Raw genomic sequence first — 56637 nt, 5'->3', positions numbered from 1 at the left:
TCTCCAACTTCAAGATGGCCAAGGCGGTCAAGGTCGGTACGACCAACCATGTCTCCACCACGGTGACGTACAAGATCACGCACGGTGCCGACGTGAACATCAAGTCCCAGGACTTCGCGACCGGCCCGTACATCTACAAGGGCTCCTACGACGCCCCGGTCAACCTCCTGCTCGGCATCGCCCCGGCCACCTGCACCGCGACCTCCTCGACCACCGCCAACTGCACGGGCAAGGTCGACATCTACCCGGGCGACGGAGAGCTGATCAACTCCGATGCCGGCACCTGGAAGGGCGGCGCGCTGGCGCTGAACTACTCCACGGAGGAGTTCGCCGATGAGGGCGGCCTCGGCACCATCCTGGTCCAGCGCTACTCCAAGCTGACCGTCAACGCCTCCCCCGAGCCGGTGAAGAAGGGCAAGACCATCACCGTCACGGGCAAGCTGTCCCGCGCCAACTGGGAGACCGGCAAGTACGCCGGCTACACCAACCAGTCGGTCAAGCTCCAGTACCGCAAGAAGAGCTCCACCACCTACACCACGCTCAAGACCATCAAGACCAACTCCACGGGCGAGCTGAAGACCACCGTCACCGCTTCCGCCGACGGCTACTACCGTTACTCCTTCGCGGGCACCACGACCACCCCGGCCGTCAACGCCGCCGGTGACTTCGTCGACGTGCAGTAGGAACGAACCTCCGCGCTAAGCGGGAACGCGGCGGTCCACCCACCTCCACAGGAGCTCCAGGGTGGCCGCCGCCACCACCGCGATCCCGGTCGCGACCCACGGCATGGTCATGCCGACCAGCCTCAGCGCGAAGAACTCCTGCAACCACGGCACCACCAGCACCAGCAGGAATCCGGCCCCCATCGCCGCGACCAGCCCGACCCGCCACCAGGTGTACGGCCGGGCGATGATCGCCAGCACCCAGATCGAGATCAGGAACAGCGTCAGCGTCGCCGCGCTCGTCTCCGCCTCCAGCGCGCCCGCACCGGTGTAGTGCTCCCGCGCGACCAGGTACGACACGAAGGTCGCCAGCGCGGCCAGCACCCCGCCCGGGATCGCGTACCGCATGACCCGCCGTACGAAGTTCGGCCGGGCGCGCTCCTTGTTGGGGGCGAGGGCCAGGAAGAACGCCGGGACGCCGATGGTGAGCGTGGACAGCAGCGTCAGGTGGCGCGGCAGGAACGGGTACTCCACCTGCGAGACCACCACCAGCACCGCCAGCAGCACCGAGTACACCGTCTTCACCAGGAACAGCGTCGCGACCCGGGTGATGTTGCCGATCACCCGCCGCCCCTCCGCCACCACCGACGGCAGCGTGGCGAAGCTGTTGTTCAGCAGCACGATCTGCGCGACCGCCCGGGTGGCCTCCGAACCGGATCCCATCGCCACGCCGATGTCCGCGTCCTTCAGCGCCAGCACGTCGTTCACGCCGTCCCCGGTCATCGCGACCGTATGGCCGGTCGACTGGAGCGCGCCCACCATGTCCCGCTTCTGCTGCGGGGTGACCCGCCCGAACACCGTGCCGTCGTCCAGCGCCTTCGCCATGCCGTCCGGGTCGGCGGGCAGCCGGCGCGCGTCCACCGTCGTACCGGACAGGCCCAGCTTGGACGCGACCGCCCCGACCGACACCGCGTTGTCCCCGGAGATGACCTTGGCGCGGACGTCCTGCTCGGCGAAGTAGCGCAGGGTGTCGGCCGCGTCGGGGCGCAGCCGCTGCTCCAGCACCACCAGCGCGGCAGGGCGTACGCCCTCGGCGGCCCCGGGGTCGTCGACGTCCACGCCGTCACGGGCGCGGGCGAGCAGCAGCACCCGCAGCCCCTGCTCGTTCATTCGCCCGGTCTCGGCCAGCGCCGGGTCGCCGGGGTCCAGCAGCACGTCGGGCGCCCCCAGCAGCCAGGTGACGGAGGTGCCGGGGCCCTCGTCGAACGTCGCGCCGCTGTACTTGCGGGCGGAGGAGAAGGGCAGGGTGTCGGTGAGGCGCCACTCCTCGGTGTCCGGGTACGCGTCGATGATCGCCTGCAGGGAGGCGTTCGGGCGGGGGTCCGCCGCGCCGAGCTCGCCCAGCACCTTGCGCAGGTACTCCTCGTCGCCGTCCCCCAGCACCCGCAGCTCGGTGACGTCCATGCCGCCCTCGGTGAGCGTGCCCGTCTTGTCCAGGCAGACCGTGTCGACGCGGGCCAGCCCCTCGATCGCCGGCAGCTCCTGCACCAGGCACTGCTTGCGCCCCAGCCGGATCACCCCGATCGCGAAGGCGACGGAGGTGAGCAGCACCAGCCCCTCGGGGACCATCGGCACGATCCCGCCGACCGTGCGGGCGATCGAGTTCTTCAGCTCGTTGTCCTTGACCACCAGCTGGCTGATGACCAGGCCGATCGCGGTCGGCACCATCATCCACGTCACGTACTTGAGGATCGTGGAGATGCCGCTGCGCAGCTCGGAGTGGACCAGCGTGAACCGGGACGCCTCCTCGGCGAGCTGTGCCGCGTACGCCTCGCGCCCCACCCGGGTCGCCTGGAAGGAGCCGCCGCCCGCGACGACGAAGCTGCCGGACATGACCCGGTCCCCGGGCCGCTTCACCACGGGGTCGGCCTCGCCGGTGAGCAGTGACTCGTCGATCTCCAGGCCGTCCGCCTCGACGCACACCCCGTCGACGACGACCTTGTCACCCGGCCCGACCTCGATCAGGTCGTCCAGCACGATCTCGGAGGTGCCGACCTCCGCGGCCGTCCCGTCCCGGCGCACGGTGGGCCGTACCTCGCCGATCACCGCGAGGGAGTCGAGGGTCTTCTTCGCCCGCCACTCCTGGACGATGCCGATGCCGGTGTTGGCGAGGATCACGAAGCCGAACAGGCTGTCCTGGATGGGCGCGACCACCAGCATGATCACCCAGAGCACGCCGATGATCGCGTTGAACCGGGTGAAGACGTTCGCGCGGACGATCTCGGCCAGGGACCGGCTGCTGCGCACCGGTACGTCGTTGACCTGTCCGCGCGCCACCCGTTCGGCCACTTCCGCGGCCGTCAGCCCGGTCACCGGTGAGGTGACCCTGGCGGGTGGCACGGCATCGACCCGGTCGCCCGCCTCGAGATGCGTCATGCACTCGACGGTACGTGCGGATTCGGCGGCCCACCCACCCGATGGGCGGAAGATCCGACCTGGGGAGGACGGCCGTAGTGCCGTGGTCGTACGGCGACGGTACGGAAGTCGGTGGGGCGGGAGCCGGCGGTGCGGAAGTCGACGGTGCGGAAGTCGACGGTGCGGGAGCCGGCGGTGCGGAAGTCGACGGTGCGGAAGTCGACGGTGCGGGAGCCGGCGGTGCGGGAGCCGGTCGGCTCAGTCGGCCGACGGGGCGGGGGAGCGGTCCGGCTCCGGAGCCTCGGCCGCCCGCTTGAGCGCGGCGTCGCGCCCGCGGACGTACCAGATGCCGATGAAGCCGAGCCCGCCGCCGGCCAGGCAGGTCCACAGCCACCAGGTGTGGCCGTGGTCGTCGAACCAGCCGTAGAACGGCAGCTGGACGAGGAACAGGGCGAACCAGACGATCGTGCCGCCGATGATGGTGGCGACCACGGGGCCCTCCAGGGGCTCCGGCGCCTCGTGCTTGGGGGATCCCGAAAAAAGCCCGGCCATGCGGACAAGCTTACGAGGCGCGACGCGTGACGGGGACCGCACGGGACCATGTGGGTCTACGCGCGGAGATAGCGTGAACGACGTTATATGTTCATACTGAATCCGTTTGCCTCTGACCACTTTCATTCGTAGAAAACACCAAAGGGCTTCGGGGGGCGCCCGCCGGTGATGAGGTCCTCGCATGTCCCCGTCGGCCACCACCAAGGCCCCCACCCCCGAGCAGCCGGGGTCCGGTGCCGCGTCCGGCGCCCTCGACCACTACTTCCGGATCTCCGAGCGCGGCAGCACCCTGTCCCGCGAGATCCGCGGAGGTTTCGCCACCTTCTTCGCGATGGCGTACATCATCGTGCTGAACCCGATCATCCTGGGCAGCGCGAAGGACATGTACGGCAACCAGCTCGACAACGGTCAGCTGGTCACCGCGACCGCCCTGACCGCGGCGTTCACCACGCTGCTCATGGGCGTCATCGGCAACGTCCCGATCGCGCTGGCCGCCGGCCTCGGCGTGAACTCGGTCGTCGCGCTCCAGCTCGCGCCGCGCATGTCGTGGCCGGACGCCATGGGCATGGTGGTGCTGGCCGGCTTCGTCGTGATGCTGCTGGTCGCCACCGGCCTGCGCGAGCGCGTGATGAACGCCGTACCGCACGGCCTGCGCAAGGCCATCGCCATCGGCATCGGCCTGTTCATCATGCTGATCGGTCTGGTCGACTCCGGTTTCGTCACCCGTATGCCGGACGCCGCCCAGACCACCGTCCCGCTCCAGCTCGGCACCGGCGGTCACCTCACCGGCTGGCCGGTGCTCGTCTTCGTCCTCGGCGCGCTGCTGACGCTGGCGCTGATCGTGCGCCGGGTGCCGGGCGCGATCCTCATCTCGATCGTCGCGATGACGGTCGTCGCGGTGGTCATCAACGCCGTCGCCGACGTCCCGTCCTGGGGCCTGACGACGCCGACCTGGCCCGGCAACCCGGTCGCCACCCCCGACTTCGGTCTGATCGGCGAGGTCAGCCTGTTCGGCGGCTTCGGCAAGGTCGGCGTGCTGACCGGCGTCCTGTTCGTCTTCACCGTGCTGCTGTCGTGCTTCTTCGACGCGATGGGCACGATCATGGGCGTCTCGGACGAGGCCAAGCTGACCGACGCGCAGGGTCAGATGCCCGGCATCAGCAAGGTCCTGTTCATCGACGGTGTCGCGGTCGCCGCCGGCGGCGCCAGCTCCTCCTCGGCCACCACCGCCTTCGTGGAGTCCACGGCCGGTGTCGGCGAGGGGGCGAGGACCGGCTTCGCCAACGTCGTCACCGGCGGCCTGTTCGCGGTGGCGCTGTTCCTCACGCCCGTCGCCACGATGGTCCCCTCCCAGGCGGCCACCCCGGCGCTGCTCGCGGTGGGCTTCCTGATCCTGGCCGGTTCGGTCAAGGAGATCGACTGGGCGGACCACACGATCGCCGTCCCGGCCTTCGTGACGATGGTGATGATGCCGTTCACCTACTCGATCACCAACGGCATCGGCATGGGCTTCATCACCTTCGCGGTGCTGCGGCTGGCGGCCGGCCGCGGCCGGGAGGTCCCGCCGGCGATGTACGTGGTGGCCGCGGTGTTCGCCTTCTACTACCTGATGCCGGCGCTGGGCCTGACCTGATGACCTGACGACCTGAGTCCCGTGCCACGGGCTCACGTGACCCCGTAGAACTTCTCCGTCTCCTCGACGGCGGCCTGGAACCGCTGGTCGAAGTCATCGCGCATGAGCGTCCGGACGACATAGTCCTGGACGCTCATGCCGCGTTTGGCGGCATGCCCACGAAGCCGTTCGAGCAGGTCGTGGTCGATGCGCAGGCTGAACACGTCGGTCCCCATGGGCATGAGCGTTGCCCCATTCTCCGGTTTGATGTGTGATGTTTCGCTGAGAGATCACTCGTACGAGTGATCTCGGGCGTGAGTGGCCGGAGTCACGGGTGTGCGGACCCGTTCCGGGTGGTCCTTAGCGAGAGTAATGAGTTACGCTAAAGAACATGCCGGACTTCAGCCAGGGCGACGACGCAGCCGCCGTGAACGCCCTCCGATCCGCCGTGATGCGGCTGTCCCGTCGGCTCAAGCACCAGCGCGTCGACGAGTCCCTCAGCCCCACCGAGATGTCGGTGCTGGGCACCCTGGCCCGCTGCGGCCGGGCCACCCCGGGCGAGCTCGCCCGCAAGGAGCACGTCCAGCCGCCGTCGATGACCCGCATCGTGGCCCTGCTGGAGGCCAAGGGACTGGTCCGCCTCGAGCCGCACCCCGACGACCGGCGCCAGAAGGTCGTCACGCAGACCGAGCGGGCCGAGGCGATGCTCGAGGAGAGCCGCCGCAAGCGGAACGCGTTCCTGGCCTCGCTGGTCGAGGAACTCGACGACGACGAGTGGGCGAAACTGCGCGCCGCCGCCCCCGTGCTGGAGAAACTGGCGCACGTCTGAGCACACGGCACAGCAGCAGCTGGGAGGCGAACCCTTTGAGTACGGGATCCGGAGCAGCTTCCGCCCCCGCACCTGACCCCCACGACACCCTGCCCGCCCCCGAACCCCCCACCCGCAGGACCTCGATGTTCGCCTCGCTGCGGATCAGGAACTACCGCCTGTTCTTCGTCGGCCAGGTCGTCTCCAACATCGGCACCTGGATGCAGCGCATCGCCCAGGACTGGCTGGTGCTCACCCTCACCGGCTCCTCGGCCGCCGTCGGCATCACCACGGCCCTGCAGTTCCTGCCGATGCTGCTGTTCGGCCTGTACGGCGGTGTCCTCGTCGACCGCCTGCGCAAGCGCCCCACCCTGATCGTCACCCAGATCGCGATGGCCCTCACCTCCCTCGCGCTCGCCGTCCTCACCCTGACGGGACGGGTCGAGGTCTGGCACATCTACGTCGCCGCCTTCGCCCTCGGTCTCGCGACCGTCGTCGACAACCCGGCCCGCCAGTCCTTCGTCTCCGAACTCGTCGGCCCCGGCCAGCTGCAGAACGCGGTCAGTCTGAACTCCGCGAACTTCCAGTCCGCCCGCCTGGTCGGCCCCGCCGTCGCGGGCCTGCTGATCACCGGCGTCGGCACCGGCTGGGCGTTCCTCCTCAACGGCCTGTCCTTCGTCGCGCCGCTGGCCGGCCTGATGATGATGCGCGCCCGCGAGCTGCACGCCGTCGAGCGCGCCCCGCGCGGCAAGGGACAGCTGCGGGAGGGCCTGCGCTACGTCGCCGGGCGGCCCGAGCTGATCTGGCCGATCGTCCTGGTCGGCTTCATCGGCACCTTCGCCTTCAACTTCCCCGTCTACCTCTCGGCCTTCGCCGACGACGTCTTCCACGGGGGCGCGGGCGTCTACAGCATGTTCAACACGCTGATGGCGGTCGGCTCGGTCTCCGGCGCCCTGCTCGCCGCCCGGCGCGGCACGGCCCGGCTGCGGCTGCTGATCCTGGCCGCGCTGGCCTTCGGCGCGCTGGAGATCCTCGCCGCAGCGTCGCCGCAGCTGTGGATGTTCGCCCTGATCATGGTCCCGCTGGGCCTGTTCTCGATGACGGTCAACGTCACCACCAACACCAGCCTCCAGATGGCCACGGACCCGGCGGTGCGCGGCCGTGTCATGGCCCTCTACATGATGGTCTTCCTCGGCGGCTCCCCGGTCGGCGCCCCGATCGTCGGCTGGATCACCGACACCTACGGCGCCCGCGTCGGCTTCGCGGCCGGCGGCGCGGTCGCGATGGCCGCGGCGGCCGTCATCGGCCTGATCCTGGCGAGGGTCGGCGGGCTGCGCCTGTCGGTGGGCTGGCGCCGGTGCCACCCCAGCGTCCGCTTCGTGCCGCGGGAGCGTCAGGAAACGCTGGCTCCCGCGGGCTGACGGCAGACTGGACCCATGAGACTCTTCGCCGCCGTGCTGCCCCCGAAGGACGTGGTCCAGGAGCTCGCCGCCGAGGTGGCGGCGTTGCGGAGGCTGCCCGGGGCGGACGGGATGCGGTGGACCGGGCGGGCCGGGTGGCCCCGCGGCGGAGCCGCTGATTGGCACTTCACGCTCGCCTTCTACGGCGAGGTCGACGACGGGCTCGTACCGGAGCTGACGGTGCGGCTGGGGCGGGCCGCGTCCCGGACGGACCCCTTCGAGCTGGCCCTGTGCGGTGGCGGTCAGTTCGGGCACGGCAGGGTGCTGTGGGCCGGGGCGGAGGGAGACCTGCGCACCATGCGGCTGCTGGCCGAACGGGCCGAGGCCGCGGCGCGGAAGGCCGGGGTGCCGATGGAGGACCACCGCCGCTACAAGGCCCACCTGACGGTGGCCCGCAGCCGGGACGCCGTCGACACACGGCCGTACGTGGAAGCCCTGCACGCGTTCCGCAGCCGTACCTGGACCGTGGACGAGCTGGTGCTGGTGCGCAGCAACCTGCCGACGTCCGGGGTGCCGGGCGAGCAGCCCCGTTACGAGGCGGTCGCCCGCCGGGCACTGGGCGCGGCCGGTTAGGCTCGAGGGCGTGGACCCGAAGACCCGTAACCGGATCATGGCCGGCGCACTCGTGCTGATGTTCGTCGTGGTGGCGCTGGCGGCGGCGCTGGGCAATTAGCGCCGCCGCCGGCCGCTGTACGCGACGCCGGGCGATCAGCGCCGCCGCCGGCCCCCGTACGCGCTGCTACCAGGCGAAGGCCTCCGGCGAAGGCCCCGGACCCGGGAAGATCTCGTCCAGCGAGGTCAGCAGCTCCTCGCTCAGCTCCAGCTCGACCGCCCGCAGCGCGGACGCGAGCTGCTCGGCCGTGCGCGGACCGACGATCGGTCCTGTCACGCCGGGCCGGGTGAGCAGCCAGGCCAGCGCGGCCTCGCCGGGCTCGACGCCGTGCTTGTCGAGCAGGTCCTCGTACGCCTGGATCTGCGCGCGGGACGCCGGATCGGCGAGCGTGTCGGCGGCCCGCCCGGAGGCACGCCGGCCGCCCTGGACCTCCTTCTTGATCACACCGCCCAGCAGCCCGCCGTGCAGCGGCGACCAGGGGATGACCCCGAGCCCGTACTCCTGCGCGGCCGGGATGACCTCCATCTCGGCGCGGCGCTCGGCGAGGTTGTAGAGGCACTGCTCGCTGACCAGGCCGATGGTGCCGCCGCGCCGGGCGGCGGTCTCGTTGGCCTGGGCGATCTTGTAGCCGGGGAAGTTCGAGGAACCGGCGTAGAGGACCTTGCCCTGCTGGACCAGGACGTCGATCGCCTGCCAGATCTCCTCGAACGGGGTGTTCCGGTCGACGTGGTGGAACTGGTAGAGGTCGATGTAGTCGGTCCCCAGCCGCTTCAGCGAGGCGTCGACGGCCCGCCGGATGTTCACCGCGGACAGCTTGTCGTGGTTGGGCCACGCCTCGCCGTCGGCGCCCATGTTCCCGTAGACCTTGGTCGCGAGGACCACCTTGTCGCGGCGGTCGCCGCCCTTCGCGAACCAGCTGCCGATGATGCTCTCGGTACGGCCCTTGTTCTCGCCCCAGCCGTAGACGTTGGCCGTGTCGAAGAAATTCAGACCCGCGTCCAGCGCGGCGTCCATGATGGCGTGGCTGTCGGCCTCGTCGGTCTGCGGACCGAAGTTCATCGTCCCGAGGACGAGCCGGCTGACCTTGAGTCCCGTGCGTCCGAGCTGCGTGTACTTCATGGTCGTCAAGCCAACGGCCTGGAGTGCGCTCTATGCAAGAGGGGACCGGTCCCGGGGGAAGGCGCTGGTGCTCACGGTCAGGTCGGCCACGGTGCCGGTCAGATCGATGTCGTCGCCGAAGTCCACCCGCGTCCGCGTGACGTAGTCGCCGTTCTTCGGGTCGGTGTAGACGTAGCAGCGGCCCTGGTAGGGGTCGACGATGACGTAGAGGGGGACCTCGGCGGTCGCGTAGGCGGCCTTCTTCGGGCCGTAGTCGTTGGCGGCCGTGCCCTCGGAGACGACCTCGAAGACGAATTCGACGTCCTCGTAGCGCCAGTGGCCCTCGTCGTCCTTCTCGGCGGGGGCGCGGAGCACGGCGACGTCCGGGCAGAGACCGTTCTCGTGGCCGGGGAAGTCGATGCGGACATCCGAGAACACCTTGACGTCCTCCCCGAACCGGGCTTCAACAGCCATGGCGAGCTTGAAGATGATGGTCCAATGAGTGTCATGCTGCGGTGTCATGTAGACGTTGCCCCCGACGATCTCGACCCTGAATCCTTCGGGGACGGGCATCCGCTCCAGGCGCTCGAACCACTCGTCCAAGCGCTGAGTGTTGACGTCGGCCATGGCGATCCTGTCTTCAAGGACGGTCATCGTGGCGCTCCTCCCCGGTCGCCCCACGGACGAGTGCGGCCGCGTGGTACAACGATACGCACGGCGAACAGGACACGGGGCCGGGCGCATATGCCAGAACTCCCCGGCCGCTACCCCGCCGCGTACGGCCCGCCCAGCCCCCACCCCCGCCACATCGCCCCCGCGAACGCCCCCGCGATCCTGTGCTCGCCGCTCTCGTCGGGATGCGTGCCGTCGTAGGTGTCCGTGTGGAAGTCGTACGACGCCGGCGGCGGGACCAGCAGCAGTGGCGAGCCCGGTTCGTCCAGGTCGGTGACGGTCTTCGCCAGGAGTTCGTTGAAGTGGGCGACCTGTTCGGCGAAGGCCGGGTCGGCCTCCGCCCGGATGTTGCGGATCACCGGCATGACGGCCACGCGGACGCGCGGGTTCGCCTCCCGCGCCGCGGCCACGAAGGCGCGGACGTTGTCCGCCGTCTGCTCGGCGTTCGTGTAGAAGCCCAGGTCGATCAGGCCCAGCGACACCAGCAGCACGTCCGCGCGGCAGGAGCGCACGGCCTCGCCGATCAGCGGGACCATGTGGTGCCAGCCCTCGCCCCAGCCGGCCAGGTGGGCGCGGGGGAAGTCGGGGACGGCGTACGCGTACGAGGTGGGGGCGTCCGTCGCCGGGTCGTGCAGCGTCTCGCGCGGGCCGACCAGCGTGAAGGGGCCGTCGTACGCCGTGCACAGGTGCTGCCACAGTCGGTAGCGCCAGGTGTGTTCACCCGCGCTCCCGATCGTCATCGAGTCGCCTACGGGCATGAACCTGAGCACCCGATCATCATGGACGATCGGTCCGGCCGCCGCGATGTGAGTCCCGACACCCGCCGTGAAGTGCGCTGAACAATGGCACTCTTGGCACATGCGCCGACCCTTCGCCCTGCTCGCCGCGGCCCTCCTCACGGGCGTGCTCGCCGTGCCCACCGCCTCCGCAGCCGACGGCGACGAGGGCTTCACCATCAAGGACCCGCGCATCACCGAGTCCAGCGGACTCGCCGCCTCCCGTCTCCACCCCGGCGTCTACTGGACCCACAACGACCAGGACAGCGGGCCCTACCTGTACGCCGTCGACGGCGGCACCGGCGAGACGGTCGCACGCGTCGCGCTCTCCGGCGTCGGCACGCCCCGTGACGTCGAGGCGATCGCCGTCGGACCGGGCAACCGGATCCTCGTCGGTGACATCGGGGACAACCTCGGCGGCACCTGGCCCCACGTGTGGATCTACGAGCTGCCCGAGCCGACGGAGCTGAAGGACCGGACGGTCCGGGCGACGCAGTACGTCGTGAAGTACGCGGACGGCGCCCGCGACGCGGAGTCGATGGTCGTCCACCCGAAGACCGGACGGGTCTACCTCATCGACAAGAACGAGGACGGCGGACACCTGTACGAGGGTCCGGCGAAGCTCTCCGCCTCCGGAACGAACGTCTTCCGGCCCACCGTCCCCGTCGACCTCTGGGCCACCGACGCCGCGTTCTCCCCGGACGGCGAGCGGCTCGCCGTGCGCGGTTACCTCGGAGGCATCTGGTACGACTGGAACGGCGGCGAGATCCGGCGCGGGGGGCGGATCAGCGTGCCCCTGGGGCAGGGCGAGTCCGCCACCTACACCACCGACGGCAGGAAGCTGCTGCTCGGCATGGAGGGTGCCGGGAGCCGCGTCGAGGCCGAGGACGCGCCCGGGGGCGGTGGAGAGCCGGGTGCGGGCGCCGAGGGCGAGGAGAGCGGGAGCGGCGGCGCGACCGGTGACGGGACCGGGGGCGACATGAGGATCGGCGCCGCCGCCGCGGCGGCCCTCCTCGGCGTGCTCCTCTTCCGGCTGCTGCGGCGCCGCAACCGCTGATCAGCCGTCCTGTCGCCCCGCGTCCCGCCCGGCGACGAACACCTCAAGACCGTCCAGGATGCGCTGCAACCCGAACTCGAAGTGGTCGAAGTCGGGGCCGAAGGTGTCCTCGGAGAGTCCGGCCAGGACGGGGTAGCGCCCGCTGAGCATGGCCTTCTCCAAGGCCGGCTGCTGGGCCTCCCAGAACTGCGCGTCCGTCAGCCCGGAGCTGCGCTCCGCTTCCAGCTGGTACACCTGCGTACGGGCGGCCCCGACGACATACCCGTCGATCATGATGATCGCCGACAGCAGCTCCGGGTCGGACAGCCCCATCGGCTTGATCCGGGAGAGGACCCTCTCCATTCCGTCCAGCGCGCTCGGGCCCAGGATCGGGCGTGACTGGTTGACCTCCAGCAGCCAGGGATGCCGGCGGTACAGGGCGAGGGCGGCGCGGCCCAGGGCCTCCAGCGCCGAGCGCCAGTCGCCGTCGCCGAGGTCAGCGGGGTTCTCCGAGGGCCGCTGCACCCGGTCCAGCATCAGGTCGAGCAGCTCGCCCTTGCCGGGGACGTAGCGGTACAGGGACATCGTGCCGGTGCCGAGCTCCGTGGCGATGCGGCGCATCGACAGCGCGCCGATTCCGTCCCGGTCGGCGACCTCGATGGCGACCTCCACGATGCGCTCCAGCGTCAGACCCGGTTTCGGCCCCCGGCTGGGCCGTGGACCCGTGTCCCACAGCAGGTCGAGGGTGCGGGCGATGTCGCCGCTGCCGCTGGTCTCGGTACCGCTCCTGCCGCTGCTCATGAGGGCAGTCTAGGACCGGGCGAAAAAACTGGGTACGACGTACGCGCAATCGGGTACGGTGTACCCAGTTGCTGGAAGGGGGACCCATGAACGAGAACGACGACGACGATTACGCGGTCCGTGCCGAGGGCCTGGAGAAGCGCTACGGGGAGAAGCGCGCGCTCGACGGCTTCGACCTCACCGTCCGGACGGGCACGGTGCACGGGCTGCTCGGGCCGAACGGCGCCGGCAAGACCACCGCCGTACGCATCCTGTCGACGCTGATCCGGCTCGACGGCGGCCGGGCCACGGTGGCCGGACTCGACGTCAGCCGCAGGGCGCGCGAGGTGCGGGCGCGGATCGGGCTCACCGGGCAGTACGCGGCGGTGGACGAGGTGCTCACCGGGCGGCAGAACCTGGAGATGTTCGGCAGGCTGTTCCACCTCGGCGGCGGGCGCGCCAGGGCGCGGGCGGTGGAGCTGCTGGAGCAGTTCGACCTGACCGGCGCCGCCGACAAGGGCGTGGGCGACTACAGCGGTGGCATGCGGCGCCGACTCGACCTCGCCGCCTCGATGATCCTCGCCCCGGCCGTACTGTTCCTGGACGAGCCGACGACGGGTCTTGACCCCCGCAGCAGGGGTGAAGTCTGGGATTCGGTAAGGGCGTTGGTGGCCGATGGTACGACCGTGCTGCTGACCACGCAGTACCTGGAGGAGGCCGACCGGCTGGCCTCCCGGATCACGGTCATCGACCAGGGCCGGTCCATCGCCGACGACACCCCGGACGGGCTGAAGAACCTGGTCGGCGGTGACCGCGTCGAGGTCGTGGTCGCCGAGCGGTCCGACATCCCGCGGGTGGTGAAGGTGGTCGCCCGGGTCGCCGACGGCGAACCCGAGTCGGACGAGACCGAGCTGCGGGTGCACGCTCCCGTGACCGACCGGGTGGCCGCGCTGACCGACGTGGCGCGCACCCTCCAGGACGAGGGCGTACGGGTCGAGGACATCGGGCTGCGCAGGCCCAGCCTCGACGACGTGTTCCTGCGCCTGACCGGACACCGCACGGAGAAGGAGGCGGCGGCATGAGCGCGCTCGACCCGACCACCGGCCCGGCCACGCACGGCCGCGCGTACTGGGCCCTGGCGGACTGCTGGAACATCGTCCGCCGCGGGCTGACCCACTACCGGCGCCAGCCCGTCAACATCGCCTGGCAGCTGGGCTTCCCGATCCTGTCGGTCCTCCTCTACGGCTATGTCTTCGGCAGCGCGATGACCGTGCCGGGCGGCGGGGACTACAAGGACTTCCTGATGCCGGGCATGTTCGTGATGACCATGGCGTTCGGCTTCATCAACACCGCGACCGTCGTCGTCTACGACTCCACCAAGGGGGTCATCGACCGCTTCCGCTCCATGCCGATGGCCTCCTCGGCGGTGGTGGCCGGACGCGGGGTGACCGATCTGGTCGTCGCCTGCGCCGAATTGGGCATCATGATGCTCACCGCGCTGGCCATGGGCTGGCGGCCGGACGGCGGCTGGGGCTTCCTGGCGGCGTTCGGACTGCTGTTGTGGCTGCGGTTCGCGCTGATCTGGATCGGGGTCTGGCTGGGGCTGCTGGTGCCCAACCCGGAGGCGGCGGGCGGCCTGTTCGCGGTCGCCTTCCCGCTGACGATGATCTCCAGCATCTTCGTCGCCCCGCAGCTGATGCCGGACTGGCTGGGCTGGGTGGCGGCCTGGAACCCGATCTCCTCCACGGCGGCGGCGGCCCGCGAGCTGTTCGGCACCCCGGTCGGCGGCGGCGACTCCTGGGTCGAGCAGCACGCGCTGCTGATGGCGGGGGTGTGGCCGGTGATCCTGACGGCGGTCTTCCTGCCGCTCGCGGTGCGGAGGTTCCAGCGGCTCAGCCGGTGAGCGGCGCTCCCGGGACGCCCCGGACCCGTTCACTGCGGGCGCACCCGGTGCCTGGGGTGCCCGGCGGGGACGGCTCGGCCGGCCGATGCGGGGCAGCCGAGTTCGGGGTTCCCGCGGTGGGGAGAGCAGGTGACCAGGGCCGGGGAAAGGCGGGAGGGGCGTTCTGGGCGGGAGCCGGACGATACGTCGGAGCCTGAGCCCGGCCGATCGGCGTCGGAGGCGACGAGGACGGTCGGGCGGCCCGGATCGCATGGGGCGCCCGGTGGATGGGTCCACCGGGCGCCCCTCGCTCGCGTACGACTGGCTACAGCTGTTCGATGACGTAGTCCACGCACTTCGTCAGGGCCTCGACGTCCGCCGGGTCGACCGCCGGGAACATCGCGACGCGGAGCTGGTTGCGGCCGAGCTTGCGGTAGGGCTCGGTGTCGACGACGCCGTTGGCGCGCAGGACCTTGGCGACGGCGGCGGCGTCGACCTCGTCGGTGAAGTCGATCGTGCCGATGACCTGGGAGCGCTTGGCCGGGTCGGTGACGAACGGGGTGGCGTACTTGGACTCGTCCGCCCAGGCGTACAGGCGGGTCGAGGAGTCCTTCGTGCGGGCCGTGGACCAGTCGAGTCCGCCCTGGCCGTTGATCCACTCCAACTGGTCGTTCAGCAGGAACAGGGTGGCCAGCGCCGGGGTGTTGTACGTCTGGTTCTTGCGGGAGTTGTCGATCGCCGTGGGCAGCGAGAAGAACTCCGGGACGTGGCGGCCGGAGGCGTGGATCCGCTCGGCGCGCTCGATCGCGGCCGGGGAGAACACGCCGATCCACAGGCCGCCGTCGGAGGCGAAGGACTTCTGCGGGGCGAAGTAGTAGACGTCCGTCTCGGCGATGTCGACCGGGAGGCCGCCCGCGCCGGAGGTGGCGTCCACCAGGACGAGGGAGCCCTCGTCGGCGCCGGTGACGCGCCGGATCGGCATGGCGACGCCGGTGGAGGTCTCGTTGTGGGTGAAGGCGTAGACGTCCACGCCGGCCTCGGCGACCGCCTCCGGGTGCGTGCCCGGGTCGGCGGAGACGACGGTGGGCTCGGCGAGCCACGGGGCGAGCTTCGCGGCCTTGGCGAACTTGGAGCTGAACTCGCCGAAGGTGAGGTGCTGCGACTTGTTCTCGATCAGGCCGTGGGTCGCGACGTCCCAGAACGCGGTGGAGCCGCCGTTGCCGAGGACGACCTCGTAGCCGTCGGGGAGCCGGAACAGCTCGCGGATGCCCTCGCGCACCTTGCCGACCAGGTTCTTCACCGGGGCCTGGCGGTGGGAGGTGCCGAGCAGGGACGTGCCGGTCGCGGCCAGGGCGTCCAGCGCCTCCGTCCGCACCTTGGAGGGACCCGCACCGAAACGACCGTCGGCGGGCTTGATGTCAGCAGGAATCCGGATCTCAGCCACGACCGGAGCCTAGCGGCTGCGGGAAACCCCGGCGAAACATCGTCCGTCCGCTGAGACGAGCGGTGGGGCGGAAGTGAGACGGGTGGCGGACGGACCGGGGGGAGGTCCGTCCACCACCCGCGCCGCTCACCCGCCGAGCTTCACCGGAAGCTCGAACAGGTCGTTCTGGGTGACCACCGGCTTGTTGCGCAGCTCGCCCGCCGGGACCGCCAGGTCCAGCTTCGGGAAGCGGGCGTACAGGGCCGGGAGGGCCACGCCGGCCTCCAGACGGGACAGGGCCGCCCCCGGGCACACGTGCGGGCCGTGGCCGAAGGAGATGTGCCGGTTGGCGCTCTCCCGGGTGATGTCGAAGTCACCGGCCGTCGGACCGTGCGCCTGCTCGTCGCGGCCGATCGCGGCGTACGACACGATCAGCGCGTCACCGGCCGGGAGGACCTTGTCGCCCACCGGTATGTCCTCGGTCGCGAACCGGATCAGCACGTGGGACGTCGGCGTGGCGTACCGCAGGGTCTCCTCGACCACCGCCGACCAGTCCGTCTCGCCGGACAGCACCAGGTCCCGCTGCTCGGGGTGGAGGGACAGGTTGAGCACCGCGTTGACGATGAGGGAGATCGTCGTCTCGTGGCCGGCCGCCACCATCAGCTGGAGCGTGGCGACGATCTCCTCGTCGGTGAGGCGGTCGCCGTCCTCCGACGCCTGGATGAGCGCGGAGGTCAGGTCGTCGCCCGGGTTCTCGCGCTTGTGCGCGACCGTCTCCGCCATGATCTGGGCCAGCTCGGTCAGCGTCGCGATGACCTCCTCGGGCGGGGTCTGCGTCGAGAAGAACTTCTCGAAGAGTTCCTTCAGCCGGGGCAGCCGCTCCTTTGCCAGCCCCATCAGGTCGGCGATGACGTACATCGGCAGCGGGTAGGCGAACGCGGCCTTCAGGTCGAGCGTGTCGCCGGGCCGTGCGGCCACCTGGTCCAGCAGGCCCTCGGTCAGCTCCGTGATCCGCTCCCGCATCCGCTCCACCCGGCGGGGGGTGAGCGCCTGCGCGACCAGGGTGCGCAGCCGGCGGTGGTCGGCGCCGTCCACGGTGAGCATGGAGCGGGGCGGGTTGGCCAGCCCGATCAGCGGCCAGTCGGGGGCGATCTCGCCGCGCTGCCAGGCGGTCCAGACGTTGATGTCCTTCACCAGGCGCGGGTCGGTGAGCAGCCTCTTCGCCTCCGCGTGGTGGGTGACCGCCCACACCGGTACGTCACCCGGCAGCGTCACGGCGGCCAGCGGCCCGGCGGCCCGCAGCGCCGCGCTCTCCCCGTCCAGGTCGGAGACGAAGGGGTCGAGGAGGATACGGGTCTGTCCGGTGTCGGTCGTCATGGTGTCCGTACCAGCCGTCATGCGAGCGAGCCTCCAAGGGCGGGAGTGGGTGTGAACGTGACCGGGAGTTCGGACAGTCCGCGCAGCCACGGCGACGGGCGGCGGGCCAGGTGCGCGGCCGGCACCGCGAGGTCGATGTCCGGCAGCCGGTCCAGTACGACCTCGATGCCGGTCCGGGCGATCACCTCGGCGATCTCCTGCGCCGGGAACGGGCAGCGGTGCTCCCCGTGACCGAAGGAGAAGTGCGCGCTGTTGCCGCCGGTCAGCGCCGAGCCGTCGGTACGCACCTGCGGGTCGGAGTTGGCACCCTGCAGACCGAGCAGCAGCATGTCGCCGGCGCGGACGCGGCGACCGCCGAGCTGGGTGTCGCGGGACGCCCAGCGGGCGGCGACGTTCTGGGTCGGCGTGTCCTCCCACAGCACCTCGTTCATCGCCTCGGCGATGCTGTTGCGGCCACCGAAGAGGGAGGCGGCGAACCGGGCGTCGGTGAGCATCAGACGCAGCGAGTTGCCGATCCAGTCGGCGGTCGGCTGGTGCCCGGCCGCCATCATCACCATCAGGTCCTGGCCGATCTCCTCCTCGGTGAAGCCCGAGGGGTCGGCGAGCATCCGGGACACGACGTCCTCGGCGGGCGCCTCCTTCCGGGCGGCCACCAGCCCCGTCATCGACGTGAACAGGTGGGTCTGGCCCGCGAGGGCCCGCTCCCGCCCGTCGATCATGTCGTTGAGGGCGGTGACCAGGCCCGGACCCTCCTCGTCGGGGAAGCCGTAGAGCCGGGCCAGTACCCGCACCGGCAGCAGCATCGCGAACTCGCCGATCAGGTCGGCGGCGCCCTCGGGGCAGATGCCGTCGATCAGCTCGTCCGCGAACTTCTCGGCGTACCCGCGCAGTTCGGACGGATCGACCGCCTCCAGCGCGTTCACCAGCATCCCGGCCCGCTCGCGGTGCCGCTCTCCGACGGTGTAGAGGATCGACGGCTGCTTACGGCCGATCATCGGCAGCAGCGGCCAGTCGTCGGGGATGTTCTCCCACTGGTTCCACAGCTCGGAGTCGCGGCTGAAGAGCACCGGGTCGCCGGTGATCTGGTGCAGCTCGCGGTAGCCGAGCACCAGCCACGCCGGCGCGTCCCCGTCCAGCACCACCGGGACGACGCTGCCGTGCTCGCGTCGCATCTCCCGGTACACGCGGGCCGGGTCGTCCTGGAGCAGGGCGCCGCTGAAACGGACGGCGTCGGGGACGGAGGCGGGACTCACACCAGCTCCTGACGGGGGGCTCGGGCCGGGTCGGCGTACAGGGCCTGGAGGTGCTCCACCAGCGTGATCAGCACGATCTTGCTGGACTCCCGGGACCGGGCGTCGCAGTTGACCAGCGGCACGTGCGGGTCGAGGTCGAGGGCCTCGCGGATCTGCTGCGGGGTGAAGAGGGGGCCGCCGAAGTCGTTGCAGGCCACGATGAACGGCGTGCCGTGCTTCTCCAGCCGGTCGATGGCGTACCAGGAGTCGTCGATGCGCCGGGTGTCGACCAGGACGACCGCGCCGAGCGTGCCGGAGAACAGCCGGTCCCACAGGAACCAGAAGCGTTCCTGGCCGGGCGCCCCGAACAGGTACAGCACATTGCGGGTGTCCAGGGTGATGCGGCCGAAGTCGAAGGCGACGGTGGTCGCGGTCTTGCCGCTCACCCCGCTGGTGTCGTCGACGGCCTCCCCGGCCTGGGTCATCGTCTCCTCGGTGTTGAGGGGACGGATCTCGCTGACCGAGCGGACCATCGTCGTCTTGCCGGCGCCGAAGCCGCCCACGACCACGATCTTCAGGCCGTTGTCGGCCGACGCGCCCAGTGGCGTACGCGTCTCAGAGGTTGCGGAGTCCAACGAGCACCTGCTCCAGGATGTCGGGGTCGGGTACGGCGGCCTTGCGGGGGTGACGGGCGCTGACCCGGCCCGCCGCCTGCAGGTCGCAGAGCAGGATCCGGGTGATGCTCACGGGCAGCTTCAGCTCGGCCGCGATCTCCACGACCGCCGTGGGGCGTTCGGTCAGCCGCAGGATCGCCGCGTGCTCGGACTGCATGCCGGGCACCGGATCGCACTCGGCGACGACCAGGGTCACCAGGTCGAAGGGGTTGTCGGGACCGGACCGGCTGCGCCCTCCGGTGAGGGTGTAGAGCCGGTCCGGGGAGTCGTCCCTGCCGGGCCTGCTCATGAGGTGCGCGGCTGCGCGGTCAGGTGCTCGCCGAGCTGCTCGACGAGCTCGCTCATGTTGTGCCCGACGAGCCCGGCGTCCGCGTCCTCGGTGGTGACGACGGCCAGGTGCGCGCCCTCGCCGGCCTCCACGATGAACAGCACGCCGCCGTAGAACTCGGTCATCGACGAGCGCACGCCGCCGCTGCCGTCGCCGAACTCGACGGAGGCGCCGTGCGACAGCGACTGGATGCCGGCGGCGATCGCGGCGAGCTGGTCGGCCTGGTCGGTGGACAGCTCCGGGGTGCGGCACAGTTTCAGGCCGTCACGGGAGAGCACGAGCGCGTGCCGTGCGCCCGGCGTGCGCTCCAGCAGGCCTTCTATCAGCCAGGTGAGCTTCTCGTCGGCGGTCGTCGTGCCGGTCATGAGGTGGTGTCGCCTTCCGGGGTCGCGGGGGTGGGCTGTGCTTCGGGGGTCGCGTCGGCGGTGGTGCCGGTGTCCGGGTCGGCCGTGTCGTCCGGGGTGGGAGGACGGACGGCCTGACGGAAGCTGCTGAAGCGGGCGGTGCGCGCCTTGGTCTCCTCGGCGGTCGGGGCGGGCCGGGGCGTGGTGTCACGGCTGCCCGGACGCGTGCGCTCCGCCTCGGCGAGGGTGCGGCCCCGGCGCCGGCGGGGCAGCACGAGCGGGGGTCCGTCGGAGCCCCGGTCCGGGGACTCGTGGGTCGGCACCGGGTCGGGGTCGAGGTCGGCGCCGGCGCGGGAGGCCGCGTAGGAGGGGGCGGGCCGGGTGCTCTCGGGGGCCGTCGGCCGGTCCGCCGGGGTGGTGCCGGCGCCGTCGTCGCCCGCGTTGTCGCCGTCGTGCGCGGTGACGTGGCTGGTCTCCGGTTCCGGCCGGCCGGCGGCGGGGGCCGCTTCGGCCTCCGGACGGTCGTCCCGGCGCTGGGGGAGGGTGTGCTCCGGCGTTTCGGTGAGGGCGGCCGGGGTGGCGGGGACGGACGGTGTGCCGGCCGACGTGGTGGTGCGTGCCGTCGAGGCGGTGCCCGCCGCCCGGGTGGCGGTGGCGGGCCGGGCGGCGGTCGTGCGGACCCTCACCGGGGCCGTGGGCGCGTCCGGCGGTACGAGGATGTCCTGCGGGACGAGTATCAGGACGCCCGTGCCGCCGCGGGCCGAGGGCCGGTAGGAGACCCGGAGCCCGTACCGTCGGGACAGCCGGCCGACCACGGCGAGACCGAGCCGGGTGCCGGTGAGGCCCCCGAGTCCGGTGGACTCGCCGGAGACCGCGCGTTCGGCGCGACGCAGTTGCGCCTCGCCCATGACGAGCCCGCTGTCCTCGACGGACACGATGACCCCGGCCGGGACCTCCTCGACGTACACGTGGACCTCGGCGGTCGGCGGCGAGAAGTTCGCGGCGTTGTCGAGGAGTTCGGCGAGCGCGTGCATGACGCCCTCGGCGGCGTGTCCGGCGACCGCGGTGTCGCTGGCGGAGTGGACCCTGACGCGCTGGTATCCGCTGATCCGGCCCATGGCGCCGCGCAGGATGGACTCCATGGCGATGGGCCGGGCCCAGCGGCGGCCGGAGCGGGCGCCGGTGAGGACGGCGACGGAGTCGGCGAGCCTGCCCGCCTGCGCGGTGCGGTGGTCGAGGTGGAGCAGGTCGGCGAGGACCTCCTCGTCGTGGTGCTTCTCCTCCATCGCGCGCAGGTCGGCGAGCATGCCGGTGGAGAGGGCCTGCATGCGTCCGGCCGCGTTGGCGGTCGCGGACAGTGCGGCGGCCCGGGCGCCGTCGGCCTCGCGCAGCCGGGTGGTCAGCCGTGAGTTCTCCGCGGTGAGCCGGTCCCGGTCCGCCCGGAGCCGGTCCCGCTCCTCGGCCAGCCGGTCGCGCTCCTCCGCGTGGTCGCGGGCCGACCGGGCGGTGTGGGCGCCGTGTTCCTCGGTGATGAGGCGCAGTTTCGCGGCGTGTTCCTCGGCGAGCCGCTTCAGCGCGGCCGTGTGGTCGTCCGTGAGCCGGGCCCGCTCGTCGGCGTGCTCCCGCGTCAGGCGGGCGGTGTCGGCGGCGTGCTGCTCGGTGAGGCGGTCGCGCTCGGCGGCCAGGGTCTCGGCGAGGTGGTTGCGCTCCTGGTCCAGTTCGGCGGACAACCGGGCACGCTCGCGGGTGAGTTCACCGGTCAGCCGCTCGTGCTGGCGGCGGGCGTCCTCCGTCAGCCGGGCGCGTTCCTGGAGCAGCCGGCCGACGTCCTGGGTGACGGCGTCCAGCCGTGCCCGGGCGGCCCGCACCGACAGGACGGCGTACGTGGCCACCGCGGCGGCCGCGCACAGCAGCACGGCGGCGATCGTCCCGGTCGCCACGACGGCGGTGACCGCGGAGTCCGGCACGAGGAAGGCGGCGGCGACGACCGCGACCGCGGCGAGTGCCGCGGTGAGCACCGGGACGGGCAGCATGCCGCGGAGGGTGGGACGGTCGCCGGGGAGCAGGGGGGAGGTCATCAATCAGGGTCCTCGGTCGGTTCCTCGGTCATTCCGCGGGCGTGCACCGTCGTGTCTGCGCGGCCCTCGGGCGGTTCCATGGGAATGCCGGACTCGGTTTCGGAGTCGTCTTCGAACGAGGCCGACAACTGCGCGCAACTCGCGGTCACTATATGAGAGTTCGTGTTCTTCTTGGGAAGATTCCGTTTCCGTTTTCGTCAATCGGCCCATCCCGGGCGCATGCCGGTGTCTGCCGCGGAGCCGTGGGACGTGGGGCGCCGTCTCCTGCGCCCGGCCTCCGCGGAGGCATCCTGAGGGCATGAAGGATCACCGGGAACTGCTGGCCGGGCTGCGGGCGGCCGTGCGTGGCGAGGTCGACTTCACCGCGACCGCACGGGCGCTGACCACGATGGACGCCTCCAACTACCGCCGGGTGCCGCTCGGTGTGGTGGCCCCGCGGGACACCGACGACGTGGCGGCGACGCTGTCCGTGTGCCGGACGTACGGCGTCCCCGTGGTGCCGCGCGGCGGCGGCACCTCGATCGCGGGGCAGGCGACCGGCACGGGTGTGGTGCTCGACTTCACACGGCACATGAACCGGCTGCTGTCCCTCGACCCGGAGGCGCGCACGGCCGTCGTCCAGCCGGGCCTCGTCCTCGACCGCCTCCAGGAGGCCGCGGCCCCGCACGGTCTGCTCTTCGGCCCGGACCCCTCCACCCACAGCCGCTGCACCCTCGGCGGCATGATCGGCAACAACTCCTGCGGCTCCCACTCGGTGGCCTGGGGCACGACGGCCGACAGCGTGCGGGAGCTCGCGGTCGTCACCCCGCGCGGGGACCGGTTGCGCCCGGGCCGGGGCTGGGCGGGCGCCCCGGCGGGACTGCGAGACCTCGTGGACGGCGAACTGGCTCGCCTGCGCACGGCTTTCCCCGGCCTCCCCCGCCGCATCTCCGGCTATGCGGTGGACGCCCTGCTGCCCGAGAAGGGCGCGGATGTCGCCCGCGGCTTCTGCGGCTCGGAGGGCACGCTGGGCGTGCTCACGGAGGCGGTCGTGGATCTCGTACGGGCACCCCGCGCGCGCGTGCTCGCCGTGCTGGCGTACGCGGACGAGAGCGGGGCGGCGGAGGCGGCGGCGGGGCTGTTGCCGTACGGCCCGCTGACGGTGGAGGGCATGGCGGCCGATCTCGTGCCGTCCGGCGCGGGCCTCCCGCGCGGGGGAGCCTGGCTGTTCGTGGAGACCGGCGGGGACACGGCGGCGGAGGCACGCGCGCGTGCGGAGACGATCGTCCGCGCGGCGGACGTCGTGGACGCCCTGGTGGTCACCGACCCGGCGCGGCAGCGCGCGCTGTGGCGGATCCGGGAGGACGCGAGCGGTACGGCGACGCGCATGCCGGACGGGACAGAGGCCTGGCCCGGCTGGGAGGACTGCGCGGTGCCGCCCGCCCGGCTCGGCGCGTACCTGCGCGACTTCCGGGCCCTCATGGCGGACCACGGGCTGCGCGGCACCCCGTACGGGCACTTCGGGGACGGCTGCATCCACGTCCGCATCGACTTCGACCTGCTGACCGGGCCGGGCATCGCCCGCTTCCGGCGCTTCTCGGAGGAACTGGCCGACCTGGTCGTGGCGCATGGCGGCTCGCTCTCCGGCGAGCACGGCGACGGCCAGGCCCGCGCGGAGCTGCTGCCGCGCATGTACGGCGCGGAGACGGTCGCCCTCTTCGAACGTGTGAAGACCGTCTGGGACCCGGACGACCTGCTCAACCCCGGCATGCTGGTCCGCCCCGCACCGCTGGACTCGAACCTCCGCTTCTCCGTCCTCCCGCGCGAACCGGTCGACGTCGCCTTCGGCTACCCCGCCGACGGCGGCGACTTCTCGGCGGCGGTGCGCCGCTGCGTGGGCGTCGCCAAGTGCCGTACGACGTCCGTGTCGGGGCCGGCGGTGATGTGCCCGTCGTTCCGGGCGACGGGGGAGGAGCGGCACTCCACGCGCGGGCGCGCGCGCCTGCTGCACGAGATGCTCGCGGGCGAGCTGGTGACCGACGGCTGGCGCTCCACGGAGGTGCGGGACGCCCTCGACCTGTGCCTGTCCTGCAAGGGCTGCCGCTCGGACTGCCCGGTCGAGGTCGACATGGCCACGTACAAGGCGGAGTTCCTGCACCACCATTACGCGGGCCGCCGCCGTCCGGCCGCGCACTACGCGATGGGGTGGCTGCCGGTGTGGCTGGGCTGGGTCGCGCGGACGCGGGCCGCGGGGGCGGTGAACGCCCTGGCCTCGGTGGGTCCGCTCGCGGGCGTGGCGAAACGGCTGGGCGGGATCGCGGAGGAGCGGGAGATCCCCCGGGTGGCGGGGGAGACGTTCACGCGGTGGTGGCGGGGACGGGGAGGGCCTTCGGGCGACGGCAAGCTGGTGGTCCTCTGGCCGGACACGTTCACGGAGCACCTGTCGCCGTCGGTGGGCCGGGCGGCCGTACGGGTGCTGGAGGCGGCGGGCCTGCGGGTGGCACTACCCCCGACACTGCGGCCGACCGGCGGCCGGGTGGGCGACGCCCGCTCGCGCTCGGCCCTGTCCCTGCTGACGGCCCGCAGGGGCCGGGTCTGCTGCGGCCTGACCTACATCTCCACGGGCCAGCTCGACCGCGCGCGTACGGTCCTGAGCCGAACCCTCGACCTCCTGGAGCCGGTACTGGCCACGGACGCCCCCCTGGTCGTCCTGGAACCCAGCTGCGCGGCCGCTCTGCGCACGGACGCCCCGGAACTCCTCCACGACGACCCCCGTGCGGCGCGGCTCGCCGCGCGGGTGCTGACCTTCGCGGAGGTGCTGGAACAGCACGCCCCGGACTGGACCCCGCCGGTGCTGAACCGTCCGGTCACCGGCCAGACCCACTGCCACCAGCACGCGGTGCTGGGTGAGGCGCCGGACCGGCGACTCCGCGCGGCGGCCGGCCTCACCGGCGAACTGGCGGGCGGCTGCTGCGGCCTGGCGGGCAACTTCGGCTTCGAGGAGGGGCACTACGAGGTCTCGGCCGCCTGCGCCGAGGACCGACTCCTCCCGTCGGTACGCGAGGCGCCGGAGGAGGCGGTCGTCCTGGCCGACGGCTTCTCCTGCCGGACACAGCTGGAGCACCTGGCGGGCGTACGAGGACGGCACCTGGCGGAGGTACTGGCGACTGCTCTGGAAAATACGTGAGCAGTTGCCCCCCTTCTGTCTTCGGCGCGCTCAGTTGAGCCGCCTCAACCTCCGCCCCCGGCTCTCCGCCACCCGCAGCGCGTCGGCGAGGGCGTCGGTGAGGCACTCGGCGAGGTAACGGAGTTCGCCGCGGGGTGCGTCCGGGAGGAGTTCCCGGGCGTGGGCGAGCAGCTCCCTGCCCATCCCGAGCCGCACGGCCTCGGAGGCGTCGGCCGGCCGGGAGACGGGCCCGCCGTGATCGTCGGTGATCAAGTAGCAGGGCTTGCCCTCGCTGCCGGCCCAGGGCAGCAGGCGCGGCTCGTGGAGTTCACTCATGCCGCCTGCCTCCCCTGCAACCAGGGGGCGGTGACGTACGGGCGTACGGCGACGGTCTCGGCTCCGTCGAGGAGGGGATGGAGGCCGTAGGGACTGCGGGGGGAAGGGAGGGGGCGCCTCGTCGCCGCCGGACGAGGTGAGGACGGGGTGGACGAGGACACCGCGCGAGGGCCGGTACGGCGGTGCGCCCCTCGTGGGACGAGCAGCAGGTCCACCCATGCGACGAGGCGGTCGATAAGGTCGGTCATGTCATCAGTTCCGTTCTGCACAGCTGGTGGCCACCCCCCGGACGGCGGCATCCGTCGCGGGGATCTGATGCAAAGCATTCTAGGCATGCTAGGTGTTCCATGAATCGCCTATCGCGCTAAGTATGCTCATTCTGAATCGGTGATCGAGTTCGCTCCCGACATCCCCCGCTGGCGCCAGGTCGCAGAGGTGATGCGTGGTCGCATCGCCGACGGCGCCTATCCGCCGCGTACGCGTGTCCCCTCCGTCGTGCAGCTCACGGCGGAGTTCGGGATCGCCAACGCGACGGCGCACAAGGTCCTCCGGGCGCTGCGCGAGGAGGGCCTGACCTATACGGAGCCCGGCCTCGGCTCCTTCGTCGCCGAGCGGCCCGGGGCGTAGAGCCCGCCGGGGCGCCCGCGCGTACGGGCCGACGCCCTCACGGAGTCGTCTCGCCCCGCGCCAGCGGCCCGCACACCGGCTGAGCGCCCTCCGGGAGGTCGTCCGGCCGGCACCAGCGGGCCTCCAGGATCTCGAAGGGGTCGAGGCGCAGTTCGCCGCCCAGCAGGCGGGCCTCATAGGCCACCTCCATGCGGGTGCGGAAGCCGCTGTTCAGCATGACCAGGCGGCCCACCTCCACGTCGAGGTTCGTCTCCTCCTTGACCTCGCGCACCACCGTCGCCCGGAAGTCCTCGCCCTTGCGGGCGAAGCCGCTCGGCAGACCCCACTGGCGACCCGGGGGCCACATCCGGTGCCGGAGCAGCAGTACCCGCCCCTCGTCGTCGCGCACCACACCGGTCACGCCCACCACGTATTTGGTGTGCAGCAACCACATGATGCGGCTCTGCACGGGGCGCAGGAGCCGCCAGAGACGGGCAATGAGTCGGTGCACGGGACCTCGGAGGGTGTGGGAGCGGACGCGGGTGATCGCCGGTGGGAACGGTACCCGTTGGGTCCACGTGGTGGACGGAGTTGACCGGGGCGGGGCGAGGGTCGCATCGTCAGGCATATAAGCGCTTCACGGTACTGACTTAGTCCAATACTCTGGACTGAACAGTTCACCAAGATGCACACTCGATGCAGGTAAGTGTCCGCTCCGACGTCCCTGGAAGGCCCCGTGACCACCCCCAGCGCCGCCACCCCGTCCACCACAGCAGGGACGGGGCGGCGCGGCCATGCGCCCACACCGGCCGGCGTCCCGCGCGGGCGGGGTTCCCTGGGGCCGGTCGGGCTGGTGCTCGCCGGTGGGATCTCGGTGCAGTTCGGCGGGGCGCTGGCGGTGACGCTGATGCCGCGGGCCGGTGCGCTCGGGGTCGTGGCGCTGCGGCTGCTGGTGGCGGCGCTCGTGCTGATGGTGCTGTGCCGGCCGCGGCTGCGCGGGCACTCGCGCACCGACTGGGGCACGGTGGTCGTCTTCGGTATCACCATGGCGGCGATGAACGGGCTGTTCTACCAGTCCGTCGCCCGCATCCCGCTGGGCCCCGCGGTCACGCTGGAGGTCCTCGGTCCGCTCGCCCTGTCCGTCCTGGCCTCACGCCGTGCGGTCAACCTCGTGTGGGCCGGGCTGGCTCTCGCCGGCGTCTTCCTCCTCGGCGGTGGAGGCTTCAGCAGTCTCGACCCGCTGGGTGTGGTCTTCGCACTGGGTGCCGGCGCCATGTGGGCGGCGTACATCGTCTTCAGCGCACGTACGGGCCGCCGCTTCCCGCAGGCGGACGGACTCGCCCTCGCGATGGTGGTGGCGGCCGTGCTGTTCCTTCCCCTCGGGATCGCGGAGTCCGGCACGAAGCTCCTCGACCCGACGGTCCTCGCCCTGGGCGCGGCGGTCGCGGTGCTGTCCTCCGTGCTCCCGTACACCCTCGAACTCCTCGCCCTGCGCCGCCTGCCCGCCTCCACCTTCGCCGTCCTGATGAGCCTGGAACCGGCCCTCGCGGCCGCCGCGGGCTTCCTGATCCTCGACCAGGCCCTCTCCACCGCGGAGGCCGCCGCCATCGCCCTGGTCATCGCGGCGAGCATGGGGGCGGTGCGGACGCAGGTGGGGCGAGGACGGGTGAAGAGGGCCGGGACCGTCTCCTGACGGCGTCGTACGACGCCGTCCTGGTCGCGGACCAGTTCATCACCGGTCTGGCGCGCGGCGGGCATGTGACGGTGCGGCGCGGAGGCAGCCGCACGCTCGTCACGGACATCGCTCCGGCGCTCGGTGACCGGGCCCGTGAACTGGGAGAGGAGCAGCGGACGTGACCGACCGCGCGACGGTGGACACGACGGCCCCCACGGCCGGATGGCAGGTCTTCATCAGCTACGCCGGCCCGGACCGGACGTGGGCCGAGTGGACCGCCCGGACCCTTGCCGAGGACGGTTTCCAGGTCGCACTGGACCTGTGGGACTGGCGGGTGGGCGAGCGCCTCGACGAACGGCTGGGGGACGCCGCCCGGAGCGGCGTGCTGGTTCTGCCGCTCTCGCCGGACTGTCTCGCGTCGCCGTGGGCGGAGGCCGAGTGGAGCACCGTACTCGCGAAACCGGACGTGCGGGGCCGGCTGCTCCCGGTGGAGATCGAGCCGCTGCCCGCCGACGGCCTGCCGTCCGGGCTGTCCGCCGTCCCGTCGGTGCGGATCTTCGGGCTGCCCGAGGAAGAGGCCGTCAGCCGACTGGTCTCGGCCGGCTGCGTGACCGCGATACGGTCCCCACCGGGGTGCTCTCGTGACCGCGGTGGCTCCGGCGACGGCAGGGGTGGGTGACGGCGCGTCCGGGTAAGGACGGGGCGGTCACACAGGGGTTACAGGGGGGAGCGACATGCTGGCGGGGGCGATCGGTGATCTCTTGCTGGGACTGCTGGCCAGTTGTCTGAGCGGCCTGGCGGTGTGGCTGTGGCAGCGCGGCAGGCACAACCGGGACCTCCGGCTGCGGATGCGTGTCGTCGGCGCCCGTCCCGGCGACACCTGCCTGATCGTGATGAACAACAAGTACGGTGCTCCGGGCACCACCCATCACCACGACGTGCAGGCGATGATCGAGGCGGCCGTCCTCAGCCACGGCCTGCAGTGCGAGGTCGAGATCGTCCGCAGCGACGACTTCCGGGGCAGCAACGGGGACAAGCCGGAGTTCTGCATAGGAGGCCCGCTCGGTTCGAACGTACGGAGCGCGGGCCACCTCGCCCACAGTCTCCCCGGCGTCCTGTTCCACCCCTACACCCACCCGGATCATCCGCTGGCCATCGAGGCGGGCGGCGAGTGCTACCGCTGGGACCGGGAGAACGAGGGGTACGCGCTGCTCGCGAAGTTCACCGCTCCGGGAGGGTCCCGTCCCGTCCTCCTCATCTGTGGGCAGAGCGCCGTCACCAATCACGCCGCCGCGTACTTCCTCCGCCACTCGTACCGTCAAATAGCGGACGCCGTCTCCTCCACCGAACGCTTCTGCCTGCTCCTGAGAGTCCCCTCGATCCGCACCTACGGCTTCCAGGGGGTCACCCTGGAACGCGACCTCACCGACACGGCTTTCGCACCCGGGGCGTAGCGCTCCTCGCGCGCACGGACGTGACGATCCCGCCGCACGGATCGCGGAGAGCGGTCGGCGCGATTCATGCAAGCATGCTTGCTTGTTTCTGGCCGGGCTGCCATGCTCCGGTGCACCGCGCCACACCGCCGTGTCCGTGTCCCGAGGGGAGCGCCTCGTGTCCGATCCGACGCCCGTGATCGACGACCTGTGTGAGGAGAGCGAGGGACTCGACCGGCTGGTGTCCGGGCTCGGCCCCGAGCGGTGGGCACTTCGGACGCCCGCCGTCGGCTGGACCGTCGCCCATCAGATCGCCCACCTCGCCTGGACCGACCGCTCCGCGCTGCTCGCCGTCACCGACGCGGCGGGGTTCCAGGCGCTGGTCGAGAAGGCCCTCGCCGCCCCGAACACCTTCGTCGACGAGGGCGCCGAGGAGTACGCCAGGGCCGCGCCCGCCGAGCTGCTCGCGCGGTGGCGTGAGGGGCGTGCGGCGCTGGAGAAGGCGCTGCGGGAGGCGCCGGCCGGGGCGCGGTTCCCCTGGTACGGGCCGCCCATGTCCGCCGCCTCCATGGCCACCGCCCGTCTTATGGAGACCTGGGCCCATGGACAGGACGTGGCCGACACGATCGGTGTGATGCGGCCACCCAGCGACCGGCTCCGGCATGTGGCGTGGCTCGGGGTGCGGACGCGGGACTTCGCCTATGGGGCGCACGGGCTCACCCCGCCCGCCGAACCCTTCCGCGTCGAGCTCGTCGGACCGGGGGGCGGGGTCTGGGCATACGGCCCCGAGGACGCCCCCCAACGGGTCACCGGCCCCGCGCTCGACTTCTGCCTCCTCGTCACCCAGCGCGCCCACCGCGCGGACCTCGCCCTCACCGCCGACGGTCCCGACGCCGACCGCTGGCTGGACATCGCCCAGGCCTTCGCCGGGCCGGCCGGTGGCGGACGGGAACCGAAGGGGGACACCGCGCGGTGACGGCGACGACCCTGCGCGTCGGCAACTTCTCCGGTTTCTACGGCGACCGCTTCGACGCCCTGCGCGAGATGCTCATCGGCGGCGAGGTCGACGTCCTCACCGGTGACTACCTCGCCGAGCTGACCATGCTCATCCTCGCCCGCGACCGGCTGAAGGGCTCCTCCGCCGGATACGCCCGCACCTTCCTGCGGCAACTGGAGGACTGCCTCGGCCTCGTCCACGAGCGGGGGGTGCGCATCGTCACCAACGCGGGAGGGCTCGATCCGGCCGGGCTCGCGGACGCCGTACGCGCCCTCGCCGACCGGCTCGGCATTCCTGTACGGGTCGCCCACGTCGAGGGCGACGACCTCACCGCGCGGTACCCCGGCAGCCTCGCCGCCCACGCCTACCTCGGCGGATCCGGGATCGCGGAATGCCTCCGCGCGGGTGCCGACGTGGTCGTCACCGGGCGGGTCACCGACGCGGCCCTCGTCACCGGGCCCGCCGCCGCGCACTTCGGCTGGGCACCGACGGAGTACGACCGGCTCGCGGGCGCGGTCGTCGCCGGGCACGTGCTGGAGTGCGGGGCGCAGGCCACCGGCGGGAACTACGCCTTCTTCGGCGAGCGCCCTCCCGGCGGGCTCCGGCGGCCCGGATTCCCCCTCGCCGAGATCCACGCCGACGGCAGCAGCGTCATCACCAAGCACCCCGGAACCGGCGGCTTCGTCGACATCGGTACCGTCACCGCGCAGCTGCTGTACGAGACCGGCGGCGCCCGGTACGCCGGGCCGGACGTCACCGCGCGGCTGGACACCGTACGGCTGGGGCAGGACGGACCCGACCGGGTGCGCGTCGAAGGGGTCCGGGGGGAGGCGCCCCCGCCCATGCTCAAGGTCGGGCTCAACCGGCTCGGCGGGTTCCGCAACGAGGTCGTGTTCGTGCTCACCGGGCTCGACATCGAGGCCAAGGCCGACCTCGTGAAGGAGCAGATGGGCGACGCGCTCGCCAAGTCGCCGCCCGCCGAGGTGCGCTGGGAGCTGGCGCGCACCGACCGGGCCGACGCGGGCACCGAGGAGACCGCGAGCGCGCTGCTGCGGCTCGTCGTACGGGATCCTGCGCAGGAGGCGGTCGGGCGGGTGCTGAGCGGGGCCGCCATCGAGCTGGCGCTGGCCAGCTATCCCGGGTTCCATGTCATGGCGCCCCCGGGCAAGGGCTCCCCCTATGGGGTCTTCGAAGATGTGTACGTCCCACATGGCGACGTCGACCATGTGGCCGTCCTCCATGACGGACGCCGTGTCCCCGTGCCACCGACCCACGACACCGCCGTACTCGAGGACGTACCGGAACCCGCGCTCCCCGCACCACTGCCCACGGGACCCACGACGAGAACCCCCCTCGGCCTCCTCGCCGGTGCCCGCAGCGGTGACAAGGGCGGGAACGCCAACGTCGGCGTCTGGGTCCGCTCCGACGACGCCTGGCGGTGGCTCGCGCACGAGCTGACCGTCGAGCGGTTCCGGGAGTTGATCCCCGAGGCCCGTGACCTGCCGGTCACCCGGCACGTACTGCCCCACCTGCGCGCCCTGAACTTCCTCGTCGAGGGAATCCTCGGCGAGGGCGTCGCCGCGCAGGCCCGTTTCGATCCGCAGGCCAAGGCGCTCGGCGAATGGCTGCGCTCCCGGCACCTCGACATCCCGGAGGCCCTCCTGTGACGGTCCTCGCATCCACCCTGAACACGGCCGACCCGGAGTACCGGGCGCACCGCGACGCCATGCTCGCCAAGCTCGCCGGACTCGACGCCGAACACGCCAAGGCCCTCGCCGGCGGCGGCGAGAAGTACGTCGAGCGGCACCGGAAGCGCGGCAAGCTGCTCGCCCGTGAGCGCATCGAACTGCTCCTCGACCCCGACACGCCCTTCCTGGAGCTGTCCCCGCTGGCCGCCTGGGGGAGCGAGTACACCGTCGGCGCCTCGCTCGTCACCGGCATCGGTGTGGTCGAGGGCGTGGAGTGCCTGATCACCGCCAACGACCCGACCGTGCGCGGCGGCGCCAGCAACCCCTGGAGCCTGAGGAAGGCCCTGCGCGCCAACGACATCGCGCTCGTCAACCGGCTGCCCTGCATCAGCCTCGTCGAGTCCGGCGGCGCCGATCTCCCCTCCCAGAAAGAGATCTTCATTCCGGGCGGAGCCATCTTCAGGGACCTCACCCGGCTGTCGGCGGCGGGCATCCCCACCATCGCCGTCGTCTTCGGCAACTCCACCGCCGGGGGCGCGTACGTTCCCGGCATGTCCGACCACGTGATCATGGTCAAGGAGCGGGCGAAGGTGTTCCTCGGCGGCCCGCCGCTGGTGAAGATGGCCACCGGGGAGGAGAGCGACGACGAGTCCCTGGGCGGCGCCGAGATGCACGCGCGCGTGTCGGGCCTCGCCGACCACTTCGCCGTCGACGAACCGGACGCGCTCCGCCAGGCCCGCCGGGTCGTCGCCCGCCTCAACCACCGCAAGGCGTACGACGACCCGGGACCGGCCGCGCCCCCCCGGTACGACGAGGACGAACTCCTCGGCATCGTCCCGGGCGACCTCAAGATCCCCTTCGATCCGCGCGAGGTCATCGCGCGGATCGTCGACTCCTCCGACTTCGACGAGTTCAAGCCCCTCTACGGCACCAGTCTCACCACCGGCTGGGCGGCTCTCCACGGCCATCCCGTCGGCATCCTCGCCAACGCCCGGGGGGTCCTCTTCAGCGAGGAGTCCCAGAAGGCCGCCCAGTTCATCCAGCTCGCCAACCAGCGCGACATCCCGCTGCTCTTCCTGCACAACACCACCGGCTACATGGTCGGCAAGGAGTACGAACAGGGCGGCATCATCAAGCACGGCGCGATGATGATCAACGCGGTCAGCAACTCGAAGGTCCCCCACCTGTCCGTCCTCATGGGCGCCTCCTACGGCGCCGGGCACTACGGCATGTGCGGCCGCGCCTACGACCCGCGCTTCCTGTTCGCCTGGCCCAGCGCCAAGTCCGCCGTCATGGGCCCGCAGCAGCTCGCCGGAGTGCTGTCGATCGTCGCGAGGCAGTCGGCGGCGGCGAAGGGGCAGCCGTACGACGACGAGGCGGACGCGGCGCTGCGTGCCGTGGTGGAGCAGCAGATCGAGTCCGAGTCGCTGCCCATGTTCCTGTCCGGGCGGCTGTACGACGACGGCGTCATCGACCCGCGCGACACCCGTACCGTCCTCGGCCTGTGCCTGTCGGCCATCCACACCGCGCCCTACGAGGGCGCGCGCGGTGGCTTCGGCGTCTTCCGGATGTGAGGCCCACGATGCCCATGATTACTTCCGTACTGGTGGCGAACCGGGGCGAGATCGCCTGCCGCATCGTCCGCACCTGCGCCGAGTGGGGAATCCGGACGGTCGCCGTGCACTCGGACGCCGACGAGAACGCGCTCCACGCGCGCGTGGCGGACACGGCGGTACGACTGCCGGGGACGGCGCCCGCCGACACCTACCTGCGCGGCGATCTGATCGTGAAGGCCGCCCTCGCCGCCGGAGCGGACGCCGTGCACCCCGGTTACGGCTTCCTCTCCGAGAACGCCGACTTCGCGCGGGCCGTCCAGGACGCCGGCCTGATGTGGATCGGGCCGCCCCCGGAGGCGATCGAGGCGATGGCGTCCAAGACGCGCGCCAAGGAGCTGATGGGCATCGAGCCCCTGCGGCACGTCACCGAGTCCGATCTGCCGGTGCTGGTGAAGGCGGCGGCGGGCGGCGGCGGACGCGGAATGCGCGTCGTACGGCGCCTCGCGGACCTGGACGGCGAACTGGCCGCCGCCCGCGCGGAGGCCGCGAGCGCCTTCGGTGACGGCGAGGTGTTCGTCGAGCCGTATGTGGAGGGCGGCCGGCACGTCGAGGTGCAGGTGCTCGCCGACACGCACGGCACCGTGTGGGCGCTCGGCACCCGCGACTGCTCGCTCCAGCGCCGCCACCAGAAGGTGATCGAGGAGGCCCCGGCGCCGGGGCTGACCGCACAGCTCACCGAGGAGCTCCACGCCCTGGCCGTACGCGCCGCGCGTGCCGTCGCCTACGCCGGCGCCGGAACCGTCGAGTTCCTCGTCGCGGGGGGCCGGGCGCACTTCCTGGAGATGAACACCCGCCTCCAGGTGGAACACCCGGTGACGGAGGCCGTGTTCGGTGTCGATCTCGTCGCCGAGCAGATCCGCGTCGCCGAGGGGCACGCCCTCCCGGACGACCCGCCACGCGCGCGTGGACACGCCGTCGAGGCCCGTCTCTACGCCGAGGACCCGTCCAGGCAGTGGGCGCCGCAGACCGGCCGCCTGCACCGCCTCGCCGTCCCCGACGCCGTGCGTCTGGACACCGGCTACACGGACGGCGACGACATCGGCGTCCACTACGACCCCATGCTCGCCAAGGTCGTCGCCCACGCCCCCACCCGCGCGGAGGCGATCCGCAGACTCGCCTCGGCGCTGGACCGCGCGGTGATCCACGGCCCCGTCACCAACCGGGACCTCCTCGTCCGCTCCCTGCGGCACCAGGAGTTCGCGGAAGCCCGTATGGACACCGGCTTCTACGACCGCCACCTGCCCGGGCTGACCGCCCCGGCGCCCGACCCGTACGCCCCGCTCGCCGCCGCCCTCGCCGACGCCCACGGCCGCTCCCGCTTCGGCGGCTGGCGCAATGTCGCCTCGCAGCCGCAGGTCAAGCGGTACGCCATGGCGGGTGAGGAGCACGAGGTCCGCTACCGGCACACGCGCGGCGGCCTCGCAGCCGACGGGGTGCAGGTCGTGCACGCCGACGCGGGGCTCGTGATCCTGGACGCGGACGGCGTACGACGCCGCTACGAGGTCAGCCGTTACGGCGACCGGGTGTACGTGGGCGCCACCGCCCTCACCGCCCTGCCCCGCTTCCCCGACCCCACCGCCCAGCACGCCCCCGGCTCCCTCCTGGCCCCCATGCCGGGCACGGTCGTCCGCATCGCGGAGGGCCTGACCGAAGGAGCGGCCGTAGAGGCCGGACAGCCCCTCCTCTGGCTGGAGGCGATGAAGATGCAGCACAAGATCACCGCCCCGGCCACGGGAACCCTCAGCACCCTCCGGGCGACGCCGGGACAGCAGGTGGAGGTCGGCGCCCTTCTGGCGGTCGTGGAAGCCGGCTCCTAGGGGCGCGGGGCAGTGCCCGCCCACGCGTCCGCCGCCGCGTGGGCGCGAGAGACCGCAACCCGGACCCGCACCCCGCACCCTCCGCACGACGCGAAGCACCTCCCCCTTAGGAGCGCTCATGCCCGTCATCGAGTCCGAAGAGCACAAGGCCCTCCGCGCGGCCGTGGCCGCCCTCGGCGCCAAGTACGGCCGCGGCTACCTCGCCCACGCGGTCTCCTCCGGCCACCACCCCAAGGAACTCTGGGAGGAGGCCGCCCAGCTCGGCTACCTCGGCGTCAACCTTCCGGAGGAGTACGGCGGCGGAGGCGGCGGCATCTGCGAACTCTCCATCGTGCTGGAGGAGCTGGGAGCGGCCGGCTGCCCCCTGCTCATGATGGTCGTCTCCCCGGCGATCTGCGGCACCGTCATCGCCCGCTTCGGCACCGAGGAGCAGAAGCGGGAATGGCTGCCCGCCCTCTCCGACGGCACCCGCACCATGGCCTTCGGCATCACCGAACCCGACGCCGGGTCCAACTCGCACCGCATCACCACCACCGCCCGGCGCGACCCGGACACCGGCGACTGGCTGCTCACCGGCCGCAAGGTGTTCGTCTCCGGTGTGGACACCGCCGAGGCGACGCTCATCGTCGGCCGGACCGAGGACGCCCGCACCGGAAACCTCAAGCCCTGCCTGTTCATCGTCCCGCGCGACACCGAGGGCTTCCAGCGCAACGCCATCGACATGGAACTCAACGCCGCCGAGAAGCAGTTCGAGCTGGTCCTCGACGACGTGCGGCTGCCCGCCGGAGCGCTCGTCGGCGACGAGGACGCGGGCCTGCTGCAACTCTTCGCCGGCCTCAACCCCGAGCGCATCATGGGCGCCGCCTTCGCCATCGGCATGGGCCGCTACGCCCTCACCAAGGCCGTCGAGTACGCCCGTGAACGCACCGTCTGGAAGGTCCCCATCGGCGCCCACCAGGCCATCGCCCACCCCCTCGCCCAGGCGCACATCGAACTCGAGATGGCCCGCCTGATGATGCAGAAGGCCGCCCACCTGTGCGACGCCGGTGACGACATCGGCGCCGGCGAGGCCGCCAACATGGCCAAGTACGCGGCCGGTGAGGCCTGTGTGAAGGCCGTCGACCAGGCCGTGCACACCCTCGGCGGGAACGGCCTCACGCGCGAGTACGGGCTCGCCTCGCTGATAACGGCCGCGCGCGTGTCCCGTATCGCCCCGGTGAGCCGGGAGATGATTCTCAACTACGTCTCCCACCAGACCCTGGGCCTGCCCAAGTCGTACTAGGAAGGCCCTCCCGGCCGTCTTGGAGGAACCATGTTCCGAAGCGAGTACGCAGACGTTCCGCCGGTAGAACTCCCCATCCACGACGCGGTGCTCGCCAGGGCCCCCGAGTTCGGGAGCGCTCCGGCGCTGATCGACGGCACCGACGGCACCACCCTCACCTACGAGCAGGTCGACCGCTTCCACCGGCGGGTCGCCGCCGGGCTCGCCGAGGCGGGCCTGCGCAAGGGCGACGTCCTCGCCCTGCACAGCCCCAACACCATCGCCTTCCCCACCGTCTTCTACGCGGCCACCCGCGCGGGCGCCTCCGTCACCACCGTGCACCCCCTGGCGACCGCCGAGGAGTTCGGCAGGCAGCTGAAGGACTGCGCGGCCCGCTGGATCGTCACCGTCTCACCGCTGCTGGACACCGCGCGGAGGGCCGCCGAGCTGGCCGGCGGGATCGAGGAGATCCTCGTCTGCGACAGCGCGCCCGGACACCGTTCCCTGATCGACATGCTGGCCTCCACGGCCCCCGAGCCGGTGGTCGACATCGACCCGGCCGAGGACGTCGCCGCGCTGCCGTACTCCTCCGGCACCACCGGCGTCCCCAAGGGCGTGATGCTCACCCACCGGCAGATCGCCACCAACCTCGCCCAGCTCCAGTCGCTGATCACGGCGGGCCCCGGCGACCGCGTCCTCGCCGTCCTCCCGTTCTTCCACATCTACGGTCTGACGGCCCTGATGAACGCCCCGCTCCGGCAGGGCGCCACCGTCGTCGTGCTGCCGCGCTTCGACCTGGAGACGTTCCTCGCGGCCATCCAGAACCACCGCATCACCGCCCTGTACGTGGCCCCGCCGATCGTCCTGGCCCTCGCCAAGCACCCCCTGGTCGCCCAGTACGACCTGTCGTCGCTGCAGCACGTCATCAGCGCCGCCGCACCCCTGGACGCGAGCCTCGCCGCCGCCTGCTCGCAGCGGCTCGGACTGCCGCCCGTCGGGCAGGCCTACGGCATGACCGAACTGTCACCGGGCACCCATGTCGTCCCCCTGGACGCCATGGACGTCGCGCCGCCCGGCACCGTCGGCAAGCTGCTCGCCGGCACCGAGATGCGCATCGTCTCCCTCGACGACCCCGGCAAGGACCTCGGGCCCGGCGAGTCCGGCGAGATCCTGATCCGCGGACCGCAGATCATGAAGGGCTATCTCGGCCGCCCGGACGCCACCGCCGCGATGATCGACGAGGACGGCTGGCTGCACACCGGGGACGTCGGCCACACCGACGAGGACGGCTGGCTGTTCGTCGTGGACCGGGTCAAGGAACTCATCAAGTACAAGGGCTTCCAGGTCGCCCCCGCCGAACTCGAGGCCCTGCTCCTCACCCACCCCGGCGTCGCCGACGCCGCCGTCATCGGCGTCTACAACGAGGACGGCAACGAGGTCCCGCACGCCTACGTCGTCCGCCAGCCATCCGCCCCGGAGCTCTCCGAGGGCGAGATCATGACGTACGTCGCCGAGCACGTCGCCCCGTACAAGCGGGTCCGCCACGTCACCTTCACCGACGGTGTCCCGCGCGCCGCCTCCGGAAAGATCCTGCGCCGGGAACTCCGCGCGGCGCACAAGGAGCCCTCGTGACCCTGATCGGCCGCACCCGCGCGCGGGGCGTCGAAACGCTCTCCCTCGACGCCCCCGAGCGCCGCAACGCCCTGTCCGCCGCCCTCGTCGGCGAACTCGCCGCCGCGCTGACCGACGCCGGCGAGGACACCGGCGTCCGCGCGGTGGTCCTCACCCACACCGGCAACACCTTCAGCGCGGGCGCCGACCTGCGCGACCCGCCCGCCCCCGAGGCGCTGGTGGGCCTGCTGCGGCAGATCGTCGAGCTGCCCAAACCGGTCCTCGCGCGGGTCACCGGGCACGTCCGCGCGGGCGGCCTCGGCCTGCTCGCGGCCTGTGACATCGCCGTCGCCTCCCGCGCGGCGACGTTCGCCTTCACCGAGGTCCGCATCGGGGTCGCCCCCGCCGTGATCTCGCTGCCGCTGCTGCCCCGCACCGACCCGCGCGCCCTGGCCCGCTACTACCTCACCGGGGAGCGTCTCGACACGGCGGAGGCGGCCCGTATCGGGCTGCTCACCGCCGCCGGTGACGACCCGGACGAGGTCCTCGCACCGATCCTCGACGGCCTGCGCAGATCCGCCCCCGAGGCCCTGGCCGAGACGAAACGGCTGCTCACGGCTAGGGTGCTGGAGACCTTCGACCGGGACGCGGCCGACCTGACCGCGCTCTCGGCGCGCCTGTTCGCCTCCGCCCACGCGCGCGAGGGAATGACGGCCTTCCTCGAACGACGGGATCCGCAATGGGTGGTGTGAGCACGGCCGACCGTGCGGAACGAGTCCCCAAGCAGGACCGCAGCCGGGCCACCCGGCAGCGGCTCCTGGAGGCCGCCGTGGCCTGCCTCGCGGAACACGGCTGGGCGGGCTCCACGGTCCTGGTCGTCGCCGAACGCGCGGGCGTCTCCCGGGGGGCCGCCCAGCACCACTTCCCGACCCGTGAGGACCTCTTCACGGCCGCCGTCGAGTACGTCGCCGAGGAACGCTCCACCGCCCTGCGCGCCCTCTTCCCGGAGGGCGCCGCGGCCGGCGACCGCCGCGCGGTGATCGCGGCACTGGTCGGCCTCTACACCGGACCCGTCTTCCGCGCGGCGCTCCACCTCTGGGTCGCCGCCTCCAACGAGGAACAGCTGCGCCCGCGCGTGACCGAGCTGGAGCTGCGCGTCGGCCGCGAGTCCCACCGCATCGCCGTCGAACTCCTCGGCGCCGACGAGTCCCGCCCCGGCGTCCGCGAAACCGTCCAGGGCCTCCTCGACATGGCCCGCGGCCTGGGCCTCGCCACCCTCCTCACCGACGACGGGGCCCGCCGGGAACGGGTCGTGGCGCAGTGGGCGGTGCTGCTGGACGAGGCGCTGGGCTGAGACGCCCCCGGGTCACGGGCTCAGCCTCTCCACCCGCCAGCCCCCGCCCGCCCCGGCGACGTACCGCAGGCGGTCGTGCAGCCGGTTCTCCCGGCCCTGCCAGAACTCCACCTCCCGCGGGGTCACCCGGAAGCCGCCCCAGTGAGGCGGCACCGGTACCCGCTCGTGCTCCGGATAGCGGGCCGCCAGGTCGGCGTAGGAGGCGTCGAGCTCCGCGCGGCCGGCGATCACCGAGGACTGGCCGCTGGCCCACGCGCCCAGCTGGGAGCCGTGCGGGCGGGTGCGGAAGTAGGCGGCCGTCTCGTCGCGGCCGGTGCGGCGCGCGGTGCCGGTGACGATGACCTGCCGGGCCATCGGATGCCAGGGGAACAGCAGCGAGACGTGCGGGTTCCCGGCCAGGTCACGGCCCTTGCGGGAGTCGTAGTTCGTGTAGAAGACGAACCCGTCGTCGTCGAAGTGCTTCAGCAGCACCGTGCGTGAGCTGGGCCGTCCCTCCGTGTCCGCCGTCGAGACGATCATGGCGTTCGGCTCGAACAGCCCGCCGTCCGTCGCGGCCTGTTTGAACCAGCGCGCGAACTGTTCGACGGGGGTGGCGGCCAGGTCGGTCTCGGAGAGCCCCTCGGTCCGGTACTGCTTGCGCATCGAGGCGAGATCGAAAGGGACGGCGTCTCGGTCGGTCACGCCGTCATCCTGCCGTATGCGCGAAGCCCTCGGGAGCGCGGTGTCCCTCATCACGTGGTGGCACTGAGTGCCGTGAACCCTCCCCAAAGATGGCACTCGGGGATATCGTGCTGCCACTGATCCGGTTGGGTGACCGCCAGCCGGGCATCACAGGGGTGACGTCCCGGACCGCGAATCCGTTCGAACGGACCGTGGATCCACCGGACGCGCGCCCCGCTTCCGCCGACCGCCGACACATGGTCGTCCCACCCCACCCCACTCCACCCCACCATCTGTCACCCACCTCACAAGGAGCCGCCAGATGTCCGACTTCGTACCCGGGCTCGAAGGAGTCGTCGCGTTCGAGACGGAGATCGCCGAACCGGACAAGGAGGGCGGCGCCCTCCGGTACCGGGGCGTCGACATCGAGGACCTGGTCGGGCACGTCTCCTTCGGCAACGTCTGGGGACTGCTCGTCGACGGGGCGTTCAACCCCGGGCTGCCGCCCGCGGAGCCCTTCCCGATCCCCGTGCACTCCGGTGACATCCGTGTCGACGTGCAGTCCGCACTGGCGATGCTGGCCCCCGTGTGGGGCCTGAAACCGCTCCTCGACATCGATGCCGCACAGGCCCGCGACGACCTCGCGCGCGCCGCCGTCATGGCGCTGTCCTACGTCGCCCAGTCCGCCCGCGGCCAGGGCCTGCCCATGGTGCCGCAGCGCGAGATAGACAGGGCCGAGTCCATCGTCGAGCGGTTCATGATCCGCTGGCGCGGCGAGCCCGACCCGAAGCACGTCGCCGCCGTCGACGCGTACTGGACGTCGGCCGCCGAGCACGGAATGAACGCCTCCACGTTCACCGCGCGGGTCATCGCCTCGACCGGCGCGGACGTCGCGGCGGCCCTCTCGGGAGCCGTCGGCGCCATGTCGGGCCCGCTGCACGGCGGCGCGCCCTCGCGCGTGCTGGGCATGATCGAGGAGATCGAGCGCACCGGGGACGCCGAGGCGTACGTCAAGCAGGCCCTCGACAAGGGCGAGCGCCTCATGGGCTTCGGCCACCGCGTCTACCGCGCGGAGGACCCCCGCGCCCGCGTCCTGCGCCGCACCGCCCGCGAACTCGGCGCCCCGCGCTTCGAGGTCGCCGAGGCCCTGGAGAAGGCCGCCCTGGCCGAGCTCCACGCCCGCCGCCCCGACCGGGTGCTGGCCACCAACGTGGAGTTCTGGGCGGCCATCGTGCTGGACTTCGCGGAGGTCCCGGCGCACATGTTCACCTCGATGTTCACCTGCGCCCGCACGGCCGGCTGGTCGGCGCACATCCTGGAGCAGAAGCGCACGGGCCGCCTGGTCCGGCCCTCGGCCCGCTACGTCGGCCCGGGCACGCGCGACCCGCACGAGATCGAGGGATACGCGGACATCGCCCACTGAGCGGGCCCGGAAAAGCAGGCGACCCGCGAGTCCGGTTCCTCCCTCGGGAGGAGCCGGCCGGACGTTACCGGCGACTCGCGGGTCGGGTGACTGCTTGAGATTGGGCCGGCTGCACGCGTCTTTCACGCGCTGGTCCGGCACCGCCCTGTGCGTGGTGCCGGGCCGCTAGCCCGCAGCCACCTCACGCGTCCGGTATTCATACATCTGCCGGATCACCTCCCTTCGGTGTAAGTCCCACCCTAAGAACGGACCGGGCACCGATCAACCGGTTTTTCGGGACCTTGACGGAATCGATTCCGGCCGCATGGTGTATCCGTATCCGTCACCGCGTTGCAAGAGCCGAAGATTCCTGTGGGATACGTTGATCCGGCCCACTGATGTGGCAACGCTGTGCTGTCCCCTGGCTCGGACAGAGACGCGTCCGGTCCAAGTACCTGTCCACTTGCCGCTCGGCACTGTGGCCCGGACAAGATCACCGGTGATGTATCCGAAGTGCTGCTTGGTACGAGCTCGCAGCAGCCGGGGGAACCCGTAGCGATCCGGGGTGGTACGGGCGTAGGAGCCGCGTCCAGTGGCTTTGGCGACGAGGACCTGCGCGGGGGACCGCACGATCGCATCACCGCCGTCGTGATCCACAGGCCCTACGCACAGCGCGTCCAGGGTGTGTGTCTTGGCCAATCCCATGGCGTTTCGGTTCTCCATGGTCTGCGCGCCCGACCAGGTGCGCAGGGGCCTGCCGAGGTCGCTCAGCGCGTCCATGAGCTGCCAGCGGGTCGCGTTCATGGCGGCGGCGTCATGGAGTGGCGTCCCGGCCTGCTGGAGGATCTTCCCGAGGCGGTCGGGGCGGTGGGCGAGGAAGACCTCGACAGGGCTGCTGCCTTTGGCCCGGTTGCAGGGGACGCAGGTGAGGACGAGGTTGGAAAGGCGGTTCGAACCTCCCCGGCTGCGGGGTCGGAGATGATCGATGTTCAGGGGCACGCCGGTGTTGTCGCAGTAGGCGCAGGCGTTGTTCCACTTGGTGTGCAGATAGGTGCGGGCACTGGTGCCGACGAGTGGTCCTTGCTGGTACTCGGCCCCTTTGAGTGGTCTGCCCGCACTCATGGAGTGGGTGTCGAAGGCGACGAGTTCTACATGAATCTCGGTGACGGGCGCGTAGCGGCACAGCCGTCCGGCCGTGGAGAAGGTCGTATTCACACGGTGCCGCAGGGAGGGCGGTAGCCATCCTGTCAGGTGCCCCCGGTTGCGAGAACGCGGTGTGCGATAGCGGCCGTCGGCCGAGCGGCGCCGGTGTCGGTATCCGGCGCGTTGTCGCATGCACAGCCGGATCTGATCGGCGCGGTGCTGGAGTTCGACCGAGACAAGCCCGCGTCGGACGGTCACGATGGTGCCGTGTTCGTTGGTTTCTTTCTTCTCGTCGGTGAGGACGAGGCCCGTACCTTTGGAGCCGGGGTCGATGCGTAACTGTACGCCGTCCACTTCCGACTCGGTGAGCTCTCGGTCTTTCAGCCGGATGGTGAAGGGTACTTGTCGGGCGACCACGGCCCGGCCCTTTGCGAGTAGTTCACGGGCGCGGGCGGGGTGGCAGGGCATGAGAGGGTGCCCCTTTGTGGAAAGCACGAAGACCCTGTTCGCACCAACGCCACCTTGGTACGGGGGGCTGTCGTGCGGGGGAGCGTCACCGCTCCCGTTCTCTGCCGCCTGCGCCACCGTGGCGGCGCTCTTGGCGTGACGCCGACGAGCTCGGGTGCTTTGCCCGCCGGTCTCCCCTCGCCCATGTTCCCTGCCGGTGCCCCGCACGGTGGCGGGGTGTCCGTGAGCCGTTTCGTCCCTGCTCCCAGGGGTGTCTGCTCCCACGGATTCCAGAGCAGGCTGCTGAGGAAGCACAGCCTGGTGGGTCTGCTCACCTGCAGGAAACGTAGTCATCGGGGCACCTCCCTGATCTTTCGGATCGTGATGACTGGGGCTGGTCACTCTGCGTCTGCTCTTTGTGCGGGCAGGCTTCGGTCTGAGACCGAGGAGCGAGTGACCTCCTTTCTGAAGTACGCCGCCGACGCTAGTTGGCCAAGATCTCTCAGAAGGCTTGATCCGCCAGGAGTCGCCCCTTTGTGTGAATTCGTCGATTTCCTCGATTTTCTGACCGATCTTGCTGCTGGTACTCCAGATGTAGATCGCGATCTTGCTGCCGTCGCTTTGTGGAATGTCCGTGTAGAGGATCGTGTCGGCAGAGCGCACCGCGTGCCGCGGCGCGTTCTGCCGGGGCGACTACTGCGCGGATGGTGGCTGCGTGAATCTCAGGATGTTGCCGTACGGGTCGATGACCTGCAGTGTCGGCCCTCCGGGGGTATCCCGATCGATTCCGGGACGTGCTGGTGCGTTCGGCCGGGCGAGCAATTCCTTGCGCAGGGCGGCCACATCGCGTACCGGGATCCAGACCACGCTGTTGGGGGCGCCGTCGCCGTGGCGTTCGGAGAGGTGCAGCACGGCTGCCGAGCGCGATACCTGCACATACAGCGGCAGCCCGGGCTCGAACCGGTGCTCCCAGTCCAGGGCGAAGCCCAGGAAGTCAAGGTAGAACGGCAGTGCCTGCGTGACGCGCAGGAGCGGCACGCCCGGGCTGATGTCCGGTGTGACAGGGCTTCCTGCACGGCTCGTCAGGGCGGCGAGCACGTTCCAGTCCTTGGCGCCGAGCTGGTGGGCGATCAGTTCGAGTGCGAGGCTGTGCGGAATTTCGATCCCCGCTGTGGCAAGGTCCTCGCGCAGGAGTCTGGCGAGTTTCTTGGCGTGGTCAGTGGTAGGGGACGTCATCGCGTCGGCTTTCCACGCGGCCCGTCCTGCCCATGCTCGCGTTGTTGGCCGGTGCCGCGTTCAGTGAGCCGAGGCGAGGCGACCCACGGTGCATTCACCCAACCTTGAAAGGTGCGAGTGGCCGACTGCACCGAGCCGCCACCGATCGTACCGGGTGGCCTGACGCGATGGCACCACTGCCGGAGCGCCTCGCCCTTACCCCATGACTCTGCGGCAGGTCACTGTTGAGTGGTTGCCTGTCGTCGGTAGTAGGAGGCGTGGGCGCGGGCTTGGTGGCGACATCACCACCGCGACCAGTGAAGTCGGTGCGCGAAGTCGTGGACCGGGTTGATCAGTGCCGCGAGCAGATGTATGAAGATCGAGATCGAGGTGTACGCGAGGCGAGGGCCGGTCTCCGGAGTGCGGATCGAGGCCGTCGTGGGCGAGGCCATGTTCGAGGAGTGGCGGGGGCGGAGATCGGGACGGTGCTCCACGAGGACGGACTCGCGCACGCGCGTGCTGGGTGCCGATGCGGTCGAGACCTGCGTCCTGGCGGTCGATGAGGACGGGCTGCGGTGCGCCGGGGTGCGCGGGTTCGTGGAGGTGGAGCGCTGTGTGCTGCCTGGTGAGCGGGACGAGTGGGTCGATCTTCGACTGTCGGTCACCGGGTTTTGGCGACGAGTTGTCGTCGGGTTTCCACCGCACAACGATTCCTGCAATCTTGCGGGAACCCGATGTGCGCTGCGTCACGTTCAAGTTGAATGATTGCAAGTGAGTGAACCGTCGTGCCGTACGTGCGGACGCAGCCTGACAGGGGGTCCAGGTGAGTGCTTCCCGGCGTAGTGGGACCACCGACGAGCTGGGGCCGGACGAGCCCGAGCCCGCGCGGGAGGGATCGGACGGCTCCGACCTCCTCGCCGCGCTGCTCGACGGTATGGACGCCGCCCTGTGCGCCTTCGACGCGGACGGGACGGTCACGCACTGGAACCGTGAGGCGGAGCGGATCCTCGGCTGGACCGCCGCCGAGGCGGTGGGCCGGGCCGGGTTCGCCGGGTGGGCCGTGCGCAGCGCGGACGCCGAGGAGGTCGAGGCGCGGCTGATGTCGGCCATGGACGCGCCGGGCCGGCAGGTGAACGAGTTCGCGCTGCTGACGAAGGACGGCGGCCGGGTGCTGGTGCGGACCCAGTCCGCGGCGGTGCGCGGGCCGGACGGGAAACCGGCGGGGGTGTACTGCGCGTTCAGCGAGGTGCACGCGCAGATCGACCTGGAGCGGTCGATCGCGCTGAGCGAGGCGCTGCTGGAGGACGCGAGCTGGGGCGTCGTCCTGGTCGACGCCGATCTGCGGCCCGCGGTGGTGAACCCGCACGCCGCGCGGGCGCTGGGCACGGGACGGACATCGGTACTGGGGCGGCCGCTGGGAGAGCTGCTGGCACAGGGTGCGGAGGAGCTGGAGAGCGCGCTCACCCATGTGCTCGCGGAGGGTGCGCCGCCCGCGCCGGCCGAGCTGTGGGTGAGCGTGCGCACGCCGGAGGGCGAGCGGCGGCGGTGCTGGCGGAGCGGGTTCGTGAGGCTGGCGTCACCGCTGGCGGAGGAGCCGGTTCCGCTGGGGGTCGGCTGGTTGTTCCAGGACGTGACCGAGTCCCGGCAGGGTGAGCAGGAGGCGTCGCTGCTGCGGTTCCGCGCGCAGCAGCTGCACCGCGCGGCTCGCGCGGCGGCGGAGTGCGAGGACCCGGCGGAGGCGGTGACGGTCCACCTGGACTTCGCGCTGGCCGGGTTCGCCGACCATGCGCTGATCGACCGGGTGGCCGGCGGCGGCCGGGACGTCGACCGGGTGCGGCTGGTACGGATCGCCGCCACCCCGTCCGGCGCACCGGGACCGAGCAGACTCGCCGGGCGGGCGGGGCTGCCGGTGCGGTACGGCGAGGGGCATCCGGCGGTGCAGTGCGTGGAGCGGGCCGGGACGGTGCGGGCCGATGTCGGCTCCATGGGCGCCGAGGAGGCGCGGGCGTGGGCGCTGTCCCGGCAGTGGCCGGGGGACGCGGTGCACGCCCTGTGCACGGTGCTGCGGAGCCGGGGGCGCACGCTGGGTGCCGTGACGTTTCTGCGGAGCGCGGGCAGGAACGCGTTCGAACGCACCGACGTCATGTACGCGGAAGACGTGGCGGCACACATCGCCACGGCCCTGGACCTGTCGGCCCTCCTCGCCACCGACCGCTGACACCGACCGCTGGCACCGGCCGCTGGCACCGGCCGGGCCCGCTCCGGGTTCTCGCCCCCGCCGTCCCGGGTCAGCGGCGGTAGAAGATGCGGTCGGCGTACTCGTCGAAGACGCGCGCGTTCCATTCGTGGCCGCCGTCCACGTTGCCCGAGCGCAGCAGCGGCGGCTCGATTCCGCGATCGGCGAGCGTCGCCGCCGCGGTGGCCATGACGGCCTGCAGAAGCGCCGTGGTGACCACCGTCGACGCGGGAGCGAAGGGCGCGGGCACGTCGTCGTGGGTGAGTTCCGCGTCACCTACCGCGATACCGGAGTCCAGGACGAGGTCGCAGTGGTCCTTCAGGAACGTCCCGGAGGAGTGTCGGGACGACGTCTGCATCGCGTACGCCACCGAGGTCACGCCGATGACCCGCACGTCCAGCTCGCGGGCCTTCATGGCCATCTCCACGGGCAGCGCGTTGCGCCCGGACAGGGAGATGACGATCAGTGCGTCACCCGCGCGGAGGGGCGAGGACTCGAGCACGACGCCCGCGAGCCCGTCGACGCGTTCCAGGGCGGAGCCCAGCGTGGCCGGCATCACGTCGACGCCGACGGCCCCCGGGACGGCGAGCAGGTTCATCAGGGCGAGTCCGCCGGCCCGGTAGACGAGGTCCTGCGCGGCCAGCGAGGAGTGCCCGGCGCCGAAGGCGAAGAGCCGGCCGCCGTCCGCGACCGTGTCGGCGAGCAGCGTGCCCGCGGCCGCGACGGACTCGGCCTCCTCGTCGCGGATCCGCTGCAGCAGATCGATCGCGGCGTCGAGGAACCGGTCGGCCGGCGTGCGGTCGCTCATGCGGCATCCCTTCGGGCAGGAGTGTTGCGGATCACCGTGCGGTCTGGACCAGTGCCGTGTCAATACGGCGTCCGACGGCGCGGTTTCCCTCCACGGGACCCCTCGTTTTCACTGCGCGGCCCGGTTGTCGGTCCGATGCGTCAGAATTGAGTCCTGGGCCAGCGCACGCGCCGGTGAGCCGTCCAGCCTCCGGCAGAGCCATCCGCAGATCTCATCGAGGGGCATGTATGTCCGGACTGATCGACACCACGGAGATGTATCTCCGCACCATCCTCGAGCTGGAGGAGGAAGGTGTGGTCCCCATGCGCGCCCGGATCGCCGAGCGGCTCGACCAGAGCGGGCCGACGGTCAGTCAGACCGTGGCGCGGATGGAGCGCGACGGCCTGGTGTCCGTCGCTCCCGACCGGCACCTGGAGCTCACCGACGAGGGCCGCCGGCTGGCCACGCGCGTGATGCGCAAGCACCGGCTCGCCGAGTGTCTCCTGGTCGACGTGATCGGCCTGGAGTGGGAGCAGGTCCACGCCGAGGCCTGCCGCTGGGAGCACGTGATGAGCGAGGCCGTCGAGCGCCGCGTGCTGGAGCTGCTGAGGCACCCCACCGAGTCGCCGTACGGCAACCCGATCCCCGGGCTGGAGGAGCTGGGCGAGAAGGACGGGGCCGACCCGTTCCTGGACGAGGGCATGGTGTCCCTGGCCGACCTCGACCCGGGCGCCGGGGGCAAGACGGTCGTGGTGCGCCGGATCGGCGAGCCGATCCAGACGGACGCCCAGCTGATGTACACGCTGCGCCGGGCGGGCGTGCAACCCGGTTCGGTGGTCAGCGTGACGGAGTCGGCGGGCGGGGTGCTGGTGGGCAGCAGCGGCGAGGCGGCCGAGCTGGAGTCGGAGGTGGCCTCGCACGTGTTCGTCGCCAAGCCCTGACCGACGGGCGGAACGGGGACGGAGGCGGGACGGGGCGGGACGCCGGGCCGACGAGCGGTGCGCGCCCGTCGGTGTGCGCGTCCGTCGGCGTGAACGCGCCGAATCCGAGATCCACTGCGTCGAATCGCAGCGCTCGCCGGATTCGCGTGCGAGGCTGTCGCGTGAGGCATATGACCTGAGTGGCTCTGGCCGGGCCCGACAGCGATGTCACCCCGGCAGGGGAGGGGCGGGACGATGTGCCGTGAGCATGTGAGGAGCCCCGGCGCCGCATGGCGCCGGGGCCTGTCCTCCCCTGTGCTGACCCGGAGCCCCGAGCTCTCAGGGTCATTCCCCTCGGACCGGTTTCCCCGAGCGGTCCGCCTCCCGCTGAAGATCTCCCCCGGGCCACGGCGATCAATCCTCGCAGGGGGTCACTCGAACGAGGGGTGTTGCCGGGCAAGAAGCCATTTTCGAATGAGCATTCGATAATCTGCGGGCAGTAGCAACAGGCAGGGCCAGTACGACAGGCAACGGGCAGGCAGCGAGCTTGGGGGGTGCCAGGACCATGGCGCGACGCATCGACGTGACCGGGGCGGACGGCGTACGGCTCGCCGCCTGGGAGTTCGGCGACCCGTCCAAGAGCGGGGCCGACCCGGCGGGGAGCGCCGCGCAGAACGCCCCCGGCGTGCTGTTACTGCACGGCCTGATGGGCCGCGCCTCGCACTGGGCGTCCACCGCCCGCAGGCTCTCCGGGCGGTACCGCGCGGTCGCCCTCGACCAGCGTGGCCACGGCCGCAGCGACAAGCCCCCGCGGGCCTCCTTCACCCGTGACGCCTACGTCGACGACGCCGAGGCCGCCCTGGAGCAGCTCGACCTCGGCCCCACCGTCCTCATCGGCCACGCGATGGGCGCGCTGACCGCCTGGCAGCTCGCCGCCAAACGCCCCGACCTGGTGCGCGGGCTGGTCATCTGTGACATGCGGGCCTCCGCCCTCGGGGCGGCCTCGCAGCGCGAGTGGGCCGAGTGGTTCAAGGCCTGGCCGGTCCCGTTCGCCACGCTCGCCGACGTACGCAAGTGGTTCGGCGAGGACGACCCCTGGGTGGAGCGGCCCAACCCGGCCCGCGGCGCGTTCTACGCCGAGGTGATGGCCGAGTCCCCGGACGGCTGGCGTCCGGTGTTCGACCCGGACCAGATGCTCCGCTCCCGTGAGACCTGGGTGTTCGACGCGCACTGGGAGGAACTGGCCCAGGTGCGCTGCCCCGCCCTGGTGGTCCGCGGCCTCGACGGCGAACTCGGCCGCGCGGAGGCCCAGGAAATGGTCCGCGTCCTCCCGCACGGCCGGTACGCGGAGGTCGCCGACGCCGGCCACCTGGTCCACTACGACCAGCCGGAGACCTGGCTCAAGGCGATCGAACCCTTCCTGGACTCACTGGGCGACCGCTGACCGCCGGCTCACCCCTTGCTCACCGCCGTCAGGATCTCCGGCAGCCGGCGGGCCGTCTGCGGAGCCGCCAGCCGCAGGCCGAGGAGCGTCAGGGCCGTGCCGTACGCCGTGCCCACCGGCAGCAGCAGCCACAGCCAGTCGTCGCCGCCCGCGGTGATGTTCAGCCAGATGGTGAGGGCGATGACCGGGACGCACAGCACCGCCGCCGCGACCATGCCGCCGAAGATGGAGATCCAGGCCAGCCCGACCTGCCCCGGGGCGACGTTCTTGTGGCCCTCCTGCGGGATGGAGTACGGGAAGCGGGCCGAGGTCCACGCGCCCGTCGCGAGCATCGCGCCGAGCAGCGCGAAGGACAGGCCCAGCGCCTCCGGCAGCCGCGTCCAGTCGCCCAGTACGGCCGCCGTCAGCACGGTGACGAGCGCGGAGTACGGAAGGGTGACCAGCAGCAGCGCCAGCGCGCGGGCGCGCAGTTCGACGTACGCGTCCCGGGCCGACGAGATGGTCATCGCGACCATCCAGAACGCGGAGGTGTCCTGCCCGAACTGGTTGTACATCATGATGCCGAGCATCCCGGCGGCGAAACAGGCGAAGTACACCGAGCCGGTGCCCTGCCAGGCGTTGAACACCGGCACGATCAGCCCGATCGCCAGCGAGGTCACCCACGCGGCCTTCGTCTTCGGATCGCGCCGGATGTAGCGCAGGCTGCGTTCCACGGCCGTACCCGTGCGGCCCGGCGGCAGCAGCCGGGACAGGCCCGTCGACGTGCGGTCGCGGACCACCGTGTCCCCGGCCGCCTGGAGGGTGGAACCGTCCGGCGAGGTCATCAGCCGCGTCAGGGAACGCGACCACAGCGCGAGCAGCCCCGCCAACGCCGCCGCGGTCAGCGCCAGTTGCGCCAGCGCGACTCCGTACGCCCCCTCGTCCGCCGCGTGCACCGCGGCGACCGCCGACGCCGGCGGGAACCACCGCAGCACGTCCGCCGCCGGGTCCAGCTGCTCCAGACCGGAGGAACCCAGCCGCTGCGCCCCGAAGTTGACCACCTGCGCCCCGACGGCGATCACCAGTCCGCTGAGCACCGCGAGGTCCCGGCCCTTGCGGCTGGTGAGCAGCCGTACGTTGGCGGCGGCCACCGCCCGCGCGAGCGCCACGCACACCAGCAGCGCCGACGGCACGGCGAGGGCGCCCACGGCGAACGCCGCCCCGCCGTGCGCCACGGCGATCACGCAGCCGGCGAGCAGGCACAGCGTGAACAGCGGCCCGATGCCGACCAGCGAGGACACGAGCAGGGCCCGCACCAGCGGCCGCGGCCGCAGCGGCAGCATCACCAGCCGGGTCGGGTCGAGGGTCTCGTCGCCACCGGGGAAGAACAGCGGCATCACCGCCCAGCCCAGCCCCAGTACCGCCACGAGCAGCACCACCAGCGACTCGACATGACCGGAGCCGCGCAGCGCGATCAGCCCGAGGAGCTGCAGCGCGGCGAACAGCAGGACGACGACGGCGGAGGCGATGTACGCCGCCCTGCGCCCGCCGGACTGCCGCAGCCCGTTGCGCAGCAGGGACAGTTTCAGCCGGACGAAGACGGCGGTGAGGGCGGCGGGAGTGCCCACGGCGCTCACCGGGAACCTCCGCCCAGCCAGTCGAGATCCGAACCGGTGTCGCGGCCGTCCGCGCCGACGAGCCCCAGGAACGCCCGCTGCAGCGAGGGCGCGTCCCCGCGCACCTCGGCGAGCGGGCCGTGGGCGCGGATCCGGCCGGCGGCCATCACGGCCACCCAGTCGCACAGCGACTCGACGAGCTCCATGACGTGGGAAGAGAACACGACCGTGGCGCCGGACGCCGTGTACCGCTCCAGAACGCCCCGGATGGTCTGCGCGGAGACCGGGTCGACGCCCTCGAACGGCTCGTCCAGGAAGAGGACTTCGGGGTTGTGCAGCAGGGCGGCGGCGAGCCCGATCTTCTTGCGCATGCCGGTCGAGTAGTCGACGACGAGCTTGTGCTGGGCACCGGCCAGGTCGAGGACGTCGAGCAGCTGCATGGCGCGCCTGTCGACCTCGTCACCGGGCAGCCCCCGCAACCGCCCGGTGTAGGCCAGCAGTTCACGCCCCGACAGCCGCTCGAACAGCCGCAGCCCCTCCGGCAGCACCCCGATCCGGGCCTTGACCTCCACCGGATCCCGCCACACGTCGTGCCCGACGACCTCGACGGTGCCCTGGTCGGGCCGCAGCAGCCCGGTCACCATGGACAAGGTGGTGGTCTTCCCGGCCCCGTTGGGCCCGACCAGCCCGATGAACCGACCGGCGGGCAGTTCCAGATCGATCCCCCCGACCGCGACCTGTTCCCCGAACCGCTTCCAGAGCCCCCGCACGCTTACGGCCACAGCGCTCATCACGTCTCCCTCCGTCGGCTGAAAGCCTACGAGGACCGGAGCGTCCGGAAGGGGCACGGGACTTCGCCGGCATGCGGCTCCGCCGCGTGGGCGCGGAAAGCCACAACGGACCCGCAGCCGCAGAACAACACCAACCGCAGAACAACACCAACCGCGCAGGGCGGCAGGCGCCCTAACGATCCCGGCCGCAGGCGTACGCCAACGGCGGGATCAGCTCCTCCACGTCCGGCAACCACCGGTTCGCAGCCGTGGGCCGGCAGGCCCACTGCACAGCCCCCCGGCACCCGACCCGCGTGGGCGGCCCGGCGACGAAGTCGCCCTCCCCCCGCACCGTCAGGTCGAGCGACGACAACGACCACCCCAGCGTGCGCAGCAGCTCCGGCACCTTCGCCGACGCCCCCGGCAGCACGAAGAACTCCGTCCGCCGGTCCGGCGTCACCGTGACCGGTCCCAGCGTCAGCCCCATCCGCTCCATCCGCGCGAGCGCCAGGAACCCCGCCGTCTCCGGAACGGAGATCGCGTCGAACGTCCGCCCGGTGGGCAGCAGGATCGACGCGGCCGGCTGCTTCTGCCACATCCGGCGGGCGGCGGTCGCGCTGCCGGTCGCCTGGGTCGCCCAGTCCGGGCGGGCCGGGTGTGCGCCGGGTGCGGGGCACACGGCGTCACCGCACGAGCAGCGCTGCACCCCCTCGACGGCCTCCAGCCAGGTGCCCGGGAACACGTCCCAGTGCCGCTCCTCGGCGTAGCGAACTGCGGTGTCCAGCAGCGATTCCCCGCGCTGCTTCGGGATCTGTACGGCGTCGGCGCCCGCGATCGTCTCTTCCACGATGAACACAACTACGGCCGTCACCAGGGGTTACGCCCACGCGCGTGCGCGGGGGAGGAGCATCGGTTCCGTGTTCGGGGCGCATGGGTGCATCCACGGGGGCGCGCGGGAGGATCCGCGTCCCCGGTGGGTAACCAGGAGGGGGGCCGGCAACTGCCGTTACCCCGGCAAACCTCATATGTCCCGCATTGTCGGCACTTCGGCGGGGCATTGATCTTCCCGGCCGCACTTCTCGCCGGGACGCGAGACGCACGGCCGCGGAAGACACGTCAACTCGGTGCGTGGGCAGGCACCGCAGCCTCAGGGGGTACGCCATGGCCGCAAGGCCTCTCGTCGCGCGACAGCCGAACGAACGGCTGCAGGCGCTCATCCAGGAAGCCGGATGCTCCAACGCCGGGCTGGCCCGCAGGGTCAACATGTGCGGCGTCGAGCACGGCCTCGATCTGCGCTACGACAAGACGTCGGTGGCCCGCTGGCTGCGCGGACAGCAGCCGCGGGGCCGGGCACCGGCGATCATCGCGGAGGCACTGGGCCGCAAACTGGGCCGTACGGTCACGATCGACGAGATCGGCATGGCCAACGGCAAGAACCTCGCGTCGGGCGTCGGCCTCCAGTTCTCGCCGACGGTACTGGGGGCCATCGAGCAGGTCTGCGAGCTGTGGCGCAGCGACGTGGGCCGGCGGGACTTCCTGTCCGGGTCCTCCGTCGCCGCGTCCGCGTTGGTGGAGCCGAGCCGCGACTGGCTGATCTCCGCGCCCGACGGGCAGGTGGCGCGCTCCGCCGGGCCCCGCGTGGGACAGTCCGACGTGGCGGCCGTACGGTCCATGACGCAGGCGCTGGTGGACCTGGACCACCAGTACGGCAGCGGGCACGTGCGCCCGGTCGTCGTGCACTATCTCAACAGCGTCGTCTCGGGGCTGCTGGCGGGGTCGTACCGCGAGGCCGTGGGACGCGACCTGTTCGCGGCGGTCGCGCGGCTGACCGAACTCGCCGGGTACATGGCCGTCGACACCGGGCAGCCGGGCCTCGCCCAGCGCTACTACATCCAGGCGCTGCGGCTGGCGCAGGCGGCCGGGGACCGCGGATACGGCGGATACGTGCTCGCCGCCTCCATGAGCCACCTGGCCGCGCAGCTCGGAAACCCCCGTGAGATCGCGCAGCTGGCACGCGCGGCGCAGGAGGGCGCGCGGGGGCGCGTGACCCCCCGCGCGGAGGCGATGTTCCACGCGGCCGAGGCGCGCGGGCACGCGCTGCTGGGCGACGCGCACGCCGCGCAGACGGCGGCGGGGCGCGCGGTGAGCGCCATGGAGACCGCCGATCCGGCCTCGGGCGACGATCCGGCGTGGATCGCGCACTTCGACGAGGCCTACCTGGCCGACGAGTTGGCGCACTGCCACCGGGACCTCGGCCAGGCGGAGGCCGCCGCGCGGTGCGCCCGCCAGGCACTGGACGGGCATCCGGCGTCGCGGGCGCGACGGCGGGCGATCGGCCATGTGCTGCTGGCCACCGCGCAGGTGCAGCAACGCGAGATCGAACAGGCCTGCAGTACGGGCCTGAAGGCGATGGAACTGCTCGACGGGATCCGGTCCGACCGGGGCGCCGAGTACCTGGAGGACCTCCAGCAGCGCCTCGAGCCGTACCGGGAGGAGTCGGTGGTACGGGAGTTCGGGGCGCGGATGGAGCTCCAGACGGCGGCGTGACGCCCGTGACGTGAAGGGCAGGGGTGAAAGAGGTGACGTAATCGACGTGTGGTGACCCGGTTTTGTTACCGCGCTCACAGGGCAGGAGGTCAGGTCCCGTGCTGCGTGGCACCAGGCTCCGGGGACCCGGTAGCGTGAGCCGACGATTCACAAGGTCCCCCATTGGTAGGAGTCCCGGTGACGCAGAGTGGACAGGGCGAGGAGCCCTCGGCGCGCCCCGCGCGCGAAGGCATCGTGCTGCCCTCCGACGGTGGTGAACCCCTGCTGCCGGGTATGACGACCGGACCGGCCGCCCCCGGCGGCAGCGCGGACGGCCGGAACTCCGGCGGCGGGTTCCCCGCCTCGGCCCCGCCCGGCGGCCAGACCTGGGGCACGCCGTGGGGCCCCGAGCAGCAGAGCCCGGCCCCGCCGCCCGGCCAGGACTGGCAGCCTGCGTCCGACGGCCGGTGGGGCACCCCGGAGCCGTCCCCGTGGGGCGCGCAGCACCCGCCCGCCCCGGCCCATGGCGGCGGCCCCGGTCCGCTCCCGCCCGAGGGCGCGCAGACCCACGGCGGCCACCCCCCGTACGACGCGAGCGGCGCCGCACAGCCGCCCCGGCCGGGCGCCGGATACGGCGGCCACCCGGGCCCGAACGGCCCCGGTGGCGCGTACGGCTCCGCCGCCGGCGGACACGGGAACGACGCCGCGCCGTCGCACCTGCCCCGGCCGGACGCCGGATACGGCGGGAACACCCCGCCCGGCCCGCACGGCGCCGCCGATCCGTACGCCACCGGAGCCCCGCTGCCGTCCGCGCACGCCGGCCCCTACGGTGCTCCCGCCCAGAACGGCTACGGCGCCCCCCAGTACCCGCCGGCCGCCGCGCCCGACGGATCGGAAGGCGTCACCCAGTACATGCCGCCGGTGCCCGCCGCCGGCGCCGACGAGGGGGCGACACAGCTCATACCCCCGGTGAGCCCGGGCGCGCTGCCGCCCGAAATGCCCGCCCACGGCTCCGAGGCGAGCGGATACCCGGGCGTGCCCCCGCGGCACGCGTCCGGCGCGGGACCCCTGCCGAGCGCCGGCAGCCCCGACGCGGAGGCCACCCAGTACATCGCCCCCGTCACCGACCAGCCCCCCGGACAGTCCTACGGCACCCCGCCGTCCGGTGACGGCAACCGGCAGCCGCCCGCCGAGTTCGACAACCTCTTCCGCGACGACGCCGGCGGCCCGGCCGGATCCACCCAGCAGCTCCCGCGCGTGGAGTACGGGCAGCCCGTCCGGGGAGCCCACACCCCGCCCGGCGGCCCGGCCGGCCCGACCGCCCCGACCGGCGGCCGGAGCGGGCGCGGCGGTGGCCGTACCGGCTCACGCGTGCCGCTCATCGCGGCGGTCGGCGTCGGCATCGCCATCCTCGGCGTCGGCGCGGGCGCGCTGCTCGGCAACCCGGGCGGCGACGACGGCGGCGACGACCAGCCCGTGTCCGCCACCGCGCCCGCGAGCGAGGAGACCTCCGCCTCGCCGTCCGCCGACCCGGCCCGGCAGCAGGCCGTCGAGCTGGACAAGCTGCTGGCCGACAGCGGCGACAGCCGGACCACCGTGATCAACGCGGTCGCCGATGTGAAGGCCTGCCGCGACCTCGGCCGGGCGGCCGAGGACCTGCGGGAAGCGGCCGGGCAGCGCAACCAGCTGGTGACCGACCTCTCCGGCCTGTCGGTGGACAAGCTGCCGGACCACCAGGCGCTGACCACCGCGCTCACCAAGGCGTGGCAGGCGTCGGCGTCGGCCGACGACCACTACGCCGCCTGGGCCGACCAGGTCGCCGGCAACAAGAAGCTGTGCAAGAAGGGCCAGGCCCGGTCGACCGGCCAGACCCAGGCCGGCAACCGGGCCAGTGGCACGGCGACCGCCGAGAAGGGCAAGGCCGCCAAGGAGTGGAACGAGATCGCCCGGCAGTACGGCCTGACCGAGCGCCAGCCGACCCAGCTGTGACCGGGCACTGAGAACCCGCGGTGGGGGCCGGCCCGGCGGGGGGGCCCGCCGGGGATACCCCAAAACCGTACCCCGGCGTGGTAGTGTCGGCGGGGGTGCCCCTGGGGGGCGCGCCCCCCCGGCCGGGCCCGGCCACCAGCCG

The 56637-nt window shown here is 72.1% G+C and carries 51 protein-coding genes (1 of these 51 only partly in view); 28 read left to right on the top strand and 23 right to left on the bottom strand.

Features of this window, described 5'->3' with window-relative positions:
* Window positions 1–683: the 3' portion of a hypothetical protein gene (locus ACFXAE_RS16550; protein ID WP_384714468.1), read on the top strand. 190 nt of this gene lie to the left of the window's left edge; the window shows 683 of its 873 coding nt (coding positions 191–873); its start codon lies off the left edge, out of view; its stop codon occupies window positions 681–683.
* 15 nt (window positions 684–698) lie between these two features.
* Here ACFXAE_RS16550 and ACFXAE_RS16545 read toward each other — a convergent pair whose 3' ends face one another.
* Complete coding sequence (locus tag ACFXAE_RS16545; RefSeq protein ID WP_384714465.1) at window positions 699–3098, bottom strand: HAD-IC family P-type ATPase; 2400 nt, start codon at window positions 3096–3098, stop codon at window positions 699–701.
* Window positions 3099–3335: 237 nt separating this feature from the next.
* Complete coding sequence (locus tag ACFXAE_RS16540; RefSeq protein ID WP_384714462.1) at window positions 3336–3629, bottom strand: DUF2530 domain-containing protein; 294 nt, start codon at window positions 3627–3629, stop codon at window positions 3336–3338.
* A 181-nt stretch (window positions 3630–3810) separates the two neighbouring features.
* On the opposite strand from ACFXAE_RS16540, the gene ACFXAE_RS16535 reads away from it, so the two are divergent.
* Window positions 3811–5262: an NCS2 family permease gene (locus tag ACFXAE_RS16535; protein WP_384714459.1), complete on the top strand. Its 1452-nt coding sequence runs from the start codon at window positions 3811–3813 to the stop codon at window positions 5260–5262.
* Between the two features lie 32 nt (window positions 5263–5294).
* Here ACFXAE_RS16535 and ACFXAE_RS16530 read toward each other — a convergent pair whose 3' ends face one another.
* On the bottom strand, window positions 5295–5477 hold the full coding sequence (locus tag ACFXAE_RS16530; protein WP_384714456.1) for a ribbon-helix-helix protein, CopG family: 183 nt from the start codon (window positions 5475–5477) through the stop codon (window positions 5295–5297).
* Between the two features lie 155 nt (window positions 5478–5632).
* Here ACFXAE_RS16530 and ACFXAE_RS16525 point away from each other — a divergent pair, with 155 nt between their 5' ends.
* The 3 genes from ACFXAE_RS16525 to thpR are packed head-to-tail and all read left to right on the top strand — an operon-like array spanning window position 5633 to window position 8082.
* A complete protein-coding gene (locus tag ACFXAE_RS16525) occupies window positions 5633–6070 on the top strand; it encodes a MarR family winged helix-turn-helix transcriptional regulator (RefSeq protein WP_384714453.1) in 438 nt (145 codons plus the stop codon).
* Between the two features lie 35 nt (window positions 6071–6105).
* Window positions 6106–7470, top strand: coding sequence for an MFS transporter (locus tag ACFXAE_RS16520; RefSeq protein WP_384714450.1), 1365 nt, complete (start codon window positions 6106–6108; stop codon window positions 7468–7470).
* A gap of 15 nt (window positions 7471–7485) precedes the next feature.
* Entirely contained in the window at window positions 7486–8082 is a 597-nt protein-coding gene (gene thpR / locus ACFXAE_RS16515) for an RNA 2',3'-cyclic phosphodiesterase (RefSeq protein WP_384714447.1), read from the top strand.
* Window positions 8083–8248: 166 nt separating this feature from the next.
* Here thpR and ACFXAE_RS16510 read toward each other — a convergent pair whose 3' ends face one another.
* The 3 genes from ACFXAE_RS16510 to ACFXAE_RS16500 form a co-directional block, all read right to left on the bottom strand.
* On the bottom strand, window positions 8249–9241 hold the full coding sequence (locus ACFXAE_RS16510; RefSeq protein WP_384714442.1) for an aldo/keto reductase: 993 nt from the start codon (window positions 9239–9241) through the stop codon (window positions 8249–8251).
* Window positions 9242–9271: 30 nt separating this feature from the next.
* A complete protein-coding gene (locus ACFXAE_RS16505; protein WP_384714439.1) occupies window positions 9272–9874 on the bottom strand; it encodes a Uma2 family endonuclease in 603 nt (200 codons plus the stop codon).
* A gap of 110 nt (window positions 9875–9984) precedes the next feature.
* Window positions 9985–10632 carry a GDSL-type esterase/lipase family protein gene (locus ACFXAE_RS16500; protein ID WP_384714436.1) on the bottom strand — a complete coding sequence of 216 codons (648 nt, stop codon included), beginning with the start codon at window positions 10630–10632 and terminating at the stop codon, window positions 9985–9987.
* Window positions 10633–10750: 118 nt separating this feature from the next.
* Between ACFXAE_RS16500 and ACFXAE_RS16495 the strand changes: the two genes are divergently transcribed.
* Window positions 10751–11725, top strand: coding sequence for a WD40 repeat domain-containing protein (locus tag ACFXAE_RS16495; protein ID WP_384714433.1), 975 nt, complete (start codon window positions 10751–10753; stop codon window positions 11723–11725).
* Here the strand turns inward: ACFXAE_RS16495 and ACFXAE_RS16490 are convergent, their stop codons facing one another.
* The gene (locus tag ACFXAE_RS16490) at window positions 11726–12505 is read right to left on the bottom strand and encodes a TetR/AcrR family transcriptional regulator (RefSeq protein WP_384714430.1); all 780 of its coding nucleotides are present in this window, start codon (window positions 12503–12505) and stop codon (window positions 11726–11728) included.
* An 86-nt stretch (window positions 12506–12591) separates the two neighbouring features.
* Between ACFXAE_RS16490 and ACFXAE_RS16485 the strand changes: the two genes are divergently transcribed.
* Both ACFXAE_RS16485 and ACFXAE_RS16480 read left to right on the top strand, forming a co-directional pair.
* On the top strand, window positions 12592–13566 hold the full coding sequence (locus ACFXAE_RS16485) for an ATP-binding cassette domain-containing protein (protein WP_384714427.1): 975 nt from the start codon (window positions 12592–12594) through the stop codon (window positions 13564–13566).
* Window positions 13563–14387 carry an ABC transporter permease gene (locus tag ACFXAE_RS16480; protein ID WP_384714424.1) on the top strand — a complete coding sequence of 275 codons (825 nt, stop codon included), beginning with the start codon at window positions 13563–13565 and terminating at the stop codon, window positions 14385–14387. Before ACFXAE_RS16485 ends, ACFXAE_RS16480 begins: the two co-directional genes overlap by 4 nt.
* 304 nt (window positions 14388–14691) lie before the next feature.
* On the opposite strand, the gene serC is transcribed toward ACFXAE_RS16480, so the two are convergent.
* The 7 genes from serC to ACFXAE_RS16445 form a co-directional block, all read right to left on the bottom strand.
* Complete coding sequence (gene serC / locus ACFXAE_RS16475) at window positions 14692–15810, bottom strand: phosphoserine transaminase (RefSeq protein WP_384714421.1); 1119 nt, start codon at window positions 15808–15810, stop codon at window positions 14692–14694.
* 126 nt (window positions 15811–15936) lie between these two features.
* Window positions 15937–17187, bottom strand: a complete 1251-nt coding sequence (locus ACFXAE_RS16470) for a cytochrome P450 (protein WP_384714418.1) — start codon at window positions 17185–17187, stop codon at window positions 15937–15939.
* Window positions 17184–18419 carry a cytochrome P450 gene (locus ACFXAE_RS16465; protein WP_384714416.1) on the bottom strand — a complete coding sequence of 412 codons (1236 nt, stop codon included), beginning with the start codon at window positions 18417–18419 and terminating at the stop codon, window positions 17184–17186. The genes ACFXAE_RS16470 and ACFXAE_RS16465 overlap by 4 nt, the downstream gene beginning before the upstream one ends.
* Window positions 18416–19033 carry an ATP/GTP-binding protein gene (locus ACFXAE_RS16460; protein WP_384714413.1) on the bottom strand — a complete coding sequence of 206 codons (618 nt, stop codon included), beginning with the start codon at window positions 19031–19033 and terminating at the stop codon, window positions 18416–18418. The genes ACFXAE_RS16465 and ACFXAE_RS16460 overlap by 4 nt, the downstream gene beginning before the upstream one ends.
* Entirely contained in the window at window positions 19014–19361 is a 348-nt protein-coding gene (locus ACFXAE_RS16455) for a DUF742 domain-containing protein (RefSeq protein WP_384714410.1), read from the bottom strand. The genes ACFXAE_RS16460 and ACFXAE_RS16455 overlap by 20 nt, the downstream gene beginning before the upstream one ends.
* The gene (locus ACFXAE_RS16450; RefSeq protein ID WP_384714407.1) at window positions 19358–19765 is read right to left on the bottom strand and encodes a roadblock/LC7 domain-containing protein; all 408 of its coding nucleotides are present in this window, start codon (window positions 19763–19765) and stop codon (window positions 19358–19360) included. Before ACFXAE_RS16450 ends, ACFXAE_RS16455 begins: the two co-directional genes overlap by 4 nt.
* A complete protein-coding gene (locus ACFXAE_RS16445; RefSeq protein ID WP_384714404.1) occupies window positions 19762–21822 on the bottom strand; it encodes an ATP-binding protein in 2061 nt (686 codons plus the stop codon). The genes ACFXAE_RS16450 and ACFXAE_RS16445 overlap by 4 nt, the downstream gene beginning before the upstream one ends.
* 298 nt (window positions 21823–22120) lie before the next feature.
* Here ACFXAE_RS16445 and ACFXAE_RS16440 point away from each other — a divergent pair, with 298 nt between their 5' ends.
* Window positions 22121–24988 (top strand): FAD-binding and (Fe-S)-binding domain-containing protein, encoded by a 2868-nt coding sequence (locus ACFXAE_RS16440; protein WP_384714401.1) that lies wholly within the window; start codon window positions 22121–22123, stop codon window positions 24986–24988.
* 30 nt (window positions 24989–25018) lie between these two features.
* Here the strand turns inward: ACFXAE_RS16440 and ACFXAE_RS16435 are convergent, their stop codons facing one another.
* Entirely contained in the window at window positions 25019–25303 is a 285-nt protein-coding gene (locus ACFXAE_RS16435; protein ID WP_384714399.1) for a hypothetical protein, read from the bottom strand.
* 387 nt (window positions 25304–25690) lie between these two features.
* Here ACFXAE_RS16435 and ACFXAE_RS16430 point away from each other — a divergent pair, with 387 nt between their 5' ends.
* Entirely contained in the window at window positions 25691–25930 is a 240-nt protein-coding gene (locus ACFXAE_RS16430) for a GntR family transcriptional regulator (protein ID WP_384714396.1), read from the top strand.
* Window positions 25931–25967: 37 nt separating this feature from the next.
* On the opposite strand, the gene ACFXAE_RS16425 is transcribed toward ACFXAE_RS16430, so the two are convergent.
* Complete coding sequence (locus tag ACFXAE_RS16425) at window positions 25968–26420, bottom strand: NUDIX hydrolase (protein ID WP_384714393.1); 453 nt, start codon at window positions 26418–26420, stop codon at window positions 25968–25970.
* 225 nt (window positions 26421–26645) lie between these two features.
* Here ACFXAE_RS16425 and ACFXAE_RS16420 point away from each other — a divergent pair, with 225 nt between their 5' ends.
* The 11 genes from ACFXAE_RS16420 (at window position 26646) to ACFXAE_RS16370 (ending at window position 39361) form a co-directional block, all read left to right on the top strand.
* Window positions 26646–27602, top strand: coding sequence for a DMT family transporter (locus tag ACFXAE_RS16420; protein WP_384714390.1), 957 nt, complete (start codon window positions 26646–26648; stop codon window positions 27600–27602).
* Between the two features lie 160 nt (window positions 27603–27762).
* Window positions 27763–28263 carry a toll/interleukin-1 receptor domain-containing protein gene (locus ACFXAE_RS16415; RefSeq protein WP_384714387.1) on the top strand — a complete coding sequence of 167 codons (501 nt, stop codon included), beginning with the start codon at window positions 27763–27765 and terminating at the stop codon, window positions 28261–28263.
* A gap of 55 nt (window positions 28264–28318) precedes the next feature.
* Window positions 28319–29038, top strand: coding sequence for a hypothetical protein (locus ACFXAE_RS16410; protein WP_384714384.1), 720 nt, complete (start codon window positions 28319–28321; stop codon window positions 29036–29038).
* A 157-nt stretch (window positions 29039–29195) separates the two neighbouring features.
* Window positions 29196–29993: a TIGR03084 family metal-binding protein gene (locus tag ACFXAE_RS16405; protein WP_384714381.1), complete on the top strand. Its 798-nt coding sequence runs from the start codon at window positions 29196–29198 to the stop codon at window positions 29991–29993.
* Window positions 29990–31681 carry an acyclic terpene utilization AtuA family protein gene (locus ACFXAE_RS16400; RefSeq protein WP_384714378.1) on the top strand — a complete coding sequence of 564 codons (1692 nt, stop codon included), beginning with the start codon at window positions 29990–29992 and terminating at the stop codon, window positions 31679–31681. Before ACFXAE_RS16405 ends, ACFXAE_RS16400 begins: the two co-directional genes overlap by 4 nt.
* Window positions 31678–33276, top strand: coding sequence for an acyl-CoA carboxylase subunit beta (locus ACFXAE_RS16395; protein WP_384714375.1), 1599 nt, complete (start codon window positions 31678–31680; stop codon window positions 33274–33276). Before ACFXAE_RS16400 ends, ACFXAE_RS16395 begins: the two co-directional genes overlap by 4 nt.
* A gap of 14 nt (window positions 33277–33290) precedes the next feature.
* On the top strand, window positions 33291–35135 hold the full coding sequence (locus ACFXAE_RS16390) for an acetyl/propionyl/methylcrotonyl-CoA carboxylase subunit alpha (protein ID WP_384714372.1): 1845 nt from the start codon (window positions 33291–33293) through the stop codon (window positions 35133–35135).
* A 118-nt stretch (window positions 35136–35253) separates the two neighbouring features.
* Window positions 35254–36417: an acyl-CoA dehydrogenase family protein gene (locus ACFXAE_RS16385; protein ID WP_384714369.1), complete on the top strand. Its 1164-nt coding sequence runs from the start codon at window positions 35254–35256 to the stop codon at window positions 36415–36417.
* Window positions 36418–36447: 30 nt separating this feature from the next.
* A complete protein-coding gene (locus ACFXAE_RS16380; RefSeq protein WP_384714366.1) occupies window positions 36448–38028 on the top strand; it encodes a 4-coumarate--CoA ligase family protein in 1581 nt (526 codons plus the stop codon).
* Window positions 38025–38759, top strand: a complete 735-nt coding sequence (locus ACFXAE_RS16375; RefSeq protein ID WP_384714363.1) for an enoyl-CoA hydratase family protein — start codon at window positions 38025–38027, stop codon at window positions 38757–38759. Before ACFXAE_RS16380 ends, ACFXAE_RS16375 begins: the two co-directional genes overlap by 4 nt.
* Window positions 38747–39361: a TetR/AcrR family transcriptional regulator gene (locus tag ACFXAE_RS16370; protein WP_384714360.1), complete on the top strand. Its 615-nt coding sequence runs from the start codon at window positions 38747–38749 to the stop codon at window positions 39359–39361. Before ACFXAE_RS16375 ends, ACFXAE_RS16370 begins: the two co-directional genes overlap by 13 nt.
* Window positions 39362–39373: 12 nt before the next feature.
* Here ACFXAE_RS16370 and pdxH read toward each other — a convergent pair whose 3' ends face one another.
* Window positions 39374–40042: a pyridoxamine 5'-phosphate oxidase gene (pdxH, locus tag ACFXAE_RS16365; protein WP_384714357.1), complete on the bottom strand. Its 669-nt coding sequence runs from the start codon at window positions 40040–40042 to the stop codon at window positions 39374–39376.
* Window positions 40043–40343: 301 nt separating this feature from the next.
* On the opposite strand from pdxH, the gene ACFXAE_RS16360 reads away from it, so the two are divergent.
* A complete protein-coding gene (locus ACFXAE_RS16360; protein WP_384714354.1) occupies window positions 40344–41444 on the top strand; it encodes a citrate synthase 2 in 1101 nt (366 codons plus the stop codon).
* A 261-nt stretch (window positions 41445–41705) separates the two neighbouring features.
* Here the strand turns inward: ACFXAE_RS16360 and iscB are convergent, their stop codons facing one another.
* Together iscB and ACFXAE_RS16350 are read right to left on the bottom strand one after the other, a co-directional pair.
* Window positions 41706–43061 (bottom strand): RNA-guided endonuclease IscB, encoded by a 1356-nt coding sequence (gene iscB / locus ACFXAE_RS16355; protein WP_384714351.1) that lies wholly within the window; start codon window positions 43059–43061, stop codon window positions 41706–41708.
* A 645-nt stretch (window positions 43062–43706) separates the two neighbouring features.
* A complete protein-coding gene (locus tag ACFXAE_RS16350) occupies window positions 43707–44249 on the bottom strand; it encodes a glyoxalase superfamily protein (protein ID WP_384714348.1) in 543 nt (180 codons plus the stop codon).
* A gap of 351 nt (window positions 44250–44600) precedes the next feature.
* Here ACFXAE_RS16350 and ACFXAE_RS16345 point away from each other — a divergent pair, with 351 nt between their 5' ends.
* The gene (locus tag ACFXAE_RS16345; RefSeq protein WP_384714345.1) at window positions 44601–44993 is read left to right on the top strand and encodes a hypothetical protein; all 393 of its coding nucleotides are present in this window, start codon (window positions 44601–44603) and stop codon (window positions 44991–44993) included.
* Between the two features lie 58 nt (window positions 44994–45051).
* Window positions 45052–46446 (top strand): PAS domain-containing protein, encoded by a 1395-nt coding sequence (locus tag ACFXAE_RS16340; protein ID WP_384714342.1) that lies wholly within the window; start codon window positions 45052–45054, stop codon window positions 46444–46446.
* A 70-nt stretch (window positions 46447–46516) separates the two neighbouring features.
* On the opposite strand, the gene ACFXAE_RS16335 is transcribed toward ACFXAE_RS16340, so the two are convergent.
* Window positions 46517–47272, bottom strand: coding sequence for an SIS domain-containing protein (locus tag ACFXAE_RS16335; RefSeq protein WP_384714338.1), 756 nt, complete (start codon window positions 47270–47272; stop codon window positions 46517–46519).
* A gap of 227 nt (window positions 47273–47499) precedes the next feature.
* Between ACFXAE_RS16335 and ACFXAE_RS16330 the strand changes: the two genes are divergently transcribed.
* Together ACFXAE_RS16330 and ACFXAE_RS16325 are read left to right on the top strand one after the other, a co-directional pair.
* Window positions 47500–48192 (top strand): metal-dependent transcriptional regulator, encoded by a 693-nt coding sequence (locus ACFXAE_RS16330; RefSeq protein ID WP_073934467.1) that lies wholly within the window; start codon window positions 47500–47502, stop codon window positions 48190–48192.
* Between the two features lie 544 nt (window positions 48193–48736).
* A complete protein-coding gene (locus ACFXAE_RS16325; RefSeq protein ID WP_384714334.1) occupies window positions 48737–49615 on the top strand; it encodes an alpha/beta fold hydrolase in 879 nt (292 codons plus the stop codon).
* Between the two features lie 8 nt (window positions 49616–49623).
* On the opposite strand, the gene ACFXAE_RS16320 is transcribed toward ACFXAE_RS16325, so the two are convergent.
* From ACFXAE_RS16320 to ACFXAE_RS16310, 3 genes are all read right to left on the bottom strand, one after another.
* Window positions 49624–51231, bottom strand: a complete 1608-nt coding sequence (locus ACFXAE_RS16320; RefSeq protein ID WP_384714331.1) for a transporter — start codon at window positions 51229–51231, stop codon at window positions 49624–49626.
* Window positions 51228–52001, bottom strand: a complete 774-nt coding sequence (locus ACFXAE_RS16315; protein WP_384714328.1) for an ABC transporter ATP-binding protein — start codon at window positions 51999–52001, stop codon at window positions 51228–51230. Before ACFXAE_RS16315 ends, ACFXAE_RS16320 begins: the two co-directional genes overlap by 4 nt.
* A 172-nt stretch (window positions 52002–52173) precedes the next feature.
* A complete protein-coding gene (locus tag ACFXAE_RS16310; RefSeq protein WP_384714325.1) occupies window positions 52174–52836 on the bottom strand; it encodes a bifunctional DNA primase/polymerase in 663 nt (220 codons plus the stop codon).
* A 305-nt stretch (window positions 52837–53141) separates the two neighbouring features.
* Here ACFXAE_RS16310 and ACFXAE_RS16305 point away from each other — a divergent pair, with 305 nt between their 5' ends.
* Entirely contained in the window at window positions 53142–54527 is a 1386-nt protein-coding gene (locus ACFXAE_RS16305; protein WP_384714322.1) for a transcriptional regulator, read from the top strand.
* Between the two features lie 177 nt (window positions 54528–54704).
* A complete protein-coding gene (locus tag ACFXAE_RS16300) occupies window positions 54705–56495 on the top strand; it encodes a hypothetical protein (RefSeq protein ID WP_384714319.1) in 1791 nt (596 codons plus the stop codon).
* Window positions 56496–56637 lie beyond the last annotated feature (142 nt).

This window comes from Streptomyces sp. NPDC059454 (assembly GCF_042749965.1).
Classification (GTDB): Bacteria; Actinomycetota; Actinomycetes; order Streptomycetales; family Streptomycetaceae; genus Streptomyces.
This window is presented reverse-complemented; position numbering and strand designations above follow the sequence as displayed.

Excerpts from the sequence above, each read along its gene's own strand:
- ACFXAE_RS16545 (WP_384714465.1), bottom strand. The coding sequence starts at position 3,098 with ATGACGCATCTCGAGGCGGGCGACCGGGTCGATGCCGTGCCACCCGCC.
- ACFXAE_RS16540 (WP_384714462.1), bottom strand. The coding sequence starts at position 3,629 with ATGGCCGGGCTTTTTTCGGGATCCCCCAAGCACGAGGCGCCGGAGCCC.
- ACFXAE_RS16535 (WP_384714459.1), top strand. The coding sequence starts at position 3,811 with ATGTCCCCGTCGGCCACCACCAAGGCCCCCACCCCCGAGCAGCCGGGG.
- ACFXAE_RS16530 (WP_384714456.1), bottom strand. The coding sequence starts at position 5,477 with ATGGGGACCGACGTGTTCAGCCTGCGCATCGACCACGACCTGCTCGAA.
- ACFXAE_RS16525 (WP_384714453.1), top strand. The coding sequence starts at position 5,633 with ATGCCGGACTTCAGCCAGGGCGACGACGCAGCCGCCGTGAACGCCCTC.
- thpR (WP_384714447.1), top strand. The coding sequence starts at position 7,486 with ATGAGACTCTTCGCCGCCGTGCTGCCCCCGAAGGACGTGGTCCAGGAG.
- ACFXAE_RS16510 (WP_384714442.1), bottom strand. The coding sequence starts at position 9,241 with ATGAAGTACACGCAGCTCGGACGCACGGGACTCAAGGTCAGCCGGCTC.
- ACFXAE_RS16505 (WP_384714439.1), bottom strand. The coding sequence starts at position 9,874 with ATGACCGTCCTTGAAGACAGGATCGCCATGGCCGACGTCAACACTCAG.
- ACFXAE_RS16500 (WP_384714436.1), bottom strand. The coding sequence starts at position 10,632 with ATGACGATCGGGAGCGCGGGTGAACACACCTGGCGCTACCGACTGTGG.
- ACFXAE_RS16495 (WP_384714433.1), top strand. The coding sequence starts at position 10,751 with ATGCGCCGACCCTTCGCCCTGCTCGCCGCGGCCCTCCTCACGGGCGTG.
- ACFXAE_RS16490 (WP_384714430.1), bottom strand. The coding sequence starts at position 12,505 with ATGAGCAGCGGCAGGAGCGGTACCGAGACCAGCGGCAGCGGCGACATC.
- ACFXAE_RS16485 (WP_384714427.1), top strand. The coding sequence starts at position 12,592 with ATGAACGAGAACGACGACGACGATTACGCGGTCCGTGCCGAGGGCCTG.
- ACFXAE_RS16480 (WP_384714424.1), top strand. The coding sequence starts at position 13,563 with ATGAGCGCGCTCGACCCGACCACCGGCCCGGCCACGCACGGCCGCGCG.
- ACFXAE_RS16470 (WP_384714418.1), bottom strand. The coding sequence starts at position 17,187 with ATGACGGCTGGTACGGACACCATGACGACCGACACCGGACAGACCCGT.
- ACFXAE_RS16455 (WP_384714410.1), bottom strand. The coding sequence starts at position 19,361 with ATGAGCAGGCCCGGCAGGGACGACTCCCCGGACCGGCTCTACACCCTC.
- ACFXAE_RS16450 (WP_384714407.1), bottom strand. The coding sequence starts at position 19,765 with ATGACCGGCACGACGACCGCCGACGAGAAGCTCACCTGGCTGATAGAA.
- ACFXAE_RS16445 (WP_384714404.1), bottom strand. The coding sequence starts at position 21,822 with ATGACCTCCCCCCTGCTCCCCGGCGACCGTCCCACCCTCCGCGGCATG.
- ACFXAE_RS16440 (WP_384714401.1), top strand. The coding sequence starts at position 22,121 with ATGAAGGATCACCGGGAACTGCTGGCCGGGCTGCGGGCGGCCGTGCGT.
- ACFXAE_RS16435 (WP_384714399.1), bottom strand. The coding sequence starts at position 25,303 with ATGAGTGAACTCCACGAGCCGCGCCTGCTGCCCTGGGCCGGCAGCGAG.
- ACFXAE_RS16410 (WP_384714384.1), top strand. The coding sequence starts at position 28,319 with ATGCTGGCGGGGGCGATCGGTGATCTCTTGCTGGGACTGCTGGCCAGT.
- ACFXAE_RS16390 (WP_384714372.1), top strand. The coding sequence starts at position 33,291 with ATGATTACTTCCGTACTGGTGGCGAACCGGGGCGAGATCGCCTGCCGC.
- ACFXAE_RS16385 (WP_384714369.1), top strand. The coding sequence starts at position 35,254 with ATGCCCGTCATCGAGTCCGAAGAGCACAAGGCCCTCCGCGCGGCCGTG.
- ACFXAE_RS16380 (WP_384714366.1), top strand. The coding sequence starts at position 36,448 with ATGTTCCGAAGCGAGTACGCAGACGTTCCGCCGGTAGAACTCCCCATC.
- ACFXAE_RS16370 (WP_384714360.1), top strand. The coding sequence starts at position 38,747 with ATGGGTGGTGTGAGCACGGCCGACCGTGCGGAACGAGTCCCCAAGCAG.
- ACFXAE_RS16360 (WP_384714354.1), top strand. The coding sequence starts at position 40,344 with ATGTCCGACTTCGTACCCGGGCTCGAAGGAGTCGTCGCGTTCGAGACG.
- ACFXAE_RS16350 (WP_384714348.1), bottom strand. The coding sequence starts at position 44,249 with ATGACGTCCCCTACCACTGACCACGCCAAGAAACTCGCCAGACTCCTG.
- ACFXAE_RS16345 (WP_384714345.1), top strand. The coding sequence starts at position 44,601 with ATGAAGATCGAGATCGAGGTGTACGCGAGGCGAGGGCCGGTCTCCGGA.
- ACFXAE_RS16335 (WP_384714338.1), bottom strand. The coding sequence starts at position 47,272 with ATGAGCGACCGCACGCCGGCCGACCGGTTCCTCGACGCCGCGATCGAT.
- ACFXAE_RS16330 (WP_073934467.1), top strand. The coding sequence starts at position 47,500 with ATGTCCGGACTGATCGACACCACGGAGATGTATCTCCGCACCATCCTC.
- ACFXAE_RS16325 (WP_384714334.1), top strand. The coding sequence starts at position 48,737 with ATGGCGCGACGCATCGACGTGACCGGGGCGGACGGCGTACGGCTCGCC.
- ACFXAE_RS16315 (WP_384714328.1), bottom strand. The coding sequence starts at position 52,001 with ATGAGCGCTGTGGCCGTAAGCGTGCGGGGGCTCTGGAAGCGGTTCGGG.
- ACFXAE_RS16305 (WP_384714322.1), top strand. The coding sequence starts at position 53,142 with ATGGCCGCAAGGCCTCTCGTCGCGCGACAGCCGAACGAACGGCTGCAG.